Source organism: Kitasatospora sp. NPDC048239 (assembly GCF_043202015.1).
GTDB lineage: Bacteria > Actinomycetota > Actinomycetes > Streptomycetales > Streptomycetaceae > Kitasatospora.
The window spans coordinates 725,919-772,129 of record NZ_JBICZP010000003.1 but is presented as its reverse complement, the minus strand read 5'-3'; the positions used below and the strand labels follow the sequence as shown (position 1 = coordinate 772,129).

Here is a 46,211-nt window from a genome sequence, read left to right as displayed (position 1 = left end):
CCCAAGGTCGACGCCGCCTGGAACCTCCACGAACTCACCCGCGAACTCCCCCTCAAGGCGTTCGTCCTCTACTCCTCCCTCGCCGGCGTCCTCGGTGGCCCGGGTCAGGCCAACTACGCGGCCGCCAACACCTTCCTCGACACCCTCGCCGCCCACCGACAGGCAACCGGCCTGCCCGCCCACTCCCTCGCCTGGGGCCTCTGGGCCCAGAGCAGCAGCATGACCGGCGAGCTCACCGAGGCCGACCTCACCCGCCTCAGCCGGGGCGGCGTGGCCGCGATCACCGAGGCCCAGGGCCTCGGCCTCTTCGACGCGGCGCTGCGCAGCACGGACGAGCCCGTGCTCGTCCCGGTCCTCCTGGACCTGCCCGCCCTGCGGGCGAACGCGGCGGGCGGCGACCTGCCGGCCGTCCTGCGCAGCCTGGTCCGGGTGCCCGCCCGCCGGGCCGGCGGTGCGGACGGCGGCCTGGTCCGGCGGCTGACCGCCCTCACCGGACGCGACCGCACCCAGGCCCTGCTCGACCTGGTCTCCGCCCAGGTCGCCACCGTCCTCGGGCACTCCGACACCAGCGCGATCAACCCCCAGCGGCCCTTCAAGGAGCTCGGGTTCGACTCGCTGACCGCCGTCGAGCTGCGCAACCGCCTCAACAAGGCCACCGGGCTCGCCCTCTCCACCACCCTGGTCTTCGACCACCCCTCCCCGCTCGCCATCGCCGAGCTGGTCGAGCGCCGGCTCTTCGAGCAGCAGGAGGCCGTGCAGGCCGCGCCGACCAGGGCCGCCGCCGCCGACGACCCGGTCGCGATCATCGGCATCGGCTGCCGGTTCCCCGGCGGGGTCGCCTCCCCCGAGGAGCTCTGGGAGCTGCTGACGAACGAGCGGGACGCCGTCTCCGGCTTCCCGACGGACCGCGGCTGGGATCTGGAGAACCTCTACCACCCGGACCCGGACCACCCCGGGACGAGCTACGCCAAGGAGGGCGGCTTCATCTACGACGCCGCCGAGTTCGACCCGGCGTTCTTCGGCATCGCCCCCCGCGAGGCCGTCGCCCTGGACCCGCAGCAGCGCCTGCTGCTGGAGACCTCCTGGGAGGCCTTCGAGCGCGCCGGCATCGACCCGACAACCATGCGCGGCAGCCACACCGGCGTGTACGCGGGCGTGATGTACCAGGACTACTCCGGCCGGTTCGTCCACCACAGCCCCGAGGAGTTCGAGGGCCAGATCGGCATCAACGGCACCGGCGCCGTGGCCTCCGGCCGGGTCTCCTACACGCTCGGTCTGGAGGGCCCGGCGGTCACCGTCGACACGGCCTGCTCCTCCTCGCTGGTGACCCTGCACATGGCCACCCAGGCGCTGCGGGCGGGCGAGTGCACGCTCGCCCTGGCCGGCGGTGTCAGCGTGATGGCCACCCCGAGCGCGTTCACCGAGTTCAGTCGGCTGCACGGCCTCGCCCCGGACGGCCGGAGCAAGCCGTTCTCGGCCGCCGCGAACGGGATGACGATGTCGGAGGGCGCCGGACTGCTGCTGCTCGAACGGCTCTCGGACGCCCGCCGCAACGGCCACCCGGTCCTCGCGGTGATCCGCGGTACCGCGATCAACCAGGACGGCGCCAGCAACGGCCTGACCGCCCCCAACGGCCCCGCCCAGGAGCGGGTGATCCGCCAGGCCCTCGACCGGGCCGGCCTCACCCCGACCGAGGTGGACGCCGTCGAGGCGCACGGCACCGGCACCTCGCTGGGCGACCCGATCGAGGCCAACGCGATCCTCGCCACCTACGGCCAGGAGCGCGAACGGCCGCTCCAGCTCGGCTCGTTGAAGTCCAACATCGGCCATGCCCAGACCGCTGCCGGCGTCGCGGGCGTGATCAAGATGGTGATGGCGATCCGCCACGGCGTGCTGCCGAGGACCCTGCACATCGACGAGCCGTCCGGCCTGGTCGACTGGTCCCCGGGCACCGTGGAGCTGCTGACCGAGGCCCGTGCGTGGCCGGAGACCGGCCGCCCGCGCCGGGCCGGCATCTCCGCCTTCGGGATCAGCGGCACCAACGCCCACGTCATCATCGAGCAGCCCGAGGCCGAGCAGGGCGCCGCCGAGGAGACCGCCGAGCAGACCGCCCAACCCGGCGGCCCGCTGCCCTGGGTACTCTCCGCCACCACCCCGGAGGCGCTGCGCGGCCAGGCCGCCCGACTGCGCACCGCCCTGCTCGCCCGGCCCGAGGCGGACGACCGCGACATCGCGGCCGCCCTGCTCGGCGACCGCACCCGCTTCGACCACCGCGCGGTGGTCCTCGGCGGGACCCGCGCCGAACTCCTCACCGCACTGGGCGTGGTGGCCCAGGGCGGCACCGCCCCCGGCGCCGTCACCGGCCGGGTGGCCACCGGCCCGTGGGCGGTGCTGTTCACCGGCGAGGGCGCGCAGCGGGCCCGGATGGGCCGGGAGCTGTACGAGTCCTTCCCCGCCTTCGCCACCGCCTTCGACGCCGCCCGGGCGGCACTGGCCGCCGAACTCGGCACCTCGGGCAACGAGTTGCTGCTCGACGCGGCCGGCGCCGACCGGCCCGCCGTCGCCCAGCCCGCGCTGTTCGCCTTCGAGGTCGCGCTGTTCCGGCTGCTGGAGTCCTTCGGCGCCCGCCCGGACTTCGTCCTCGGGCACTCGCTGGGCGAGCTGACCGCCGCGCACGTCGCCGGCGTCCTCTCGCTCGACGACGCGGCCAGGCTGGTCGCCGCCCGCGGCCGGCTGCTCCAGGAACTGCCGTCCGGCGGGGCGATGCTCGCCGTCACCGCCTCGTTCGCCGAGGTGTCGGAGCACCTGGCGTCCTCGGGCCTCTCCGCCAAGGTGAGCGTGGCGGCGGTCGACGGGCCGGCCTCCGTGGTGGTCTCCGGGCCGGTCCCGGACGTCACGGCGGTGGAGCGCTGGTGGCGCGGCCGCACCCGCAAGGTGCGCCGGCTGCGCTCCGCCCAGGCCCTCCAGTCGGCCCTGGTGGAGCCGGTGCTGGCGGACTACGAGAAGGTCGCCCGCGAGCTGGCCTACCGGGAGCCGCAGCTCGCCGTGGTGTCCGCCCTGACCGGGGCGCTCGCCGCGCCCGGGGAGCTCACCGACCCGGAGTACTGGGTGCGCCAGCTCCGCGCGACGGTGCGGTTCGGGGACGGCGTGCAGACGCTGCGGGAGCAGGGCGTGCGCACCTTCGTCGAGCTCGGCCCGGACGCGGTCCTGGCCCCGCTGGCCGAGGAGTCGCAGGCCGGCGCCGGGGTCCGGGCCCCGGCGGTCGCCCTGGCGGCCGTGCGGCGCGGCCGGAGCGAGGCCTCCTCGCTGCCGGCGGCCGTCGCCGGGCTCCAGGTCCGGGGCGTGGAGGTCGACTGGGCGCCGCTGCTCGGCTCGGCCGGGCCGCGCACCCGGGTGGACCTGCCGACGTACGCGTTCCAGCGGCGGCGCTACTGGCTCGACAGCGAGGACACCGGCCGGGTCTCGGCGAACTCGCCGGAGGGCCGGTTCTGGGCGGCCGTCGAGGAGCAGGACGTCGAGCAGCTGAGCCTGCTCCTCGGGCTGGACTCCGGCTCCACGGACGGCTCCACGGACGGCGCGGCGACCCGCGGCGACGTGCTGGCCGAGCTGCTTCCGGCGCTGGCCCAGTGGCGGCGGCGGGAGCGGCAGGAGCGGGCCGGCCGACGCCGGGGCGCCACCGTGGACCGGTCGGATCTGCTCGACCGGATCGCCGAACTGCCGCCCGCCGAGCGGGAGTCCGCCGTACTGGAGGCCGTCCTGCGGGAGTGCGCCGAGGTGCTGGGGAGCCCCGCCGGGGAGGAGCCCGAAGCGGAGCAGAACTTCCTGGCGATGGGCTTCTCCTCGCTGTCCGTCATCGACCTGGGCAAGCGCCTGACCGAGGCGACCGGGGTGGACGTGCCGATGGGCCTGATCTACGACCGCCCGACGCCCGCCGCACTCGCCGCCTACCTGGCCACCGGGCTGCTCGACGCCATGGCCGGGTCGGCCGGCGACCGGGGCTGACCGAAACGGCGGTGCCCCCGTCCGATCATCGCGATCGGACGGGGGCACCGCCGTTTCCGGCGCGGGGTGTCAGGCGCACACCCGGCGGCTGTGGTCCGTGGTCAGCGTGCGCAGCGCCTGGTAGAGGCAGAGCAGCGCCCAGAACTCCTGGCGGACGCCCTCCGGGCTGCGCGAGCGCAGCGGCACCCCGGGGTGGCGCGGGTCCGAGCCGACCACCGCGAACAGCGCGTCCATGGTCCACCGTTCGCAGAAGCACCGGACGAGTTCGTCGGCGGGGGCGGTGAGCGGGTCGAGCAGCGTGCTGACCAGGACGTCCGGGCCGTCCTGCAGCACCCGGACGGGGACGGTGCCGCCGGGCCCGGACAGCTCGGACCGGTGGCCGCCGCCCGGCAGCGGCCCGAGGACCGGCAGCGCCAGCGCGGGGTCGGCCCGCCAAAGCAGCTGGGCGCCGGTCGCGGCGGCGGCCAGGAACGGCGCCGGCGTGGCGAGCGGGCGGCCTGCGGTCAGCAGCATGCCGGGCGAGAGCCGGCCGTAGAGGCGTTCCGCGAGCGGGCGCACCGGGAGCGACGGATGTGTGGCGTCGTCCGGCGTCTCCAGGGCCGCACCGAGCAGGCCCAGGGTGCCGGACTCGGCCAGCACCGCCAGCCCGGCCCGGGAGCGCGGTGCGCCCGGGCGGGCCGAGCGGCCCGGGGCGGGGCCGGTCGCGGTGGGCGGCAGGTCGAAGGCGGTCTCCTCCAGCGCGACCAGCCGCAGGCCGCGCCAGAGCGCGCACGGGTCCTCGGGCCACCCGGTGGCGACCCGGCCGGCGGTCTGGTCGAAGAGGTTGCGCAGCGGCGCCTCGCCCAGCCGGTACCGGGCGAGCGAGATCGCGCCGTCGGTGGGGACGCGGTAGCCGCTCCAGCCGGGCCGGGCCCAGCGCAGTCCGCGCAGCAGTCGGTGCAGGGTCCGCTCGTAGCCCATCCGGGGTTCGAGCCAGAGCGCCATCGACAGGTAGACCATCAGCTTCGCGGGCAGGACCCGGGCTCTCGTCTCCCGGGCGCCGGCCTGGTCTATCGCGGCGTCCACCATGGCCTCGGGGAACATCTTCGCCAGCACGCCGATCGAGATGTCATCGGTCAGGCTGCCCTCACTGGTCTCGTCCGTCCTGGACATGCGACGTTTCACTCCAGTAGGGGGTTCGTCCGGTGGCGCCGCAGGGCACGGCGCGGACCGGGGTTGGGGGGAAGGAGCCGCCGGGGTGCGGCACGGAAGGGGGCGGGCGCGTTTCCCGGGCGCCCAAGGACAAGGGCCTGTCCGGCGGGTCAGGCCGGACAGGCCCAGGGGTGGCCTCGCGGGTCGGCGGCCGTCAGACGTGGTCCGCGACGGGTGTGGCGGCGGCCTCGGCCGTCCTCTCGCCGGACCGCCTGCGGGCGCCGAGCAGCAGGACGGCGGCGACCGCGGCGACCGCGCAGGCGCCCGCCCCCGCGGTGTAGGCGATGTGGGTGCCGTCCAGGAACGCGGTACCGACCTTGCCCATCACCAGCGGCTTGATCTGCTCGGGCAGCTTGCCGGCGTCGGAGAAGTCCCCGGCGGCGATCCGGTCGACGGCCTCCGGGGGCAGCGGCAGGCCGGCCAGCGCGGTGCCCGCCGAGGTGGAGAGGTGGTGCGAGACGAGCGTGCCGGAGACGGCCACGCCGAACACCGAGCCGACCTGCCGCGCGGTGTAGCCGACGCCGGAGCCGGTGCCGGCCCGTTCCTCCGGGACGGCCTGGAGCAGCGCGGAGGTGACCGGCGGTCCGGCCAGGCCGGCGCCGAGGCCGAGCAGCAGGAACTGCCACCAGTAGCTGCCGAAGCCGTCCTGGTAGTGCAGCATGCGCAGGCCCAGGAGACCGCCGCCCATGGCGAGCGCGCCGACCAGCGCGGTCAGCCGGACGCCGACCCGCTCGGAGACGACCACGCCGACGATCGAGGCGACGGTGACCATGGCGGTCATCACTACGGTCCGCAGGCCGGCCTGGACCGGGCTGAGCCCGTCGACCTCCTGCAGGGTGAGCATCAGCAGGAAGACGGCGCCGAACATGGCCCCGAAGACGGTGAAGTTGATGATCGCGCCGGCGCTGACGTGCGGGTGCCGGAAGAAGGACAGCGGCAGCATCGGCTGGCGCTGCCGGGCCTCCCAGACCACGAAGCCGACCAGCGCCAGGCCCGCGCCGACGAAGCAGCCGACGATCCGGCCGGAGCCCCAGCCGGCCGAGTTGCCCTCGATCAGGGCGTAGGTGAGCAGTCCGACCCCGGCGACGAACAGCAGCTGCCCGAGCACGTCGACGGCCTGCCGGTTGTCGGGGCGGGTCTGCGGCAGCAGCTTGGCGAGCACCGCGACGGCGAGCACGCCGACCGGGATGTTCACCCAGAACACGCTCTGCCAGCCGTACTGCTCGACCAGCACGCCGCCGACCAGCGGCCCTGCGGTGAGGGCCAGGCCCGCCACCGCGGACTGGATGCCGACCATCCGCCCGCGCGCGGTCGGGTCGGGGTAGAGCTGGGTGATGATCACCATGGAGACCGGCATCAGCGCCGCGCCGGTCACGCCCTGGGCGGCGCGGGCGATCAGCAGCATCCCGACCGAGCCGGAGAGGGCGCACCAGGCGGAGGTGAGGGTGAAGCCCGCGAGCGCCCCGACGAAGAGCCGCTTGGCGCCGATCCGGTCGGCGAGGGCGCCCGCGCCGAGCAGCAGGCAGGAGAAGGTGAGCAGGTAGGAGTCGACCACCCACTGCAGTCCGCTGACGTCGGCGCCGAGCTTGTCCCGCAGGTCGGGCAGGGCGACGTTGACCACTGTGGTGTCCAGGAAGACCAGGAACAGCCCGCTGAACAGGGCGACGAGCAGCAGCGGGCTGACGCCGCCGCGCTCCTTCCCGGCGACGGCGGCCTCAGGCATCGCGCTTCCGCCACTCCCGGAACTCGGTCAGGTCGTGGGCGCTGAACACCTCGGCCTCGCCGCTGCGGCGCAGTTCGCGCAGCCGGGCGACGTTGGGCAGCCGGTCCGGGACGGTCTCGACCTTCTTCTGGAAGGCGTTCAGGCCGGGCGTGCACCAGGGCTGGTCGGCGATCTCGCCGTGGAACATGTAGGCGTCGCCGGCGTGCAGCAGCCAGCCGCTGCCGGTGTCGACCGCCACCCCGACGTGGCCGCGGGTGTGCCCGGCGAGCGGGATCAGCAGGATCTCGGGCGGCAGGCCGGGGATCTCGCGGACCGACTCGAAGCCGAACCACTTCTCCCCGTCGGCGAGTTCGTGGGTGACCCACTTCGGGTTGTGGGCCCACTGGCTCTGCCGGTACCGGTTGCGCTCCAGCTTGGTGGGCGGGTTCATGGCCGCCCGGTACTCGGGCCCGTAGGCGTGCACCTGGGCGTCGGGGAAGTCCGCCAGCCCGCCGGTGTGGTCCCGGTCGAGGTGGGTGAGCACGATGTGCCGGACGTCCCGCGGGTCGTAGCCGAGCGCCTTCAGCTGGTTGACGGCGGCCTCCTCGGGCTTCAGCACCGGCCGGGAGCGCAGCATGAAGGCCCGGCCGAGCCGGCCGACCGGGTCGGCGATGTCCCGGGTGCCGAAGCCGCTGTCGACCAGGACGAGGCCCTGGTCGGTCTCCAGCAGCAGGCAGTGGCAGAGCATGTGAGCCGCCTGGAAGAGGCCTCCCTCGCCGTTGACCAGCCGCCGCGAAGGCGGCCGATAGGTGCCGAAGTTGAGGTGCCGGACGAGCATTTCTCTTCCTCTCGCTCATACCGCTACGGGCGGATGCCGCTACGGGACTGCCGATTGCCCAGGACGTCGGCCCGGGAAACCCTCCGCCGCCGGGGCGGGGTGTTCTGATGATGCGTCAGGTCCGGCGGGTCATCCGCCGTCCCGGGCGGCACGGCGGGCCAGCAGGCGCAGGTAGCCCTGGAGCAGCGGCCCGGCCGGACCGCCCACCGGCAGCCACGGCGCCTTGGAGCGGTGCCAGGGCAGCGGGGGCGGCGCGTCGCCGGTGAGCGCCTCGGCGAGGTGGCCGCCGGTGGCCGTGGCGAGCGCCAGGCCGTGGCCGCAGCAGCCGCCGGCGAACCAGGTGCGGTCGTCGATCCGCCCGACCACCGGCAGGTCGTCGCCGGTCATCCCGACCTGCCCGGTCCAGCGGTGGGTGATCTCCGCGGGGACGGGCAGCCGGCGGGCGAGCCAGTCCCAGGCCCGCCGGTGCTCGTCGGGTCTGGTGGTCGGCGGGATGTTCACCGGGCCGCCGCCCATCACCAGCCGCCCGTCGGGGGTGAGCCGGTAGTAGGGGGCGAGCGTGGTCACGTCGATGACGGCGTCGGGGCCGAGCTGCGCCCGGGCCTCGGCGGACAGCGGCGCGGTGGCGAGGGCGTGCAGTTGGAGCGGCGCGACGGTGCCGACCGGCAGGCCCAGCGAGCGGGTGAAGCCGTTGACGGCGATGACGGTGCGGCCGGCCCGTACCGTCCCGGCCGGGCAGGTGAGTTCGCCGCCGCCCAGCCGTAGGACGGGGCTGCGGTCGAAGCGGCGCACGCCGAGCCGGTCCAGCTCGGCGGCGAGCGCGGTGGTCAGCGCGGCCGGGTCGAGGGTGGCCGCGACGGGGTGGCGCAGCGCGGCGCGGTACCGCCCGGGGCTGGCCACGGGTGCGACGTCCAGGTCGAGTTGGCGGTAGGCCTCGGCCTGCCGGGCCAGCGTGGCGGCGGCCCGGTCGGAGTTGGCGACGATCAGCTGGCCGCCGACGGTGAGCCCGCAGTCGGCGCCGAGCTCCCCGGCCAGGTCGACGGTCTGGCGGACCCAGTCCTCGCTGGCCAGGTAGCAGGCGCGGGCGGTCTCGTCGCCGAAGCGCTTGCGCGCCTTGTCGATGGCCGGGCCGATCCGCGGGCCGACCAGTCCGGTGCCGCGCCCGCTGGCGCCGGCCGCCGGCCCGGTGGCGTCGAGGACCACGATGTCCAGCGAAGGGTCCCGGCGGACCAGGCGGTAGGCGGTGGCCAGGCCGGTGAGCCCGGCGCCGACGATCGCCACGTCCGCGGTGACCCGCCCCTGGACGGGGTCGGCGGCCCGCAGCTCCGCCGGCCGCCACGGCGGGGCGGCGGCCGGCGGTGCGGTCGAGGGGGCGGTCAACGGTCCCCCTCGGGTGCCAGCTCCCGGAACCTCCGGTCGTGCCAGATCAACGGCTCCCCCTCGGCCGTGCCGTCCCCGTCGCCGCGGACGGACACCACGTTGCCCACCACCACGCTGTGGTCGCCGTAGACCCGCTCGTCGGCGAGCGTGCAGGCCACCCAGCCGAGCGTGCCGCGCAGGACGGGGATGCCCAGCTCCCACTGGAACTCCACCCCGGCGAACTTGCCCGGCCCGCCGGCGCCGGCGAAGACCGTGGCCAGCCCGGCCTGGTCGGCGCGCAGCAGGTGGATGGCGAAGGCCCGCCGGGTCCGGAGCGCGGCGAGCGTTCCGGATCCGGCGGACAGGCAGGCCAGCATCATCGGCGGATCCAGCGACACCGTGGTGACGGCCGAGGCGGTGAGGCCGAGCGGCTCACCGTCCGGACCGCAGGTGGTCACCAGGGTCACCCCGGCGGCGAGCCGCCGGTAGAGGCCCAGACAGGCCTCGGGGCTCCGGTCGGGGGCGCCGGCGTAGGCGAGCCTCACGACTTCGCGGAGCCGGCGGTCTCGGTGTCCACGACGATCTCCTGGGCCTCGCCGAGCAGACCGTCGACGATCTTCAGGATGTTGCCGCGCAGGGCGGTCTCGGCGACCGGGTCGAGGATCGCGGCCAGGGTCGGGATGCCCAGGTCGAACTCGGCGAGGAAGCGCACCAGGGTGCCCTCGCCGTCGGCCTCGACCTTCCAGTCGCCGCGGAACTCCGCGAAGTCGCCCTTGACCTGCTCGAAGGAGATGGCGAGCTCCTCCGGGTGGAAGGTGTCCCGCTCGGACCACTTGAGCAGGCCGTTGCGGAAGTGCACCGTCCACTCCGACAGCACCGAGCCGTCGGCGGAGGGCTCCTGGACGACGACGTTCTCGACCGTCTCGGTCAGCTCCGGGTAGCGGCCGAAGTCGCTGATCCGGCGGTAGGCCTCGGCGGGCGAGATGGCCGGGGCGAGGATGTGGATGCTCACGCTGGGCATGGTGTTTCCCTTTCGGCGGTTTCGTGGGACGCGTCGGCCGGGTGGGCTGGACGCGTCAGACGCGGTCGGCGACCGCGGTCAGCGATTCGTCGAGGACGGTCAGGAACAGCCGGATCTCGTCCTCGGTCAGGATCGCCGGCGGGGTGAAGCGCAGGACTTCGGAGGCGTTGAGCGAGTGGTTGAGCAGCACGCCGCGGTCCATGAACTCCAGCAGGAGCTCGCCGACGAAGCGCTGTTCGGCGGGCTGGATCGCGATCAGCAGGCCGCGGCCGCGGACCTCGGTGATCAGCCAGGGCGCCCGCTCGGCGACCAGTCGGCGGATCTCGCCCAGCAGCCGCTCGCCGAGTTCGGCGCTGCGCTGGACGATCTTCTCGTCGCGGATCGTCTCGACCGCGGCGAGCGCGGCGGCGCAGGCGATCGGCGAGGCGCCGAAGGTGGAGGAGTGCAGGATCGGGTCCCGGCCGAACGGCATGTACACCTCGGGCCGGGCCACCATCGCCGCGGCCGGCACCACGCCGCCGGACAGGCCCTTGCCGACCAGCAGGATGTCCGGGACGACCTCCTCGGCGTCGCAGCCCCACCAGGTGCCGAGCCGGCCGAGGCCGGTCTGGATCTCGTCGACGATCAGCAGCGCCTCGAACTCCCGGCAGGCCTCGGCGACCTCCTTGAGGTAGCCGGGCGGGGGCACCCGTACGCCGCCCTCGCCCTGCACCGGCTCGACGATGACGCAGGCCCGGCCGGCCCGGGCGGCGAGCGCCTCCCGCATCGCGGCCGCGTCGCCGTAGGGCACCTGGCAGGTGTCCGGCAGCAGCGGCTCGAACGGCTGCTGGTACTGGCGGTTGGCGGTGACGCTGAGCGCGCCCATGGTCTTGCCGTGGAAGCCGCGCTCGGTGGTGATCAGCGCGTTCTTGCCGTGCGCCCGGGCCAGCTTGATGCCCGCCTCGGTCGCCTCCGCACCGGAGTTGACGAAGTGGACGAGGTCCAGGTCGCCCGGGGTCACCGAGGCCAGCGCCTCGGCCGCGGCGGCGGTCACCGGCTCCATGAAGACCCGGGTGGCCAGCGGGTGCCGGTCGATCTGCGCCTTGACCGCCTCGACCACGCGCGGGTGGCGGTGGCCCAGGATGAAGACGCCGTACCCGCCGAAGTCCAGGTAGCGCTTGCCGTCGGCGGCGGTGATCCAGGCGCCCTCGGAGTAGGTCTCCACCACGGTGCCGAGCATGCGGGCGAGCGAGGCCTTGCCGTGGCCGAAGTGGCGCTCGTAGCGCTCCCCGGTCAGCTCGGCGTCCACGGACTCGGCCGCGGCGGCCGCGGCGGCGGCGTCGAAGGCCGCGGGGGCGTCGGAGACGGTGCTCATGCCACGGCCTCCCGGGCGGGCATCTTGGTGGCGATCCAGTACTCGACGGACTTCTCGAAGGCCTTCAGCAGCGCCTCGTGGGTGACCTCGTCGGCCATCCCCAGCTCCTCGAAGGAGGACTCCATCGAGTTGGAGACCTGGAAGAGCATCATCAGCTCGATGAAGCCGCGGAACTGGGTGCGCAGGGCGCGCGGGATGGCGTCCTCCATCAGCGGCAGCAGCAGCCGGTCCAGCGCCTCGGAGGGCATCAGGCGCGGCGGGTGCTCGGGCGCGACGCCGAGGCGCTCGGCGACCTCCAGGATCAGCTGGACGGTCTCGCCGAGGGTCGGCGAGTTCTTGCCCGCGGTGAGCCAGTACTCGCCGGTGGTGATGCCGCCGCGGATCAGGCGCCCGACGCCGCGGGCCACCAGGTCCGACGGGATCGCGTCGAGCGGGGTGTCCGCGTCGGCCGGCAGCACCGGGACGGTGCCCGTCACGATGGACGCGATCGCCTTGTGCAGGCCCTGGAAGTTGGCGATCTCGCCGGTCTGGGAGTCACCGCCGACCACCGAGGGGCGCACGATGGCGGCGGGTACGCCGCTGGCCCGGACGGCCTGCTCGGCGGCGGCCTTGGAGTCGACGTAGGCGGCGGGCCCGGACTCCCGGAGCTCCTCGTCCTGCGGCCGGGCCACGAACGCGGTGCTGACGTAGTAGAAGGGCGCGCCGGCCTGCCGGGCGAGGCCCAGCATGTACTCGGTGCCGGTGACGTTGGAGGCGAACAGCTGCTCGCGGGTGGCGCGCCAGCCGGTGCGGGCCGCGGAGTGCAGCACCACGTCGACCCGGGCGGCCAGCTCCTCGAAGCCCTCCTGGCCGAGGCCGAGGTGCTCGTCCCCGAGCGAGCCCTGGATCTCCTCGACCCGCGGGTCGTCGATCGGGGTGCGGTGCCGCAGCCCGATCACGTGGTAGTCGTCGGCCAGTTCCTTGATGAAGGCGCGGCCGAGCACACCGGTCGCCCCGGTGAGCAGTAGCGTCGGCTTGCTCATGATGTTTTCTCCCCCTGCGCGTTCTAGACGATTTCCAGCGGGCGGCCGGCCAGGAACCCGATCAGCGGGCCGGCCATCTTGCCGCGCGCCGGCGGGTGCAGTCCCAGCCCGTTGACCGCGGCCGTCAGGTAGCCGATGTCGTCGGAGCTCATGAAGTTCAGGCCGCCGAGCAGCTCCACGGCCCGGGGCACGACCCGGGCGATGGCGTCCTGGGCGGCGTACCGGACGTGCAGCGAGTCGACCAGCAGGCTCTGGTCGCAGCGCTCGGCACCGGTCTGCCGGGCGACGTTCTCGACGGCGGCCATCGCCGCCTCCAGGTCGGTGACCAGCCGGATCCGCTCGATCTCGGGGACCTTCTCGCTGGCCAGCAGCCGCTCGACCAGGGCGCTGGCGGCGCCCAGGTAGCTGGCGGTCATCAGCAGTTCGAACCAGACGAAGCCGGTGGTCTGGATGTCGTCCAGGACCTCGCCCTCGGGCACGTCGGTGCGCACCACCAGGTCGTTCGGGACGAGCGCGTCGGTGACGGTGACCTGGTCGCTCTCCGCGCCGGCCAGCGCGAAGCTGCCCCAGAACGGCGCCGTGGTCAGGCCCGGGTCGGTGGCCGGGATCAGCACGACGGCCAGCTGGTCGCCCTTGCCGTCCTCGCGGGGCACCATGACGCTCGCGGTGAGCAGGTCCATCGACTGCGCCAGGCTGCACGGCCGCTTGGCGCCGCTGACCACCAGGCCGGCCTCGGTGACCTTGGCGGTCATGCTGGGCTTCAGGATGCTGCCGCCCGGCTGTCCCTCGGCGAAGCCGGAGGCCAGCAGCAGCTTGCCGTCGACGATGCCGGTCAGCAGCATCCACTCGAAGCCGTTGCCGGTCTGGCTCAGCACCACCAGGCTGGCGAGCGAGAAGTGGTGCATGGTGGTGGCCACCGCCAGCGACGGCGAGCGCGAGCCGATCGCCCGCTGCACCCGGACGGCGGTGAGCGCGTCCGCGCCCTTGCCGCCGTGCTGGGCGGGGATCAGCAGCCCGGCGCCGCCGAGCTCCTTGAACAGCTTGATACCGGGGTTGCCCGGCGCCTCCAGCTCGCTGAGCGGCAGGCTCGCCAGTTCGGCGTCGAACCCTGGCAGCAGCGCCTCCAGTGCGGCCCGCTCGCGGTCCAGGAATCCCATGTCGTCTACCTCTCGGTGCTGTCCGGTGCTCTCGGTGCTGGGCGTTTCGTGCCGGGCGCTCGGTCGGGACGACCGGGGCGCTCCGTGACTGCTGGTCAGCCGGCTGGACGGGCCGCCGGCTAGATGGCGTTGGCCAGGCGCATCAGGCGCAGGATCGCCCCGATGCTCGGCTTGCCCTCGAAGGCGATGTACTCGGGGAGCAGGGCGTGCGGGGCCCACTTCTCCTTGTAGGCGACCTGGGTCTGCGAGGGGTAGACCTTCTCCCCGTGCTCGGCCAGGAAGCGGACGATCTTGGCGACCATCGGGCTGGCGCCGGGCGCCTCGTGCTCCTGGTCCAGCCCGGTGAACGGGGTGAAGCCCAGGTGCAGCCACTCGGCGCCGGCCTTGCCTAGGGTCTCGATGGCGTGCGCGTTGATCGCCTCCATCACCCCGGGCGGGGCCTCCCGGCGGCGCCGGGTCAGGTCGTGCAGCCAGCCCGAACGGGTGCCGTAGACCGGCGAGTAGGAGATGTAGCCGATCACCTCGCCCTCGATCCGGCCGACGAACAGCCGGCGCAGCGGCGCGACCGTCCCGGTGCGCTCGCCGATCAGGAAGGCCAGCTCCTTGGCGAACCGGCCCTTGCCGCGCAGCCAGTCCCGGTCGAGCTCGGTCAGCTCGTCGTCGACGGCCAGCGGATCGGCCTCCTCGACGACCAGTCCGCTGCGCTTGGCCCGCGAGATCTTGTTGCGCAGCCGGACGAACTTGGAGCCGCGCAGCGTGAACTGGGCCAGGTCGATGGCGTAGGAGGCGCCGATCTGGTTCACCGTGAAGCCGTTTCCGGCGTACAACTCGGCGTCGGTGCTCTGCAGTTGGACGGCGATGACCCGCTTGCGGGCCTTCCGGGCGTGCGCCCGGAAGGCGGTCAGCAGGGCCGCCCGGTCCTCGTCCGCGGCGAACGGGCCGGCGAACTGGATCAGGTAGCGCCCGGCGGTCCGGTAGGAGACCACGCCGTCGATGCCCTCGGCCCGGAAGTACTCGGTCCGCTGGTTCAGGGCCAGGAAGGCGCTGGGGTTGTCCCCGTAGCGTTCGAGCGCGTCCCGGACGTCCTCAAGCGCGGGAGTGGCTGACAGCATCGGCGGCGCTCCTCACCTGGGTCGGGCCGGCCTGCGCCGGGGCGCCGCCCTGCCGCTCGTACGCGGCCTCGAACTCGACGAAGGCCGGGTGCCGCACGGGCTCGAAGGAGGTGTTCAGCGGCTTGAGGGAGTTCCCGAAGATGCCGCGGTCGCCGAACAGGTGGATGGGGAGCGCCAGCAGCGCCCACTCCGGCTTCACCAGCCAGGCCCAGAGACCGGCGATGACCATCGAGGTCAGCAGGCTGTGCATGACGTTGTACGCGACGTAGTAGCCCTTGGGGATGTCCCCGTCGGCGGACCTCCGGAAGGCGATCGCCCCGGGGATGTACCCGATGAGGTCGATCACCACGAACAGCCCGATGAACACCGGCCAGCGAACGTCGCCCAGGTGTGTCAGGGCCAGGAAGACGGCGACCCCGAGCCCGACCAGCCATTCCAGGCGGGTCCACAGGAACGTCTTCTTTGTCTCGAAGCGATTCAGCGCATCCAATTCAACCCCACCTCGTACCCGCATGGGCGCATGCCGGGGGAGGCCCCCGTGCGTTCCGGCCTGAGCGCTTCAGGGCCCCCGCTTGCTGCGCTAGACGATCTCCCCGTGCCGCTCCGGACCGCGCCACGGCACTGCCGCGGTGAAAGTCTGCGCCATGGGCACCGCCTCGTTGGGGGTTCCGATCCCCCTGAGCCTCCCCTGTCTTTCCGGACGCGCTCCGACCGGCGGGTAGGGGGGTGGCGTGTCCTTACTTAGCGCGTAAGGATTCCGATAAACCGGAGTACCGGTTTCCGGACACGTCCGGAACAGCCGTCGGAACGGGCCCGACCGACCCCCCGGAGCAGCGGGTCACCCCAGCGAAGGCGGGGTGCGGGGTCGGTTTCGGCCGCATGCACACCACGCCCCGAGTGGCCAGAGGGCGTGGATCCGGCCGCTTAACTCAGGCCTACCGAGCCAGGGGTGGTACACCCCCCGAGTAGGGGGTGGAGGCCCGCATACCGCCTGCTTCCAGGGCCTGGACCCCCTCCGGGCCTGCCTAAACGGAGCCTTCGCCACCGCCCGGAGGGCCGTTCCGGATTGGCCGAAACGCCGGAAAGTGTGACGCAGCTCACATACGGGCACCCTCGGCCCTTAGATACGCTCCCGTAGCGTATGGAAATCCTCTACAGTCCGCTCGACACCCTGTGACACCCCGTCAGCCGCGCTCGCGCACGTCGGGGCGGCCGGGGCGAAGGCGCCCGGGAGGAGGTGGGGTTGGATTATTCTGGAACTCTTTGCGGCGGCTTCACTTTGGCCACAGGGACCGGGACATAAGGTCACAACCGGGGCGGCCCTGCCGGCAGGCGACCGCCGCTTGGACGACAGGTTACTTCTCGAGGAAATGCGCTGACATAGCAACGCTGGCTGCCGTTTAAATCATGGGGGATTCATACAATGGCGCTGGTTGAAATGAGCGACGCTCTGGTCGCCCTGAGGGAGATCTTCTCGGAATGCGAGGACAGACGCGGCAGAACGGTCGTGGTCAGCGGGTCGCTGGCCAGCGGTAGGTCGGAACTCCTGCACGCCTTCTGCGAGCACGTGGCGGACTCCGAGGCACTGCTGCTCGCCGCCACGGGTTCGTACTCGGAACGGTCCGTGCGGCTGGGGGTGCTCAGCCAGCTCGTCCACAACGCGCCGCTGGCGCCGGAGATCCTGCGCAGCGTCGCCGAGACGGCGGCCGGCCGCACCTCGGGGGAGCCCGAGCCGTTCGCCGACCGCACCCCGCGCCACGAGACCGGCATCATCCAGGAGGTCTGCGACGCCCTGCTGAAGCTGGCGGAGCACCGCCCGGTCGTCCTCGCCATCGAGGACCTGCACTTCGTCGACCAGGCCTCGCTGCGCGCACTGCTGTACCTGCGGCTGCGGATGCGCTCGACCCGCACGCTGCTGGTCCTCACCGAGTGGACCGAGTCCTTCACCACCCCGATGTCCCTTCGGGTGGAACTGACCCGGATGCCGCACCAGCGGATCATGCTGGACTCGCTCTCCGAGGGCGGCGTGGGCCGCTACATCGCCAAGACGCTCGGCCCCCGGGTGGCAGCCCGGATGGCCGGTACCTACCACCGTCTGACCGCTGGAAACCCCATGCTGGTCAGCGCCCTGATCGACGACAACTCGGCGGCCGGCGAGAACGGCAGCGCACTCCCGGTGGTCGGGGTGGCGTTCGAACAGGCCGTCCTCACCTGCCTGCACCGCTGGGAGCTCGGGCTGGTCGACATCGCGCGCGGCGTCGCCGTGCTCGGCGTCCACGCCTCCCCGTACCTCATCGGACGGCTGCTCGGCTCGCCGCCGGACAGCGTCACCCGCGGCCTCAAGGTGCTCGCCGAGGCCGGCCTGCTTGAGGACGGCCAGTTCCGCCACCCCGCCGTGGCGGCCCTGGTGCTGAAGAACCTCCCGCCCGACGAGGCCTCCGAACTGCGCACCCGTGCAGCGGAGTTGCTCTACGAGCACGGGACGGCCGCGATCGACGTGGCACACCACCTGATCGCCGTCGACGACGTGCCAGGCCCGTGGGCCATCGGCCTGCTGCGCGAGGTCGCCCGTGAGGCGCTGGTCGTGGAGGACGACGCCCGGCTGGCCACCCAGTGCCTGGTCCTGGCGCTGCGGCACTGCACCGACGAGCCGCAGCGGATCTCCGTCACCGCGGAGCTCGCGATGGCCCGATGGCGCACCAACCCGTCCGCCGCGATCCGCCTGACGCCGCTTCAGGACGCCCTGTCCGACGGGGAGCTCAGCGACCGCGACACCGCGATCGTGGTGCGCAACCTGCTCTGGCAGGGCAGCCACGACCAGGCCGTCAAGGCGCTGGCCTGCCTGCACGGCGGGTCCTCCCGCCCGGACCCGCAGGCCACGGCCGAGCTGGACCTCACCTACCAGTGGATCTACGGCCCGCGCCGGATCCGGCCCAACCACCCGGACGACCTGACGGTCCGCCGGGCCGGCTCGCCGGACGCCGACCCGTGGACCAGGGCCGCCTCGCTGCTCTCCACCACCCTGCACGAGTGGCGGCGCGACGACCTGGTCGAGAGCTCCTGGCACCTGCTCAGCAGCTCACGGCTGAGCGAGACCTCGCTGGGCGTGCTCGCCACCACCCTGCTGTCGCTCACCTACGCGGACGAACTGGAGTGCGCCGCGTCCTGGTGCGACAGCCTGATGGCGGAGGCCGTCCGCCGCCGGGCCCCCGCCTGGCAGGCGCTGCTCGGCAGCGTCCGGGCCGACCTCGCGCTGCGCCGCGGCAAGCCGGCCCTCGCCCGCACCTACGCGCGGGCCGCGCTCGACCAGGCCACCGCCCAGAGCTGGGGACTGCTGATCGGCTACTCGATCTCCACCCTGGTGATGGCCGCGACCGCGATGGGCGACTACGACGAGGCGGACGCGCTGCTCCAGCACACCTCGCCGGGCAGCATGTTCGAGACGGTCTTCGGGCTGCGCTACCTGCAGGCCCGCGGTCACCTCTACCTGGAGACCAACCGGGTGCTCGCCGCCTTCAGCGACTTCCAGAAGTGCGGCAACCTGATGCGCGAGTGGGGCATCGACATCCCGGCCATCGCGCCCTGGCGCGGCGACCTGGCGCAGGTCCACCTGAAGCTGGGCGACCGGGCCAAGGCCCGCGACCTGGTGAACGAGCAGCTCAGCCGTCCCGGCGCGGTCGGCACCCGGCTGCGCGGCATCTCGCTGCGGATCCTGGCGGCGAGCAGTGAGGGGAGTCAGAAGGTGCCCCTTTTGCGCGATGCTGTCGGTCAGCTACGCGCGTCCGGCGATCGCCTGGAGACCGCCCGGGCCATGGCGGACCTCTCCAACGCCTACCACGCGCTGGGCGAATCGGGCCGGGCCCGGCGGATGGCGCAGCGCGCCTACGAGGAGGCCGACTCCTGCCAGGTGCCCTCGCTCTGCGCCGGTCTGCTGGACTGCGGGGCCGAGCGCTCCGCGGAGCCCGAGCCGGCCGTCCTCGCCGAACCGCACCACACGCTCGACGACCGCCTCTCCGGCCTCAGTGACGCCGAACTGCGGGTGGCCGCCCAGGCCGCCCTCGGCTACACCAACCGGGAGATCGGGATGCGCTTGTTCATCACCCCGAGCACCGTCGAGCAGCACCTCACCCGGGTCTACCGCAAGCTGCAGATCAACGGCCGCCGCCACCTGCCGTTGGAACTCCTGCAGAACGCCACCGACCTGGCCGACACCGCCTCCGCACCGTCGGCCGCCCCCGTTCCGATCCCCGCAACCGCCGGCGCCGCTCCCCAGCGCCAGGCCGTCTGACCCGCCGGAGGCGGCGCGCGTCCCCCGCACCCGCCGCCTCCGGCGACCCCCCTACCCGGGGCGTCCCCGCCCCTCGGCCCCCTCAGCCCGCCGTGTCCAGACTGACCGGCAGGTGGGCCCGGCTGCGCACGTTGAGCTTGCGGTAGACCCTGGTCAGGTGCTGCTCCACGGTGCTGGCCGTGATGGAGAGCCGCTCGGCGATCTCCCGGTTGGTACACCCCCGGGCCGCCAGGGCGGCCACCCTGCGCTCCGCCCGGCTCAGCTCGACCGGCTGCTCGTCGGTGGCCGGCCGGTCGCCCTCGGCCGACGGGAGGGCGGACGGGAACAGCGCGTACAGCGACCGGTCGGCACCGGCCTGCGCCACCAGGTACTCGGCTCTGCGCCGCATCATCCGGGCCTGCCCGACGTGCCCGAGCTCGCTGTGGATCCGGCTGAAGTCCGCGACGGCGTGGGCCAGTTCCAGCTGGTCTCCGGCGCCCTGCAGGATCTCGACGGCGTCGCCGAGCAGCTCCGCGCGCTGGGCCGGCTCGGCGCAGGCGGCGAGCAGCCGCAGGGCCGAGCCGCGGGCCGCGGTGTCGAGTCCGTCGGCCAGGTCCAGCTGCTCCTCGGCGAGCTTGCGCGCGGCCGCGGTGTGGCCGACGGCGAGCAGGGTCTGCGCTGCGTCCGTGCGCCAGGGCACCAGCGCAGGGAAGTCCAGCTGCCAGTCGCGCATCAGCCGCCCGATGGTCTCGAACTCGTCGATCGCCGCGAGGTAGCGCCCGGTCTCGTGCAGGTAGCGGCCGCGGGCCCGGAGGTAGGACAGCCCGATCGGGGTGCGGAACATCGAGCCCGAGACCGGCACCCGCAGGTGCTCCGCGGCCCGGTCCAGCCGTCCGGCGATGGTGTCGGCCTGGGCCAGGACGGCCAGCGGCAGGCCGATCCACACCTCCCGGGCGGTGTCGCAGGCCAGTTCGATCGAGGCCTGCGCGTCGGCTCTGGCCCGGCGCAGGTCACCGCGCCGCAGCGCGAGGTCCGCCTTGACGGCCGTGAACAGCGACTGCCACGAGGTCATCCGGCTGGTGACCGCCTCGGAGATGAACACGTCGGCCCAGAACTCGGCGGTGGACAGCCGGCCGGTGGCGGTCAGCGTGGTCAGCGCCGCCACCGTCGAGGCCATCGTCTGCTCGTCCAACAGCGTCGACATGGCGAGGAGTTGCTCGGCGTCGGCGGTCAGGTCCCGGAGCCGGCGGCCGTACCGCAGCCGGGTGAGCAGCGCCACGGTCCGCCCGGCCGTCGTGTTCGGCTCCGGGGCGCCGTCGAGCACCTCGGGCGTCCAACCCGGCTGGGCGCCGCCGACCGTGCCGGGGTAGCTGAGTGCCAGCCGCAGCTGGGCGGCCCGCAGCTGCTCCCGCCGGTCCGCGGGCAGCGTCGCGGCCCTCCGGTCGAGCCGGGCCAGCGCGTCGGCGACCACCCGGTCGTAGCCGAACGACAGCAGCAGGCTGACCAGGTCGAGCGTGCGGCCGTCGTCCAGCCGGCCGGCCACCACCAGGTCGGCCAGTTCGGGCATCCGCCGGGCCGCGAGCGCCGGATCGGTGCGCCACTCGACCCGGGCCAGGATCGCGATCGTGGCGGCCCGCTGCCGGTCGCCGGAGGCGGAGCGGAGCACCAGTTGCAGGCACTCCAGCGCCGACTCGGGATCCCCCTCGCCGACGGCCCGCTCGGCCAGGTCGTGCAGCGTCGCGACCGCCCAGTCACTCTCCGCCCACTGCGCCGCCAGCAGGTGCTCGGCGATGGCGGCCAACGGGGCGTCCTCCTTGTACAGCAGGGCCGCGGCCGCCGCGTGGAGGGCGGCCAGCTCCTCCTTGGCCATGCTGTCGAGAACCGCCGACCGGGCGGTCGGATGCCGGAACCGGCCGCTCGCGAGCACCCCGACGTGGTTGAGCCGGCGGATGCTTCCGATCACGGCGTTGACGTCGAGCTGGAGCAGCTCGACGAGCCGGTCGGGGATCCCCCACTGGCCCAGGACGGCGAGCGCGCGGGCAACCCTGATCGCGTTCGGTCCGCACTGCTCCAACAGGTGCAGGACGGCCTCCCGGTAGCCGGACGAGGCCACCTGGTCGGCCGACGCGGCGCTCGGCCCCGACGCGATGTCGTCCACCAGCCCCTGGACCAACCGGGGTTGGCCTCCGCTGAGCGCGTGCACGCCGGAGGACAGCCGGCCGGCGATGCCCGTACCGAAGCGAAGCCCCAGCAGCTCCCGGACGGCGGTCTCGGGCAGCGCCTCCAGCCGGAAGCGGCAGTTGACCAGCTCGTGCGGCGGCGACATCTGGAGTTTCGGGGCCGTCGACCGGAGATCGCCCCGGCCCACCAGCACCAGCACCAGGCGGATGTCGCGCGCCTGGCGCAGGAGCGCGAACAGCGAGCGGAGCGTGGCCGTGTCCGCGTTGTGCGCGTCGTCCAGGACCAGGACGACCGGCCCCGGAAGCGCGCGGAAGAAGTCGACCAGCGCGGAGCGGAACAGCCGGCCGATCACCGCCCCGCCGGATATCGAATCGCTCTCGAACAGCCTCCGCAGTGAAGCGAACGGTGTCGTTCGGCCCGCCGACTCGGCGGATACGTAACGGAGGGTAGCGCCCATGGCCGCTGCCCGGTCGGCAAATGCTTGTGCGAGTGCGGTTTTTCCGCTTTGCGCAGGTCCTGATATCGTCACAAGCCGCGGTCCATGGGTGGCGGTCGCGGCTAGCAACTGGCCTAGTTCTTCGAGTTGTTGTTCCCTGCCGACCAGCATCGGTAGTGCCTCATTCTCCCCGTGCATTCACCACCCGACAGGGCAGAATGGCGGGCGATGAATGTGAATGAACGTACCTTGCGTTCGGTGAACTCGGGCCTCCCGCCCGAACTTTCCCCCGTGAGCGTCTTCGAGTATCAACCACCTGGCCATACATGGTCAACCGAATGACCTCCCCCGGGAGCCGCCGGACGGGCGTGGAGTGACCGGCGTCACAGGCCCCCCACCGGGAGCCGCGAAAGCCGCACTCCCCTTGGTGCACAGCCGACCTGACGCTCCATGGGATTTGCCCGATCGGAGCCGCCCGGGCATCCGATGACCTGTGCGCGCCGCGGCGAGGGTGTGGAGGGAATGCGCAGAACCCGGTCCGACCGGGCGGAACACGCCGGTTTGCAGCGGATTCACGCCAGGAGATGTGACCGACGACCGAAGAGCGCGTAGAAGTAATGTGCAGAACCGATTAGGCGTCAGCCGACGTGCACGGAACGGTATTCGGCCCACAGGGCACGAACCGATTCGGCGAGGCTTCGCTGCGCCCGCCAGCCCAGCAGCTTCCGCGCCGGCTCCGGATCCACCCTGAGCCAGTCCTCGGCGACGCCGGCCGCCGACGCCGTCTCGACCAGGCGCGCGGGGACTTCGCTGGCCTCGATCAGCCGCAGCACGAGCGCGCGCACGGACACCGCCTCGCCCCGGCCGATGTCGACGGTCCGGCCCGCGACCGGCGCCCGGAACGACGCGACCACCGCCGCCACCACGTCGCGCACGTCCACGTAGTCGCGGTGCGCGCGCAGCGGGGCCAGCTCGACCACCGGATCGCCCCCGGCCCGGACCGCGGCCAACTGCCCGGCCACCCGGCCGAGCAGGCTGATCGCCGGCGTACCCGGACCGGCCACATTGGCGATCCGCAGCACCACCGCGTCGATCGCGCCGGACCGGGACGCGGCCAGCACCTCCCGGGTCGCGGCGAGCTTGGCCCGGCCGTACGCGGTGTCGGGGAGCGCGGGCAGGTCCGGGTGGGTCCGGCCGCCGCGCGGGATCGGGCCGTACTCGAGGACCGACCCGAGGTGGACGTACCGGGGCCGCCAGGAGGCCTGCGCCAGGGCGGCCACCAGGCGCCGGGTCGGCTCGGCGCAGCCGGCGTCCATCTGCCGGTCCGTCAGGCCCCAGATCCCGCCGGTCGCGTTCACCACCACCGCGGGCCGCTCCGCCGCGAGCAGTGCGGCCACCTCGCCGACCGGGCCGGTACTCAGGTCCAGCGCCAGGGAGCGGTGGCCCCGGGACTCCCCCGCGGCGTCGCGGGGCGCCGGGTTCCTGCTCACGCAGAGCACGTCCGCACCCGCGTCGGCGAGTTCGGCGCAGAGCCTGCGACCCACGAAGCCGGTGCCGCCGAACACCGTCACGCGCATGCCGTCCACCTCGACCACCCCTCGACTCGTCACCGGACACCGTGCGGCCCCGTCCGGACCGGCCTGCTCCGGCCGGCCGGCGGCGCCGCTGCTCTCCCCCGCCGTTCTCCCCGCCGTTCTCCCCGCCGTTCTCCCCGCCGTTCCTTCCGCGCCCCGGGAGCTCGGCTCCCAGGACCAGTCCGGCCTAGGGCTTGTCAGACAAGCCCTACGCCGGCTTGCTCGCCACCAGCAGGACGTCCAGGTAGAAGAGCTCGCTCGGCCCCTCGACCCGGCCCAGCTCGCGGTAGCCGCGCGCCACGTAGTCGTCGATGGCCCGGGGCAGCGCCTGGTCGACCAGGGCCAGCGTGCGCAGCAGCAGGCCGATCGGGCCGCCGCCCGCCCAGCCGTGCTCGCGGCCGTGGCGGCGCAGCAGCAACAGCAGGGCCCGCGGACCGCAGGTCAGCTTCTCGGTCCGGTCCACGGTGAACCCGGCCAGTTCGGCCTGCCGGGCCAGCCCGTCGGCGGTCCAGCGCCACAGGTCCTGGCCGCCGTGGTCCTCCCACACGCCGTGGGTGGAGAGCACCAGCCGGCCGCCCGGGCGCAGCAGCCGGAACGCCTCGCGGAGGTAGGCGTCCGGGTCGTCGACGTGCTCCAGCACCTGGGTGGAGAGCACCCCGTCGAAGGTGTCGTCCGGGGCGGGGCAGCTGCCGTCCTCGTTGAGCTGGTAGTCGACCGAGTAGCCCTCGGCCCCGCCGAGCTCGGCCGTCTTGAGCGCGGCCTCGCGGAACAGGCCCCGGTACGGCGAGGTGCCCGCGCCGAAGTCCAGCCAGACGCCCTTGGCGTCGTCCACGGCCGCGGCGAGGGCCTCCCGCAGGTCGAGCAGGTGCGCGTAGGCCTCGTCACCGGGGCGCGGACGCGTCCGCTCCCGGTAGCGCTCGGCCATGACCTCTTCCAGGGTGGGCTGCGCGGACGGCCCGGGGCCGCCGAGCAGCGCGCCGAGGACGGGGATCCGGTTCAGTAGCGTCACCAACGCCAGTACTCCTCGTGCGGGAACCGATAGGTCGTCAGCTCGGGGCGCCCCTCCCAGTGGCGGAGCGCGTCCGCCGGGCGGTACGCGAAGGGCTCCTCGTCCGGGGCGGACTCCCGGCGCAGGTCCAGGCAGGACCGCAGGACCTGCTGCTTGAGGCCCACGTACGCGGGGACGTGCGGGCCGACCTGCCACTCCAGCTCGGCCGGGCGGTACTCGAAGTAGACGACCCGGCGCTGCGATCCCTTCACGGCCGGGGCGCCGTGCAGGGTCAGGATGTTGTGGAGCAGGGCGTCGCCGGGGTTCATCACGGCGGGCACCGCGCCCGCGGTGTCCCACTCGCTGGCGTTGAGCCGCTCGGCGGTCCGCGTGATCCGCTCGTCGTCCCAGTAGTTCGAGCCCGGGATGGCCCAGACGCAGTTGTCCTCGGGTGCGGGGTCGAGGTAGATCCCCGCGTCGATGACCCGGCCCGAGCCGATGACCCCGACGGCGTCGCGGTACATCTCGCCGTCCCGGTGCCAGGCCAGCCGGGGCGCACCGGCGGTGGTCTTGAACACCATGCTGTCCCAGGTCGGGATCAGGCTGGGGCCGACCAGCGCCTCCATCGCGTCGAGCAGCAGGGGGTGGCCCGCCAGCCGGGCGATCGGCCGGGACTTGTCGACGACGTACTCGATCCGGACCGGCGCCGCGTCGGGCTCGGTCGGCTCCAGCGTCCAGATGACGTCGGTCTTCTCCCGGGTGCGCCAGCAGTCGTCGATCAGCGACGCGGCGGCGGCCTGGACGCTCTTCAGCTCCTCGGCGTCGAGCAGTCCCCGCAGAGCCAGCACGCCGTGCCGCTTGAAGGCGGCCACGTGCTCGGGCAGCAGGCCCGTCTCCCGGATGTGGCACTCCGGGACGGTGGGCGTCGCGGTGTCGGTGGTCATCACGCCTTACCCTTCGTCGTCGTTGCTGGGCGGTGGGACGGGGCGGCCGCGCGGGGCGTGCCGGCGTTGCGCCGCGCGGTGCCGGGCCCGGTCATACCCGGGCCTCCTGCGCGGCGGCCGTCCACCAGGCCATCGTCCGGTGCAGGCCCTCGGCGGTCGGCACCTCCGGCTTCCAGCCGAGCCGCGTCCGGGCTATCCCGATGTCCGGGCAGCGCCGCCCCGGGTCGTCCTGGGGCAGCGGCTGGTGGACGGTGCGCAGCTCCACGCCGGCCTCGCGGGCGATCAGCTCGGCGATCTCCCGGACGGTGAGCTCGCCCGTGCCGCCGATGTTGACCGGCCCCGACAGGTCGCTGAACAGCAGCGCCAGCAGGCCCCGGACGGTGTCGTCGACGTAGCACAGCGAGCGGGTCTGCTCACCGGAGCCGTTGAGGGTCAGCGGCTCGCCGGCCAGCGCCTGGCCCACGAAGGTGGGGACCACCCGGCCGTCGTCGCGGCGCATCCTCGGCCCGAAGCAGTTGAAGAGCCGGGCGATGGCGGTGTCGGCGCCGAGCGTGCGCCGGTAGGCGGAGGTGACCGCCTCGGCGTAGCGCTTGGCCTCGTCGTAGACGGCGCGCGGCCCGATCGGGTTGACGTTCCCCCAGTAGGACTCCCGCTGCGGGTGCTCCGCGGGGTCGCCGTACACCTCGGAGGTCGAGGTGAGCAGGAACCGGGCGCGGTTCGCCACCGCCAGCCGGAGCGCGTTCTCCGTGCCGGCCGAGCCCACCCGCAGGGTCTCCAGCGGCAGCCGGAGGTAGTCGAACGGGGAGGCGGGCGAGGCGAGGTGCGCCACGTAGTCGACCGGCCCCTCCACGGTGAAGGGCTCGGACACGTCCGCCTCGACCAGCCGGAACAGCGGGGAGTCGATCAGCCCGGCCAGGTTCTCGCGGCGGCCGGTGGAGAAGTCGTCCACGCAGACCACGGCGATGCCCTGTTCGACCAGGCGCTCGCACAGGTGCGAGCCGATGAATCCCGCGCCACCGGTCACGACGGCGCGGCGGCTCACCTCGGTCATGCGTCCTCCCGTATCCGGTCCACGTCGTCTTGGGTCAGGCTCCCGGTGCGGGCGAGCCCGATCAGCAGGTCGGCCACCCGGGCCGGTGATGGTGCCTGCCGCACGCCGTCCTGAAGGCCTTGGGCGGCCTTGCCGAACGCGGGGTCGTGCAGCAGTGCGGCGAGCGCCTCGTCGATCTCCTCGGCGGAGGTCCGCAGACCGGGGAGGGTGCGGACCGCCCCGGTCGGGTCGATGCGCCGTCCGTAGACCAGCGCGTCGTAGTTCAGTGCGAGCGCGAGCTGGGGGAGGCCGGCGGCGATGCCGTTCATCAGGCAGTTGGCGCTGCCGTGATGGACCAGCACGTCGCACTCCGGCAGGATCAGCTCGATCGGGCAGTTGCGCAGCACCCGGACGTTCGGCGGCAGCCCGCCCAGGCTCTCCACCTGCTCGGGGCCGGCCGTCAGCACCACCTCGGCGGCCTGCCGCGCGGCGGACTCGACCGCCTGCCGCAGGGCCGGCACGTCGGTGCCGAAGATGCCGGTCGCCGAGTTGCCCCAGACGATGCAGACCCGCTTGCCGTCGACCGGGCCGAGCAGCCCCGGGTCGACGTCCTGGGCGCCGTTGTAGGGCACGTAGCCCATCGGGATCCGCAGCGCGTCGCCCAGCGGCGGGACCGCCGCGTCGGGCGAGGGGTCCACCGCGTAGCGGATCCGCGCCCTGGACCAGTCGTCCACGCCGTACTTCTCGAAGCACGACAGCGGGTCCCCGGCGAGCAGGTTCAGGCCCGGCTCCGTCTCGACGGTGCCGATGAAGCCCGGTGAGACGTAGACGCCCGGGACGTCGTGCAGCAGGGCGACCAGCGCGCCCTCGACCGCCATCAGGTCGTAGACCACGAGGTCGGGGCGCCACTGTGCGGCGTACTCGACGGCGTTGTCGAAACTGCGCTGGACGGCGGGGACGGCGCGGCCCCAGAAGTCGTACAGGAGCGCCGTGTCGAAGTCGGCCAGCGACTCCAAGGGCTCCCCGGTGGAGGGCAGCAGCGGCAGCGGTGCGCCCGGGTCCTGCTCGGGCAGGGCGAGGGCCTGGGCGTAGAACGACAGCCGCGCCGACTCCATCATGTCGGGCGCGTCGAGCACCGAGACCGGCATCAGTCCGGTCGAGGCGATCCCGCCGACCTGCTGGGGCGCGCAGGCGACCCTCACCTCGTGGCCGGCCGCGCGCAGCGCCCAGGCCAGCGGAACCATGCTGACCCAGTGGCCGGCCCAGTTCGAGACCGTGAAGAGGACTCTCATCGGCATCTCCCGCTCAGGAGTCGAGCTTCAGTGCCGGATCGGCGAACTCGATCACGATCGTCCGGCGCCAGCGCGCGGTCGGGTTGGGGCCCGAGCCGTGCACCAGGCGAACGTCGTGCACGACGACGTCGCCTTCCGAGACCGGGATCGCCACCTTCGGCCCGTTGTCCCGGACGGCCGTCACATCGGCGTCGTCGGGCAGCAGGTGGGAGCCGGGGACGCCCTCCAGGCAGCCGTTCTCCGGGCTCGCCTCGTCCAGGCAGATGCTGAGGTTGCAGACCTTGTGCGGGCCGACGGTGGTGCGGTCGCGGTGCCAGGGCACGCCACCGGCCCGGTCGGGCTCCTTGAGGACGAGCGCGAAGGCGGTCGGGACGACCGGGCTGCCGACGAACGCGGCGGCCAGTTCGGCGAGTTCGGGCCGGTGCAGCAGTTCGGCCTCCGGCCAGTCCTGCTTCTCCAGGTTGTGGACGCGGTAGAGGACGGGCCGTTCGGGGCCCTCGACCTCGTAGTTCCAGTAGTCGTCCGAGCGGTGGCCGTCCGTGATGAAGCGGTCGATCAGCCGGGCCGCACCGGCCTTGAGCCGGCGCACCGTGTCGTCCGCGAAGACCGGTCCGGCGCAGACGAATCCGTCCCGGCGGAAGTCCTGTACGAGTTCCTGCACGTCGGTCACCCGGCCTTCCGGCAGACCGCGACGATGTCGCACACCTCGGGGCTGATCCGCTCGTGCACCACCTCGACCTCGGTGAAGCCCGCCGCGGTCAGGGCGCGCATCAGCGAATCGCGGTCCAGCCACTGCACGTCGACGCTCAGTCCGCGGGCCTGGGGCTCGGGGTGGTCCTCGCGGACCGGCTTGACGGCGAAGCCGTCCTGGCCGCCGAGGCCGTCCGTGGTGCCCCAGTAGTGCGTCGACAGGAAGAGGTTGTCGGCGACCAGGCCGATGTTCGCCAGCACCGTCCACGGCTGCTGGACGTGGTAGAGCAGTCCGGCGCACAGCACGGCGTCGAACCGGCCGAGCGAGGGGAAGTCGATCGTCTCCACGTCGGCGACCCGCATCTGCGCGTTGGCCGCCCCGTTGACCTCGAGCACGAACTCGGCGCGGCGCAGGTTCTCGACCCGCCCCTCCAGGGCGAGCACCGAGGTGCCGGGGCGGCGGGCGAGCGCCAGCGTGTCGGCCCCCTCCAGCGCGCCCAGCTCAAGGATGCGCCGAGCGTCGGGGAACGCCGCGAAGAAGGCCGTGGCACGGTCCTCGGGCGCCTGGCCCAGCAGATATCCGAGCTCGGATCCGCGGGCGTATCGGACGCCCTCGTATTCGAATCCGTTGACCCAGGGTTCCAGTTCGATTGCGCGCTTCCGGATCTCTTCGCGGTTCATAAAGCCAGACCCTAGCAACGCCCCTCCGGAAATTGACTAGGAATTTCCCCAGTCCGGATTCCCGGGCGGCCGAAAGAACTCCCGGTCCACCCATTCCGCGCCGGACGGACCGGACGACACGGCGGTGCGGGCGGCCCCACCAGGCGCCCGGCGCCTGGCGGGGGAGGACTCTAACACCGCCGCGGCCACCGTTTCTCTGGGGTTTCTCCTAGACCACATGGAAATTCCCCTAGTGGTTCGCGCACCCCGCTCGGGTAGCATCGCCCTGATCCGTGCGCTCCTCGGGAAAGGCTTCTCAATGGCGAACTCGGAAGAACTGCCGCTGAATCTCTACCGGACCATGAGACTTATCCGCGCCTTCGAGGAACGCTGCCTCGAAATGTCGCTCACCGGCGAGATCGTGGGCGGCATCCATCCGTACATCGGCCAGGAGGCGGTGGCGGCGGGCGTCTGCTCCCAACTGCGTCCACAGGACGTGATCACCAGTACCCACCGGGGCCACGGCCACGTCCTGGCCAGGGGCGCCGACCCGGCGCGCATGCTCGCCGAGATCTGCGGGAAGACCACCGGGCTGAACCTCGGCCGGGGCGGCTCGATGCACGCCGCCGATGTCAGCCTCGGCATCCTCGGGGCCAACGGCATCGTGGGCGCGGGTGCGCCGATCGCCGTCGGTGCGGCCTGGGCCGGCCGGCAGAGCGGCCGGGAGGTGGTGGCCGCCGCGTTCTTCGGCGACGGCGCGCTCAGCCAGGGCGTCGTCCTGGAGGCCTTCAACCTGGCGGCCGTCTGGTCCCTCCCGGTGGTCTTCGTCTGCGAGAACAACGGCTACTCCACGACCCTGCCGGTCGACCAGGCACTCGCCGGCGACGCGGTCAGCCGGGCCGCGGGCTTCGGGATGACCTCGATGGCCGTGGACGGCATGGACGCCGAGGAGGTGGCCGCCCGGACCGCCGAGGCGGTCGACGCCTGCCGGCGCGGCGCCGGCCCGGTCTTCCTGGAGTGCCGGACGTACCGCTTCTTCGGGCACCACTCCTTCGAGCAGCAGATGACGCTCAACTACCGGGAGGAGGCGGAGGTGGCCGGCTGGCGCGAGCGCGACCCGCTCGAACTCCAGCGCACCCGCCTGCCGCGGGAGGCCGTCGAGGCGGTGGACGCCGAGATCGCGCGGACCATCGACGCCGCGGTCGACTTCGCCCGCTCCTCCGAGGCGCCCGACCCGGCCGACGCACTGGCCCATCTCTACGCGGATGGCACCACCGGCCGGCCGGGCACGGTCTGACCCCCGCTCAGTCCTGGGTGCGCCAGGGGCGGGGCTCGGGGTCCTCGACCGCGGTCGCGGGCCCCATGAAGACCAGGACGTAGGCGCGCCGGGCCCGGCTGGTGTGGTTCGGCCCGGCGTAGTGGGGCGTCCGGAAGTCGTGCACGCTCGCCTCGCCCGCCTCGAGCGGGCAGGCGACGGCGGCCGCCGGGTCCACCTCGTCGGTCATCAGGCCGCGGACCCTGTCGTCGTGGTCGATGTGCCGGTGCGGCAGGACCGGGCCCCGGTGCAGGCCGGGGACGAAGTGGAGGCAGCCGCTCTCCACGCTCGCCCCGTCCAGCGGGGTCCAGATGCTGAGGCCGCGCCGGTGCCAGTGCGGGCTCATGTAGGCCTCGTCCTGGTGCCAGGGGGTCGGGGCCCCGTACTCGGCCGGCTTGAGGATCGCGTGGCCGTAGAAATCCAACTCGGATTCGGGCACCCCGAGGAACGCCGAGGCAATGGACCGGCAGCGCGCGAAGTGGGCGCTTTCCACCAGCTCCGGCGCATACTTCTCGGGCCGGATTATCTGCGGCAGTTGGGCGACTCCGGTTCCGTCCCCGGAAATGTCGTAGTAGTCTCCAGGATCAGCGCTGAGATAATTCTCGAACAGCCGGTCATAAACCCCGCGGAGCCACTCGAGTTCGGACTCGTCGACCAGTTTCGGAAGCGTCGAGAATCCATTCGCGCGAAATGCGTCCAGCAGCTCTTCGCCGGGCGACAGGATTTGCGTCACGTCAAAAGCCCTTCTCTGTGAGGCCTGGCAACTCCCTACGATACGTCAGCCGCAGGGGCTGGCAACGGCATGCGCCGAAGAATAGGGAATCACCTAGTCCTTGATATGTCATACTGGGCGACGGCTGGAAATGGAGCGGATCATCGTGCTGGAATTCAGCGGGATCGCGCTGGACGTCGGCGGCGTCATCTACTACGACGAGCCATTTGAGCTGGCCTGGCTCCAGGGGGCTTTCGACAGAATGTCGGAAGACGACCCCGGGGTCACCCTCACCGACTTTCTCGACCAGGTCGAGAGGTTCTACCGGAAGGACGGCTCCGGCTATTCCTGGGGCGGCTCCGAGAACCGGACCGCGCTGGCCGCACAGGCCTGGGCGGACGTCCGCAGGCGGTGGGGCGAGCTGGCCCAGGAGATCCCCGGCGCGGTCGCGGCCGTCCGGGACATCGCCGGCCGCCTCCCCACCGTCGTGGTCGCGAACCAGCCGCCGGAGTGCGCGGAGGTCCTCGACCGCTGGGGCGTCACCGCGGTGTGCCGCGACGTCCTCCTCGACTCACTGGTCGGGGTCGCCAAGCCCGACCCGGGCCTGCTCGACCTGGGACGGACCCGGCTGGGCCTTGCCCCGGACCGGCTGCTGATGGTGGGCAACCGGGTCGACCACGACGTACGGCCGGCGCTCGCGCTGGGCTGTGGGGCCGTGTTCGTCCGGGGCGACGCCGGGTACCGGGCGCCGGAGGGCGTCCACCCGGACATCCACCGCGTCTACCGGCGGCTGCGCGCCGTCCGAACGGCGCCGCCCGGTCCGGCGGAGGCCGTCCCGATCGTCTCCTACCTGGCCGAGCTGGCCACCCGGCTGGGCACCGAACCGCCCGCCCGACGGGCCCCCCAACCGGCCGAGCGCGCACCGCGCGCCGAACCTTCCGAATCGAGCGTTCCCGGGCGCGACAGCGGACCCGGACAACCGTGAGAGGAGTGCCGGTGCGCGAAGGCATGGCCGCCGTTATCGGGGCCACCGGCTTTCTCGGCTCCCGCCTGGTCTCGGAACTCGGCGCAGCCGGGCGTCCGTTGGCCCTGTTCAACCGGTCCGCACCCGCCGTGGTCGGCGGCCGGGCGAGTGCCGGACTACGCGACGCCCAGACGGTCTTCTTCCTCGCCGCCGGGCTGAACCCCGTCCTGGCGGCCAGCTCTCCGGAGGCGGTCGCCGCGGAGCACGCCCTGCTCACCGAGGTGCTGGAGGCGCTCGTCCACGCACGGCGCCGACCGGTGTTCGTCCTGGCGAGCTCGGGCGGCGCGGTCTACGCACCCGCCGCGCACTCCCCGTACCGGGAGTCCGCACTGACCGGCCCCACCTCCGCCTACGGCCTGGCCAAACTGCGGCTCGAACAGCGGCTGTTGGGCTACTCCAGGCGGATCCGCCCGCTGGCCCTGCGGCTGAGCAACGTCTACGGGCCCGGGCAGCGCCTGGCCAGGGGCTACGGTGTGCTCCCGCACTGGCTCGCGGCCGCCGCCCGCGACGAACCCGTCCGGATCTTCGGCGACCCCCGGGTGGCCCGCGACTACGTGCACGTGGACGATGTCGCCCGGATGCTCGCCGTCATCCACGACACGGTCGGCGCGGGCCTCGCGGACACGCTGCCCGAGGTGCTGAACGTCGGGTCGGGGATACCCACCCCGCTCGGGGACCTGCTGGACATCGTCCGCGAGGTGGTCGGGCGGAACCTCGTCGTCCGACCCGAGGAGGGCCGGCCGTTCGACCGGCAGAGCAACTGGCTGGACACCTCCCTCGCCCGCGACGTGCTGGGCTGGAAGGCCGAGGTCGAACTGCGGGACGGCGTGCGCCAGTGCTGGGCCCACCTCCAGGAACTCCGCACGGGTGCCGGCCCCTTGATGTGACTCCCCCGCACCCCGCACCCCGTACGGCCCAGGCCGTACGGGGTGCCGCCGTTCCGGGACCCTCCTGCTCCCGGAGGTCCGGTGCGGGCCTCCGGCGGGCACCGGGGGTCCCGCCCGTGTGCGGCTCCGGCTCCCCCGCACCCTCCCGGATCCCCCCGCACCCGCCCGACCGGCGGCCCCGCACGCCGAACGGCCCCGCTCCGACGATCGTCGGGGCGGGGCCGTTCGGCGTCGGCCGGGTGCGGGGGCTACACCGCGGCCTGGCTGAACTGCGCCTCGTACAGGCGCTGGTAGGCACCGCCGGCCACCCGCAGGTGCTCGTGCGTGCCCTGCTCGACGATCCGCCCGTCCTCCATCACCAGGATCAGGTCGGCCTCGCGGATCGTGGACAGCCGGTGCGCGATGACGAAACTCGTCCGGCCGCGGCGCAGTTCGGCCGTGGCCCGCTGGATCAGCAGCTCGGTACGGGTGTCGACCGAGCTGGTCGCCTCGTCCAGGATGAGGATCGACGGCTCGGCCAGGAAGGCCCGCGCGATGGTGATCAGCTGCTTCTCGCCGGCGCTGACGTTGGTGCCCTCCTCGTCGATGACCGTGTCGTAGCCGTCGGGCAGGGTTCGTACGAAGTGGTCGACGTGGGTGGCGCGCGCCGCCGCCACGATCCGCTCCCGCGAGACGTCGCCCGCACCGTAGGCGATGTTCTCCGCGATCGTGCCGCCGAACAGCCAGGCGTCCTGGAGGACCATCCCGGTCAGGCCGCGCACCCGTTCGCGGGCCATCGCCGCGGTGTCGACCCCGTCGACGGTGATCCGCCCGCCGGTCACGTCGTAGAACCGCATGAGCAGGTTGACCAGGGTGGTCTTGCCCGCGCCGGTCGGCCCGACGATGGCGACCGTCTGGCCGGGCTCGACCGCCAGCGACAGGTCCTCGATCAGCGGCGAGTCCGCCTGGTAGCGGAAGGAGACGTGCTCGAAGGAGACCCGTCCGCGCACCTGCGCGGGCTCCGCCGGGTCGCGCGGGTCGGGCGTCTCCTCGGGAGCCTCCAGGAAGCCGCTCACCCGCTCGAAGGAGGCCGCGCCGGACTGCAGCAGGTTGGCGATGCTGGCCAGGTCGGTGAGGCTCTGGCTGAACCGCCGGGAGTACTGCAGGAACGCCTGGACGTCCCCGATGGACATCGTGCCGGAGGCGACCCGCAGCCCTCCGACGACCACCACCAGCACGTAGTTGAGGTTGCCGAGGAAGGTCATGGCCGGCTGGATCAGGCCCGAGACGAACTGCGCCTTGAAGCTCGCCCGGGTCAGCGTCCGGTTGTGGTACTGGAAGACCGCCGAGGCCTGGCCCTGCCAGCCGAAGAGCTTCACCAGCTCGTGGCCGGCGTACACCTCCTCGATGTGGCCGTTGAGCTGCCCGGTGGTGGCCCACTGCATGCCGTACTGCGGCATCGCCCGCTTCGCGATCCGCTTGGCCACCACGACCGACACCGGGACGGTCACCAGGGCGACCAGGGCGAGCAGCCAGGAGGCCCAGAGCATCGCGATCAGGACGCCGACGATGGTCAGGACCGCGCTCAGCAGCTGACCGAGCGTCTGCTGCAGGGTGTGCCCGAGGTTGTCGATGTCGTTGGTGACCTTGCTGAGCACCTCGCCGCGCGGCTGGGAGTCGAAGTAGGACAGCGGCAGCCGGGCCAGCTTGGCCTCCGCCTGCGCGCGGATCCGCAGCATCGACCGCTGCGCGACGGCGGCCGTCGTCCGGGACGCCAGCGCGCCGAGCACCCAGGCGCCGAGGTAGATCAGCGCGATGATGACCAGCAGCCGCCCGAGGGCGTCGAAGTCGACGCCCCGACCCGGGTCGATGTCCATCCCGGAGAGCATGTCGGCGAGCGCGCCGTTGCCGTCGGCGCGGGTCTGCGCGACCACCTGCTCCTTGCTCAGGCCCGCCGGGAGCGGTTTGCCGATCACCCCGTCGACCACCAGGTCGATGGCCCTGCCGAGGATCACCGGGCCGACCACGGTGGCCAGCACGCTGCCGGCGGTCAGCAGGACGGTCAGCGCCATCAGGGTGCGCTCGGGACGCAGGGCCCGGACGAACAGCCGCAGCGAACCGCGGAAGTCCTGGGCCTTGTCCGAACCGCCGCCGATGAAGGACATGAAGTTGCTCATGCGGCCGCCTCCTGTTCGGTGAGCTGGGAGAGCACGATCTCCCGGTAGGTCGCGTTGCCGGCCATCAGTTCCTCATGGGTGCCCGTGCCGACGATCCGGCCCTGGTCGAGTACGACGATGCGGTCGGCGTGCCGGATGGTGCTGACCCGCTGCGCGACGATCACGACGGTCGCCTGCGCGGTCTCGACGGCCAGCGCGGCGCGCAGCGCGGCGTCGGTCGCGTAGTCGAGGGCGGAGAAGGAGTCGTCGAAGAGGTAGATGTCGGGGCGGTGCACCAGCGCGCGGGCGATCGCCAGCCGCTGGCGCTGGCCGCCGGAGACGGTGGTGCCGCCCTGGGATATCGGGCTGGCCAGCCCCTCGGGCATCCGCTCGACGAACTCCCGGGCCTGGGCGACCTCCAGGGCGTGCCACAGCTCCTCGTCGGTCGCGTCGGGATTGCCGTGCCGCAGGTTGGTGGCGACCGTCCCGCCGAACAGGTAGGGCCGCTGCGGGACGAATCCGATGCTGCGCGAGAGGACCTCCGGGGCCACCGTGCGCACGTCCGCCCCGCCGACCGACACCGAGCCCGCGGTGGCGTCGAAGAGCCGGGGGACGAGGTTCAGCAAGGTGGTCTTCCCGCTGCCGGTACCGCCGATGATCGCGGTGACCTCGCCCGGCCGGGCGGTCAGGTCGATGCCCTGCAGCACCGGCTGCTCGGCCCCCTGGTAGCGGAACTCGACCCCGGTCAGCTCCAGGCGGCCCGGCTCGGGGAGCTCGGTGACCGGCTCGGCCGGCGGGACGACGCTGCTCGTCGTGGCCAGCAGCTCCTGGATCCGGTTCGCGCTGATCTCGGCGCGCGGCGCCATGATGAACAGCAGCGTCACCATCGTCACCGCCAGCAGGACCTGCATCAGGTAGCTGAGGAAGGCGACCAGTCCGCCCACCTGCATCGACCCCTCGGCGCTGAGCCGTCCCCCGAACCAGACCACGGCGACGCCGGCCAGGTTGACCACCGCCATCACGCTGGGGAACATCAGGCCCATGATCCGCCCGCCGCGCAGCGAGGCGCGGTACAGGTCGGTGCTGGACCGCTCGAAGCGCTCCTGCTCGAAGCGGTCCTTGACGAAGGCCCGGATCACCCGGATCCCGGTGATCTGCTCGCGCAGCACGCGGTTCACGTCGTCGAGGTGCTGCTGCACGACCCGGAAGGCCGGCCGCATCCGCGTCACGATCAGGGACACCACGATGCCGAGGACCGGGACGACGACCAGGAGCAGGGCGGAGAGCGGCACGCTCTGGTCCATGGCCATCAGGACCGCGCCGGCGGCCATCAGCGGGGCGAACACCACCGTGCCGAGGATCATCACCGCCAGCATCTGGACCTGCTGGATGTCGTTGGTGGTGCGCATGATCAGCGTCGCGGTGCCGAACCGGTTCATCTCCCGGCTGGACAGCCCCAGCACCCGGTCGAAGACCGCGGCGCGGATGTCGTGCCCGGCCTCCATCACCAGCCAGGAGCTGAAGTAGGTCGCGGCGATCAGGCAGGCGAACTGGCCGAGCGACACGGCGAGCATCAGGCCGCCGTCCCGGACGATGTATCCGACGTCGCCCTTGACCACGCCCTCGTTGATGATGTCGGCGTTCAGCGACGGGAGGTACAGCGCCGCCGCCGTCTGCACGAGTTGCAGCAGCACGACCGCCGCAACGTGTTTCCGATAGGGGCGCAGGAAGGTGCGCAGGAGCCGTGTCAGCACGCGGACTCTCTCTTCACGGTTGGGGAGTTCGGCCTATTCGAATGCGCGGGCCATCGGCGCGGTGACGCTCCACTGCTCCGAATCGGACCTTAGCAATGTCGTCCGCCGGAAAAACTAGTGATATCCCCAGTATCCGGCCGGAGCGCGGCCCGCCGGGCCATTTCCGGCCGCCCGCCGGGGGAGGCTAGGGAGTTCACTAGTGGCGGCAAAGAAATCTGTGCGGGTATTGTGCCGAGAGGCGTCGACGAGGCTGGGAGCGAGTGCCGACCGGTCCGCACCGACCACCGAAGCCTATTCCGCGAATATCCTCGGTTCCCGTTCACGGCCACCGGAGGCAGAATAGCGCCGCCGCGGTGATGGACCGCACCGAACCGAAGAGGTTCATCGAACTCAGCCGCCTAAGGAGTTCCATGTCCGTAGCCGAAACAACAGCCGTCGCCGGACGGGTTGTCGTCACCGGAATAGGGGTGATTTCGAGCATTGGAGTAGGCCGGGAGGAGTTCACCCGGGGAATGCGGGAGGGCCGCAGCGGCGTCTCTCCGATCACCGCCTTCGACACGACGGGGTTCGCCCACGCCAATGCCTGCGAGGTCGTCGGCTTCGAGCCCGGGGCCTGGATCAGCCGGACCCCGGTGGACCGGCTGAGCCGCGCGGCCCAGTTCTCGGTCGCCGCGGCCCGGATGGCCTTCGAGGACGCCGGACTGGACGACGCCGACCAGAGGGGCAAGCGGTACCACATCTCCATCGGCACCACCGACGGCGCGTCCCGTGAGCTCGACCAGCTCACCGAACTCGAGCTGCACGGCGGCCCGGAGAGCATGGACCCGGTGCTCGCCCGCACCATCCCCTCCGGCCAGCTGGCCACCGCGATCGCGGACGAGCTGGAGCTGGCCGACGTCGAGGCGACCACCCTGACCACCGCCTGCTCCGCGGGGAACTACGCGATCGGCAACGGCCTGGACGCCCTGCGCCTGGGCGAGGCCGACTTCGCCCTGTGCGGCGGCGCCGACGCCGTCTGCCGCAAGACCTTCACCGCGTTCTACCGGCTCGGCACCATCGCCCCCGACTGCTGCCGCCCGTTCGACAAGGACCGGCAGGGCATCCTGACCGGCGAGGGCGGCGGGGTGCTCCTGCTGGAGACCCTGGAGTCGGCGCTGGCGCGCGGGGCGCGGATCTACGCCGAGGTGCTCGGCTACGGGCTCAACTGCGACGCCCACCACCCGGTCGCCCCCGACCAGGACAGCATCTCGCGCTGCATCACGCTCGCCCTGGACGACGCGGGCGTGAAGCCCGAGCAGGTCGACCTGATCTCGGCCCACGGCACCGGCACCAAGGCCAACGACGTGACCGAGGCCCGCGCGATCAACGCGGTGTACGAGGGCAGGCCGCCCCGCACCGTGTCGCTGAAGGCGATGCTCGGCCACACCATGGGCGCGGCCAGCGCGCTGGCCGGCGCGGCCTGCGCCATCGCGATCACCGAGAGCTTCATCCCGCCGACCATCAACCACCGCGAGACCGACCCGGACTGCGAGATCGACTGCGTCCCCAACCACTCGGTCCCCGCGGAGCTGCGGATCGTCCAGAGCAACGGCATGGCCTTCGGAGGGAACAACTCAGTGGTGATCTTCGGAGCCTACGAGGGGGAGACCCGATGACCCGCCCGGTCGCGATCACCGCCTGGTCGGTGACCTCCCCGTTCGGAGCCGGCCGCCGGGCCTTCGTCGAGGGCCTGGCCTCGGGCCGCTCCGCGGTCGCCCCGATCGACTCCGCCTCCTGGGGGATCTCGGACGAACAGGCCGCCCTGGTACCGGACTTCAACGCCCGGGAGGTGCTCGGCAAGAAGGGCACCCGCGGGATGAACCGGCTCTCCGGGCTGGCCGTGTCCACCGTGCGGATGCTGCGCGAGGACGTCGAGCTCGACGAGCGCACCGGTGTCATCCTCGGCACCACCATGGGCAGCCCGCAGACCATGATGGAGACCGTCCGGGCCTCGCTGGAGGCCGAACTCCCGCACCTCGTGGAGCCGTCCACCCTCCCGTACGGCGTGATGAACGGCGCGGCCGGCCAGTGCGCCATCTGGTACGGCTACCGCGGTCCCAACACCACGCTCGCGGCGGGCCGCCCGACCGGCTTCACCGCGTTCAACTACGCCCGCCGGCTGCTGCTGACGGGCCGGGCCGAGACCGTGCTGACCGGTGCCGCGGAGGAGTTCACCCGCGCCCGCTCCTGGCTGGAGCTGCACGGGCGGGCCGAGGGCACCGACCGCAGCGTCCTCGGCGAGGGCTGCGCGATGTTCGCGCTGACCACCGCGCCGGCCACCGCCCCGCTGGCCGAGGTGCTCTCCCTGGACTTCGGCGTCCGCCGCGGCGACTGGCCGACGGCGGTCCGCGAGGTGGTCCGCAAGGCCCTCGACAAGGCCGGGCTGACCTCCGCCGACATCGGCTCCACCTGCCCCTCCGGGGCGGTCGGCGAGGCCGGGGAGGCCGAGCAGGCCGTCCTGGCGGAGCTGTCCAAGCGCACCGTGACCCCGCTTCAGGAGCTCATCGGCGAGACCCACGCGGCCTCGGCGGCCTTCCAGGTCGCCTCCGTGCTGGCGCTGGCCGAGCGCGACCCCGATGCGGTCGGCCGGATCGTCCTGCTCACTTCGACGGACCCCCTGAGCGGGGCGGTCGCCGCCGCGGTGCTGCGCACCGGCCGGTCCTGAAAGGGGCTGCGGTGCCCGGTCCCGAGGTCTGCAGCCCGGTCCGCGCCCTGCCCCGGGCGACCGGTGGCGGCGGGGCCGAGGTGACCGTCTCCGCGCAGGAGCCGGTGTTCGCCGGGCACTATCCCGGGTTCCCGATCCTGCCCGGGGTCTGCGTGGTGGAGTTCGTCCGGCTGGCCGCCTCGGCCGACCTGCCCGAGGGCTGGCGGCTCACCGCCGTCGAGTCGAGCCGGTTCCTCAGCCCGGTGCTGCCCGGCGACCGGCTCACCCTCGACCTGGTGTGGTCGCAGGACGGGCCGGAGCGCCGCTGCAAGGCGACCGCGAGCACCGAACGCGGCGTCGCGGCGCGGATGCGGCTTCGGTTCGGGGGTGCGGCGGCATGATCACGATCGACCGGATCAAGGAGCTGCTGCCGCACCGCTATCCGATGCTGCTGGTGGACCGGGTCACCGACGTGGTCCCGGGCGAGCGGCTGACCGCGCTGAAGGCGGTCACCGCCAACGAGCCCTGGTACCAGGAGCTCCCGCCGAACGCGGCCGAGGCCGCCCACGACTACCCCGCCGTGCTGCTGCTCGAGTCCTGGTGCCAGGCCGCGGGCCTGCTCGGCGGGGCGGGCGGCCAGGCCGCCGGGGACGACCGGGTGCTCCTCCTCGGCGCCGTCGCGGACGTCCGCTTCACCGGCCGGGTACGGCCCGGTGACGTCGTCGAACACGAGGTCCGGCTGGTCCGGGACTTCGGAGAGAACCTGATCCTCGCCGGGCGCAGCACCGTCGACGGCCGGACCGTCGCGGAGATCGGCCGGGCCAGCATGGCCGTCCGCCCGGCGCATTCGCTGGAAACCACAGAACCAACCAGGAGGTAGTCCACATGTCCGTCATCACCGACGAGGTCCGCACGAAGGTCCACGAGATCGTCTGCGACGTTCTGGAGATCGAGCCCGAGGAGCTGACCGAGGACACCCTCTTCGTCGAGGACCTCGGCGCCGACTCGATGCAGGCGATCGAGATCCTCGCCTCCCTGGAGATCAGCTTCCGGACCTCCATCGACCAGTCCCAGCTGGAGCGGATGATCAACCTCAAGGGGCTCCACGAGGTCCTCGCGGAGAGCATCGGCGCCCGCTCCTGAGCCACGCCATGCGGCCCGGCCGGGCCGCATGGCGTCCCGCCCGGGCCGCCACTCGTCCCCTACCCAAGCGGAGCGCACCATGCGTCGTCTGGTCTACCTGGTCTCCACGGCCGGCATCCCGAACCTCGGTGACGAACTCATCGCCGCCACCTGGCTGAAGTACCTGGCGCGGACCGCGCCCGACGCGGACGTGGTGCTGGACTGCATCTCCCCGGAGCGCGTCGCCGCACAGCTGCTCCCGCTCCACCCCCGGCTGCGGACCACGTCCGTGCTCTGGCAGCTCTGTTTCCGCAACTGGTCGCAGGGGGTGCACGCGCAGGAGGCCGTCGCCGGCCTGGTCGCCCGTCCCGACCGGGCGGGCGACCTGCGCGAGGGCGTCGAGCTGCTCCGCCGGGCCGACGTGGTGCACCTGACCGGCGGCGGCTTCCTGAACGGGATCTGGCCGCCGATGGTCGGCCTGCTCTCCGGCATCGCCACCGCCACCGCGCACTCGGGCGCGGTCTCCGCGGTCACCGGGGTGGGCCTGGCTCCCGCCATCGACGGGGCCGAACACCTGGTCGCGGAGCTGACCTCGGGCTTCACGGTCGTCGACGTCCGCGACCGGCCGTCCGCGGAACTGCTCGGGCCCGGGGCCCGGCACTCCTGCGACGACGCGTTCCTGTCGCCGGGCGCCTGGCTGGCGCCGGCCGGCGACGCGCCCGAGGTCATGGTCTCGCTGCAGACCACCCGGCCGCCGGCCCAGATGCTCGCCCCGGCCGCCACCGACGGGACGGGCCCCTCGGAGCGCGAGGAACGTGCCCGGGCCGGCCGCTCGGAGTCGGGTCTGACCACCCTGCTGGCGTTCCTGTCGACCACGCTGGCCGAGTGGGGCGTCGAGGAGGTCGGGCTGGTCGAGTGCTGGCCCGAGGTGGACCAGGCGGTGTGGGCGCGGGCCGACCGCCTCGCGCCGAAGGTCCGCCGGTACGCCCTGGGGGACGTGATGCGCGACGGCTTCCCCGCCCGGGCGGGCCAGACCTGGCTGTCCAGCCGCTTCCACCCGCACCTGTTCGCCGCCGCGGCCGGTGCCTCGGGCGTCGCGCTCTCCATGATGAAGGGCTACTACGACACCAAGCACGGGTCCCTGATCGACCAGGGGTCGAACTGGAGCCTCACCCACTACCGGCCCTTCGACGGCCGCCTGGAGATCCCGGCACGGCCGACCGCCGGCGGGTTCGGCCCGGCGGACCTGGCCGCCCTGCAGGCCGCCAAGCTGCACGTGGCCGAACGCGTCTACCACGGAGGAGGAGCGTGACCAGGAGCGACTACCAGTCCCTCGTGAAGGGCTACATGGAGGTCTGGAACCTGCCGGACGAGGTCCGCAGGGCGCGGATCGACGAGGTCTTCACCGAGGACGTCGTCTACACCGACCCGGCCGTGGTCGCCCGGGGCCGGGCGGACCTCGACGCCTACATCGGCATGACGCGCGAACGCTTCGGCGGGCTGCCGTTCGACGCCGAAGGCCCGGTCGACGGCCACCACCGGCAGGTGCGCTTCCGCTGGCGGTGCGGCGGCCCGCAGGCCGCCCCGGTGGCGCGCGGCCAGGACTTCGCGCTGATCGAGCGCGGCCGGATCAAGGCCGTCTACGGATTCTTCGAATGAGGAGGTCCGACCGTGGGTGACGACATCCGCAACGGCCGGTTCAGCGTCGACAACAAGCAGGACATCACCCTGTTCGTCTTCGGCATCCGCGTCAACAGGTTCCGTGCCGTGGGCAGGTGGCTGCCGGTGCTGCGGGCGATGAAGCCGATGATCCGCGAGCTCACCGAGGACGCCGACAGCGGCCTGCTCGGGTACCGGACGTACCTCCAGAGCCCCCGCGAGCTGATGGTCATGCAGTACTGGCGCAGCACCAAGGAGTTGCTGGACTACTCGCAGGGCGCCACCCACCGGCAGGCCTGGACGGACTTCTACCGGCTCGCCACGGCCGGCGCCGCCGTCGGCATCTGGCACGAGCTCTACGCGGTGCCGGCCGGCCGGTACTCGGCGATCTACGGCATCGTGCCCGAACTCGGCCTGGCCGAGTTCGCGGACCTCAAGCCGGTGGGGCGCCGCAACGCCACCACCGTCGCCCGGCTCGGCGAGGGCTGACAGGACGGCCGCCCGGTGCCTCCGCGCCCGGGCCGGCCACATTCGAAAGGAGACTCCATGTCCGAGGACAGCCGGCGGATCGCGCTGGTGAGCGGTGGATCGCGGGGCATCGGCAGGGCCGTCGTGCTGCAGCTGGTCCGCGACGGCTTCGAGGTCGCGTTCTGCTACCGGTCCAACGAGGAGGCGGCCCGGCAGGTGGAGAAGGAGGTCGCCGGACTCGGCGGCCGGGCGACGGCCCGCCGGGTCGATGTCACCGACGCCCAGGCCGTCAAGGACTGGGTGGCCTCGGTCGAGAAGGAGCACGGCGGGATCGACGCGGTGGTCACCTCGGCCGGCATCCTGCGCGACCGGCCGCTGGTGCTGATGGGCGACGAGGACTGGTCCGCGGTGATCGACACCAACCTGACCGGGACGTACAACGTCTGCCGGGCGGCCGTGTTCGGCATGCTCAAGCGGCGCAGGGGGTGCGTGGTCAACCTCTCCTCCGCCTCGGGCGTCAAGGGCACCGGCGGCCAGACCAACTACTCGGCCTCCAAGGCCGGGATCATCGGCTTCACCAACGCGCTGGCCAAGGAGGTCGGCAAGTACGGGATCCGGGCGAACACCGTCGCCCCGGGGCTGATCGAGACCGAGATGGTCGTGGACCTCTCCGGCAAGGCCCTGGAGCGGGCGCTCACGGTGATCTCGCTGGGCCGGCTCGGCACCGCGGACGAGGTCGCCGGAGCGGTGTCCTACCTGGTCGGCGCCCAGTACGTGACCGGTGCGGTGCTGCAGATCGACGGCGGACTCATGGTGTGAGAACCGCCCCCGAAAGCACCGGGGCTCCGGCCGTACCAGGCGGGTCGAGAAGACCGCCCGGCGCGACCGGAGCCTCGGCGTTTCGTCGGCCCGGCGGAGCTGCGCCGGGCCGACGGGCCGCTCAGGGACTACAGGGACTAGTCCGTGACTGCTCCGGGCTCTTCCGGGACGACCAGGGCCTGCCAGGACGGGGGCATGTTCCTGGCGATCTCGATGCCGGAGAACACCGACGGGGACTGCGGGCCGTGCTGCCGCGCCCAGGCCGCCATCGCCGCCAGCCCGGTGGCCAGCGGGACGCTGTGCGGGTTGAGGCTCAGCAGCGCGTGGGCCTTCTTGTGGTCGGCGTAGGCGTGCGCCACCTCGTGCCGCGGCGGCAGGTGGTCCACGGCCGGCGGGGCCCCCATGGCCTCGAACACCGCGGTGGCCAACTCGTTGACGGTGTAGGCGGTGTCGCCCCCGATGTTGAAGGTCTCCCCGTAGATGCCGGGGTTCTCGACCGAGCGGGCGATCGGGATCGCCACGTCGTCGATGTAGCTGAAGGCCCGGGTCTGCTCGCCGTCCCCGAAGATCGTGCAGGGCTCGCCGCGGAGGATCTGGTTCATGAAGATCCCGACCACGTTGCGGTAGCGGTCGCCGATGTTCTGCCGCTCGCCGTAGACGTTGTGCGGCCGGAAGACGATGTACGGCAGGCCGAACATCTCGTGGGTGACCTTGAGTTCCTGCTCGACCGCGTACTTGGCGATGCCGTACGGGTCGACCGGGGCGGGCGTCAGCTCCTCGGTCATCGGCGGCTCGGCGTGGCCGTAGACCGCGATGGACGAGGTGAAGACGAAGCAGCGGACGGTCCCGGTGTTGACGGCGGCGTTGATCAGGTTGATGCTGCCGATCACGTTGTTCGTGTAGTTGAACCGCTTGATGAAGTGGCTGAGCCCCTCCGCCGCGTACGCCGCCAGGTGGTAGACGTAGTCGAAGCGCCATTCGGCGAACAGCGCGTCGACCAGGGCCTGGTCGCAGATGTCGCCCTGGTGGAAGACGGCGCCTTCCGGGACGTTGGGGCGGACGCCGCCCGACAGGTCGTCGAGCACGACGACCTGGTGGCCCGCGCGGAGCAGCTCCGCGGCGACGTGCGAGCCGATGAAACCGGCACCGCCGGTGACCAGTGAGGTGGGCATGTCTGTCTCCGGGGCTCAGGAGCTGGTGGGGAGGCGGTCGAGCAGGGCCACGTGGGTGACCTCGGTACGGGGGTCGGTGTCGCACAGCAGCAGCAGGTCGTGGTCCTCGGCCCAGCGGTCGCGGTGCCGGCCGAGCTCCAGCCACACGCTGGTGGCGTAACCGCCGGTCCCGACGCGGTGGTTGGCGACGGGCAGGTCGAGGTCCCGTTCCACCCAGGGGCCGAGCACGGCCAGCGGGCGGTCCGCGCCCTCGAGGAGCTCGGGCAGTCGGACGGCGGGCTTCTCGCCGGGGGCGATCTCGGTGACCGTGCGGACCTGCCAGGGGCAGGCCCCCCGGTCGAAGGAGAGCAGCACGCCGGAGTCGGACAGCGGCGCCCCGTCGTGGACCACCGGGTCGTGGTAGGGCAGCGTGGTCTGCTCCAGCACCGCGATCCACGGCGTGTGGCAGCGTCCGGACGCCGTGTACGCCTGCGCGATCCGCAGGGCCGTGAAGGGGGCGCCGAGCCCCTGGCCCTGGACGGCGAAGGCGAGCGCCTGGCCGCCGGTCAGGTGGTTCAGGTGGCAGGCCACGGCCTGGTGCTGGAACAGGTCCGGCAGCGCGTTGGCGAGGATGAGCAGGTCCGGCCGGCGCAGATCCGCGGGCAGCCCGGCCACCAGCAGGTCGACCAGGTCGGTGTGGCTGACCTTGCGCCCCTTCGACCACCGCTCGTTGTCGGCGGCGACGCCGAACTGGGCGGTGAGGTCCTGGTTGTACTCGGCGCGGACCGGGCTGAGCGGCAGCGCGTTCCCGGGCGGGTCGACGGTGACGACGACGGTCTGGAGTCCAAGCGGCACGGCTACCGGCCCCCCTCGGTGAAGACCATGGCGGCGAAGGTGAAACCGACGCCGATGGCGACGAACATGTAGTTCCGTCCGGGCTCCAGGAGGCCTTCCTCCCGGAGCGAGACGTAGTTGATCAGCGTGTCGGCGGACATGCAGTGGCTGTACCTGGCCACGTTGTCGATGAAGATCTTGCCGGGGGGAAAGCCGAGTTCGCGGCTGGTCTCGTTCCAGATCGTCACGTTCGGGTTGGTCGGCAGGATCAGGTGGATGTCGTCCAGCGTGCACCCGGCCAGCGAGGCCGCCGCGGTCATCAGCTCGCGCATCATCCGGGGGCGCTGGTCCGAGAACTTCTGGATGAGCGCGGGCTCCACCTTGATCCCGTCGGCGTACTCGCCGTAGGTGCGGGACACGTAGGAGCGGACCCGCGGACCGCGTCCGCCGCGGGCGACCAGGCAGGCGGCGGCGCCCTCACCGGTCAGGTAGGTGTTGTACGTGCCCCGGAGGATCGGGGTGAAGGCCTTCTCGCCGGTGACGATCAGGGCCCGGGCGTCGGGATCGCCGTCCGCGCGCAGGAGTTCGCCGACCATGTCGATCGCCGCCAGCGGGGAGGCGCAGTTCTGGTGCGTCACGGAGAAGGCGGTGGCGTGCCCGAGCCCGAGCCGGTCGCGGATCTCGGCCCCGACGTCGATCGTGGAGGGCGCGACCTCCAGGGCCGAGCGGGCGTGGACCAGATAGCGGATCGAGGCCGGGTCGGTCTGCTCCAGGATCCGCCGCGCGGGCGGCAGGACCAGGTCGTAGAGGCTCATCTCCGGGTCGTAG

At 72.8% G+C, this 46,211-nt stretch carries 39 protein-coding genes (1 of these 39 only partly in view); 14 read left to right on the top strand and 25 right to left on the bottom strand.

Annotated features, from left to right (window positions below; all coding sequences use genetic code 11):
• Positions 1–4,002, top strand: a 4,002-nt coding sequence (locus tag ACGFZP_RS11340) for a beta-ketoacyl synthase N-terminal-like domain-containing protein (protein WP_392930992.1), incomplete at its 5' end; no start/stop codon positions are given.
• A 69-nt stretch (positions 4,003–4,071) separates the two neighbouring features.
• Here the strand turns inward: ACGFZP_RS11340 and ACGFZP_RS11335 are convergent.
• From ACGFZP_RS11335 to ACGFZP_RS11285, 11 genes are all read right to left on the bottom strand, one after another.
• On the bottom strand, positions 4,072–5,154 hold the full coding sequence (locus tag ACGFZP_RS11335; RefSeq protein ID WP_392930990.1) for a transposase domain-containing protein: 1,083 nt from the start codon (positions 5,152–5,154) through the stop codon (positions 4,072–4,074).
• A 193-nt stretch (positions 5,155–5,347) separates the two neighbouring features.
• Positions 5,348–6,916: a DHA2 family efflux MFS transporter permease subunit gene (locus tag ACGFZP_RS11330; protein ID WP_392930989.1), complete on the bottom strand. Its 1,569-nt coding sequence runs from the start codon at positions 6,914–6,916 to the stop codon at positions 5,348–5,350.
• The gene (locus ACGFZP_RS11325) at positions 6,909–7,733 is read right to left on the bottom strand and encodes an MBL fold metallo-hydrolase (RefSeq protein ID WP_392930987.1); all 825 of its coding nucleotides are present in this window, start codon (positions 7,731–7,733) and stop codon (positions 6,909–6,911) included. The genes ACGFZP_RS11330 and ACGFZP_RS11325 overlap by 8 nt, the downstream gene beginning before the upstream one ends.
• Before the next feature lie 129 nt (positions 7,734–7,862).
• The gene (locus tag ACGFZP_RS11320; RefSeq protein WP_392930985.1) at positions 7,863–9,113 is read right to left on the bottom strand and encodes an NAD(P)/FAD-dependent oxidoreductase; all 1,251 of its coding nucleotides are present in this window, start codon (positions 9,111–9,113) and stop codon (positions 7,863–7,865) included.
• Positions 9,110–9,637, bottom strand: a complete 528-nt coding sequence (locus ACGFZP_RS11315) for a flavin reductase family protein (RefSeq protein WP_387949780.1) — start codon at positions 9,635–9,637, stop codon at positions 9,110–9,112. Before ACGFZP_RS11315 ends, ACGFZP_RS11320 begins: the two co-directional genes overlap by 4 nt.
• On the bottom strand, positions 9,634–10,113 hold the full coding sequence (locus ACGFZP_RS11310; protein ID WP_387949781.1) for a type II toxin-antitoxin system RatA family toxin: 480 nt from the start codon (positions 10,111–10,113) through the stop codon (positions 9,634–9,636). Before ACGFZP_RS11310 ends, ACGFZP_RS11315 begins: the two co-directional genes overlap by 4 nt.
• A 55-nt stretch (positions 10,114–10,168) precedes the next feature.
• Positions 10,169–11,467 carry an aspartate aminotransferase family protein gene (locus ACGFZP_RS11305; protein ID WP_392930983.1) on the bottom strand — a complete coding sequence of 433 codons (1,299 nt, stop codon included), beginning with the start codon at positions 11,465–11,467 and terminating at the stop codon, positions 10,169–10,171.
• Entirely contained in the window at positions 11,464–12,489 is a 1,026-nt protein-coding gene (locus ACGFZP_RS11300; RefSeq protein WP_392930981.1) for an SDR family oxidoreductase, read from the bottom strand. The genes ACGFZP_RS11305 and ACGFZP_RS11300 overlap by 4 nt, the downstream gene beginning before the upstream one ends.
• 23 nt (positions 12,490–12,512) lie before the next feature.
• A complete protein-coding gene (locus ACGFZP_RS11295; protein WP_392930979.1) occupies positions 12,513–13,646 on the bottom strand; it encodes an acyl-CoA dehydrogenase family protein in 1,134 nt (377 codons plus the stop codon).
• Positions 13,647–13,765: 119 nt separating this feature from the next.
• Complete coding sequence (locus ACGFZP_RS11290) at positions 13,766–14,758, bottom strand: bifunctional lysylphosphatidylglycerol flippase/synthetase MprF (RefSeq protein ID WP_392930977.1); 993 nt, start codon at positions 14,756–14,758, stop codon at positions 13,766–13,768.
• On the bottom strand, positions 14,733–15,248 hold the full coding sequence (locus tag ACGFZP_RS11285) for a hypothetical protein (protein ID WP_392930975.1): 516 nt from the start codon (positions 15,246–15,248) through the stop codon (positions 14,733–14,735). The genes ACGFZP_RS11290 and ACGFZP_RS11285 overlap by 26 nt, the downstream gene beginning before the upstream one ends.
• A 948-nt stretch (positions 15,249–16,196) precedes the next feature.
• Between ACGFZP_RS11285 and ACGFZP_RS11280 the strand changes: the two genes are divergently transcribed.
• A complete protein-coding gene (locus tag ACGFZP_RS11280) occupies positions 16,197–19,046 on the top strand; it encodes a LuxR C-terminal-related transcriptional regulator (protein ID WP_392930973.1) in 2,850 nt (949 codons plus the stop codon).
• Between the two features lie 82 nt (positions 19,047–19,128).
• Here ACGFZP_RS11280 and ACGFZP_RS11275 read toward each other — a convergent pair whose 3' ends face one another.
• From ACGFZP_RS11275 to ACGFZP_RS11240, 8 genes are all read right to left on the bottom strand, one after another.
• Positions 19,129–21,813: an AAA family ATPase gene (locus ACGFZP_RS11275; RefSeq protein ID WP_392930971.1), complete on the bottom strand. Its 2,685-nt coding sequence runs from the start codon at positions 21,811–21,813 to the stop codon at positions 19,129–19,131.
• A 467-nt stretch (positions 21,814–22,280) separates the two neighbouring features.
• Positions 22,281–23,252 carry an NAD-dependent epimerase/dehydratase family protein gene (locus ACGFZP_RS11270; RefSeq protein ID WP_392930969.1) on the bottom strand — a complete coding sequence of 324 codons (972 nt, stop codon included), beginning with the start codon at positions 23,250–23,252 and terminating at the stop codon, positions 22,281–22,283.
• 172 nt (positions 23,253–23,424) lie between these two features.
• Positions 23,425–24,225 carry a class I SAM-dependent methyltransferase gene (locus tag ACGFZP_RS11265; RefSeq protein WP_392930967.1) on the bottom strand — a complete coding sequence of 267 codons (801 nt, stop codon included), beginning with the start codon at positions 24,223–24,225 and terminating at the stop codon, positions 23,425–23,427.
• The gene (locus ACGFZP_RS11260; RefSeq protein WP_392930965.1) at positions 24,222–25,148 is read right to left on the bottom strand and encodes a phytanoyl-CoA dioxygenase family protein; all 927 of its coding nucleotides are present in this window, start codon (positions 25,146–25,148) and stop codon (positions 24,222–24,224) included. The genes ACGFZP_RS11265 and ACGFZP_RS11260 overlap by 4 nt, the downstream gene beginning before the upstream one ends.
• A 91-nt stretch (positions 25,149–25,239) precedes the next feature.
• On the bottom strand, positions 25,240–26,199 hold the full coding sequence (locus ACGFZP_RS11255) for an NAD-dependent epimerase/dehydratase family protein (RefSeq protein ID WP_392930963.1): 960 nt from the start codon (positions 26,197–26,199) through the stop codon (positions 25,240–25,242).
• Positions 26,196–27,470, bottom strand: coding sequence for a nucleotide disphospho-sugar-binding domain-containing protein (locus ACGFZP_RS11250; RefSeq protein WP_392930961.1), 1,275 nt, complete (start codon positions 27,468–27,470; stop codon positions 26,196–26,198). Before ACGFZP_RS11250 ends, ACGFZP_RS11255 begins: the two co-directional genes overlap by 4 nt.
• Before the next feature lie 13 nt (positions 27,471–27,483).
• Positions 27,484–28,140, bottom strand: a complete 657-nt coding sequence (locus tag ACGFZP_RS11245) for a phytanoyl-CoA dioxygenase family protein (protein WP_392930959.1) — start codon at positions 28,138–28,140, stop codon at positions 27,484–27,486.
• Positions 28,137–28,841, bottom strand: a complete 705-nt coding sequence (locus ACGFZP_RS11240) for a class I SAM-dependent methyltransferase (protein WP_392930957.1) — start codon at positions 28,839–28,841, stop codon at positions 28,137–28,139. The genes ACGFZP_RS11245 and ACGFZP_RS11240 overlap by 4 nt, the downstream gene beginning before the upstream one ends.
• A gap of 298 nt (positions 28,842–29,139) precedes the next feature.
• On the opposite strand from ACGFZP_RS11240, the gene ACGFZP_RS11235 reads away from it, so the two are divergent.
• Positions 29,140–30,117, top strand: coding sequence for a thiamine pyrophosphate-dependent dehydrogenase E1 component subunit alpha (locus ACGFZP_RS11235; RefSeq protein ID WP_392930955.1), 978 nt, complete (start codon positions 29,140–29,142; stop codon positions 30,115–30,117).
• 7 nt (positions 30,118–30,124) lie between these two features.
• Here ACGFZP_RS11235 and ACGFZP_RS11230 read toward each other — a convergent pair whose 3' ends face one another.
• Positions 30,125–30,868, bottom strand: a complete 744-nt coding sequence (locus ACGFZP_RS11230; RefSeq protein WP_392930953.1) for a phytanoyl-CoA dioxygenase family protein — start codon at positions 30,866–30,868, stop codon at positions 30,125–30,127.
• Positions 30,869–31,013: 145 nt separating this feature from the next.
• Here ACGFZP_RS11230 and ACGFZP_RS11225 point away from each other — a divergent pair, with 145 nt between their 5' ends.
• A complete protein-coding gene (locus ACGFZP_RS11225) occupies positions 31,014–31,832 on the top strand; it encodes an HAD family hydrolase (protein WP_392930951.1) in 819 nt (272 codons plus the stop codon).
• An 11-nt stretch (positions 31,833–31,843) separates the two neighbouring features.
• The gene (locus ACGFZP_RS11220; protein WP_392930949.1) at positions 31,844–32,758 is read left to right on the top strand and encodes an NAD-dependent epimerase/dehydratase family protein; all 915 of its coding nucleotides are present in this window, start codon (positions 31,844–31,846) and stop codon (positions 32,756–32,758) included.
• Positions 32,759–33,006: 248 nt separating this feature from the next.
• On the opposite strand, the gene ACGFZP_RS11215 is transcribed toward ACGFZP_RS11220, so the two are convergent.
• Positions 33,007–34,914 (bottom strand): ABC transporter ATP-binding protein, encoded by a 1,908-nt coding sequence (locus ACGFZP_RS11215; RefSeq protein ID WP_392930948.1) that lies wholly within the window; start codon positions 34,912–34,914, stop codon positions 33,007–33,009.
• Positions 34,911–36,647: an ABC transporter ATP-binding protein gene (locus ACGFZP_RS11210; RefSeq protein ID WP_392930946.1), complete on the bottom strand. Its 1,737-nt coding sequence runs from the start codon at positions 36,645–36,647 to the stop codon at positions 34,911–34,913. Before ACGFZP_RS11210 ends, ACGFZP_RS11215 begins: the two co-directional genes overlap by 4 nt.
• A 410-nt stretch (positions 36,648–37,057) precedes the next feature.
• Between ACGFZP_RS11210 and ACGFZP_RS11205 the strand changes: the two genes are divergently transcribed.
• The 9 genes from ACGFZP_RS11205 (at position 37,058) to fabG (ending at position 43,398) form a co-directional block, all read left to right on the top strand.
• Positions 37,058–38,302, top strand: a complete 1,245-nt coding sequence (locus ACGFZP_RS11205) for a beta-ketoacyl-[acyl-carrier-protein] synthase family protein (RefSeq protein ID WP_392930944.1) — start codon at positions 37,058–37,060, stop codon at positions 38,300–38,302.
• Positions 38,299–39,351, top strand: a complete 1,053-nt coding sequence (locus ACGFZP_RS11200; protein WP_392930942.1) for a beta-ketoacyl synthase N-terminal-like domain-containing protein — start codon at positions 38,299–38,301, stop codon at positions 39,349–39,351. The genes ACGFZP_RS11205 and ACGFZP_RS11200 overlap by 4 nt, the downstream gene beginning before the upstream one ends.
• A gap of 11 nt (positions 39,352–39,362) precedes the next feature.
• The gene (locus tag ACGFZP_RS11195; protein ID WP_392930940.1) at positions 39,363–39,731 is read left to right on the top strand and encodes a 3-hydroxyacyl-ACP dehydratase FabZ family protein; all 369 of its coding nucleotides are present in this window, start codon (positions 39,363–39,365) and stop codon (positions 39,729–39,731) included.
• A complete protein-coding gene (locus ACGFZP_RS11190) occupies positions 39,728–40,210 on the top strand; it encodes a 3-hydroxyacyl-ACP dehydratase FabZ family protein (RefSeq protein WP_392930938.1) in 483 nt (160 codons plus the stop codon). The genes ACGFZP_RS11195 and ACGFZP_RS11190 overlap by 4 nt, the downstream gene beginning before the upstream one ends.
• A gap of 5 nt (positions 40,211–40,215) precedes the next feature.
• On the top strand, positions 40,216–40,473 hold the full coding sequence (locus tag ACGFZP_RS11185; RefSeq protein ID WP_392930936.1) for an acyl carrier protein: 258 nt from the start codon (positions 40,216–40,218) through the stop codon (positions 40,471–40,473).
• 79 nt (positions 40,474–40,552) lie between these two features.
• Positions 40,553–41,764 (top strand): polysaccharide pyruvyl transferase family protein, encoded by a 1,212-nt coding sequence (locus ACGFZP_RS11180; protein WP_392930934.1) that lies wholly within the window; start codon positions 40,553–40,555, stop codon positions 41,762–41,764.
• A complete protein-coding gene (locus ACGFZP_RS11175; RefSeq protein WP_392930932.1) occupies positions 41,761–42,111 on the top strand; it encodes a nuclear transport factor 2 family protein in 351 nt (116 codons plus the stop codon). The genes ACGFZP_RS11180 and ACGFZP_RS11175 overlap by 4 nt, the downstream gene beginning before the upstream one ends.
• Positions 42,112–42,123: 12 nt before the next feature.
• Positions 42,124–42,600 carry a DUF4188 domain-containing protein gene (locus ACGFZP_RS11170; RefSeq protein ID WP_392930930.1) on the top strand — a complete coding sequence of 159 codons (477 nt, stop codon included), beginning with the start codon at positions 42,124–42,126 and terminating at the stop codon, positions 42,598–42,600.
• 57 nt (positions 42,601–42,657) lie between these two features.
• Complete coding sequence (gene fabG, locus ACGFZP_RS11165; protein ID WP_392930928.1) at positions 42,658–43,398, top strand: 3-oxoacyl-ACP reductase FabG; 741 nt, start codon at positions 42,658–42,660, stop codon at positions 43,396–43,398.
• Positions 43,399–43,535: 137 nt separating this feature from the next.
• On the opposite strand, the gene ACGFZP_RS11160 is transcribed toward fabG, so the two are convergent.
• The 3 genes in view from ACGFZP_RS11160 to ACGFZP_RS11150 are tightly spaced (at most 15 nt apart) and all read right to left on the bottom strand, a layout consistent with a single transcriptional unit that may run on beyond the window.
• Complete coding sequence (locus ACGFZP_RS11160) at positions 43,536–44,570, bottom strand: NAD-dependent epimerase/dehydratase family protein (protein WP_392930926.1); 1,035 nt, start codon at positions 44,568–44,570, stop codon at positions 43,536–43,538.
• Positions 44,571–44,585: 15 nt separating this feature from the next.
• Positions 44,586–45,404 carry a hypothetical protein gene (locus tag ACGFZP_RS11155; RefSeq protein WP_392930924.1) on the bottom strand — a complete coding sequence of 273 codons (819 nt, stop codon included), beginning with the start codon at positions 45,402–45,404 and terminating at the stop codon, positions 44,586–44,588.
• Positions 45,405–45,406: 2 nt separating this feature from the next.
• Positions 45,407–46,211, bottom strand: partial view of a ketoacyl-ACP synthase III family protein gene (locus ACGFZP_RS11150; RefSeq protein WP_392930922.1) — the 3' portion only. 146 nt of this gene lie beyond the right edge of the window; only the last 805 of its 951 coding nucleotides appear in the window; its start codon lies off the right edge, out of view; the stop codon is at positions 45,407–45,409.

Excerpts from the sequence above, each read along its gene's own strand:
- ACGFZP_RS11335 (WP_392930990.1), bottom strand. The coding sequence starts at position 5,154 with ATGTCCAGGACGGACGAGACCAGTGAGGGCAGCCTGACCGATGACATC.
- ACGFZP_RS11235 (WP_392930955.1), top strand. The coding sequence starts at position 29,140 with ATGGCGAACTCGGAAGAACTGCCGCTGAATCTCTACCGGACCATGAGA.
- ACGFZP_RS11310 (WP_387949781.1), bottom strand. The coding sequence starts at position 10,113 with ATGCCCAGCGTGAGCATCCACATCCTCGCCCCGGCCATCTCGCCCGCC.
- ACGFZP_RS11300 (WP_392930981.1), bottom strand. The coding sequence starts at position 12,489 with ATGAGCAAGCCGACGCTACTGCTCACCGGGGCGACCGGTGTGCTCGGC.
- ACGFZP_RS11240 (WP_392930957.1), bottom strand. The coding sequence starts at position 28,841 with ATGAACCGCGAAGAGATCCGGAAGCGCGCAATCGAACTGGAACCCTGG.
- ACGFZP_RS11255 (WP_392930963.1), bottom strand. The coding sequence starts at position 26,199 with ATGACCGAGGTGAGCCGCCGCGCCGTCGTGACCGGTGGCGCGGGATTC.
- ACGFZP_RS11250 (WP_392930961.1), bottom strand. The coding sequence starts at position 27,470 with ATGAGAGTCCTCTTCACGGTCTCGAACTGGGCCGGCCACTGGGTCAGC.
- ACGFZP_RS11330 (WP_392930989.1), bottom strand. The coding sequence starts at position 6,916 with ATGCCTGAGGCCGCCGTCGCCGGGAAGGAGCGCGGCGGCGTCAGCCCG.
- ACGFZP_RS11160 (WP_392930926.1), bottom strand. The coding sequence starts at position 44,570 with ATGCCCACCTCACTGGTCACCGGCGGTGCCGGTTTCATCGGCTCGCAC.
- ACGFZP_RS11305 (WP_392930983.1), bottom strand. The coding sequence starts at position 11,467 with ATGAGCACCGTCTCCGACGCCCCCGCGGCCTTCGACGCCGCCGCCGCG.
- ACGFZP_RS11185 (WP_392930936.1), top strand. The coding sequence starts at position 40,216 with ATGTCCGTCATCACCGACGAGGTCCGCACGAAGGTCCACGAGATCGTC.
- ACGFZP_RS11205 (WP_392930944.1), top strand. The coding sequence starts at position 37,058 with ATGTCCGTAGCCGAAACAACAGCCGTCGCCGGACGGGTTGTCGTCACC.
- ACGFZP_RS11290 (WP_392930977.1), bottom strand. The coding sequence starts at position 14,758 with ATGCTGTCAGCCACTCCCGCGCTTGAGGACGTCCGGGACGCGCTCGAA.
- ACGFZP_RS11260 (WP_392930965.1), bottom strand. The coding sequence starts at position 25,148 with ATGACCACCGACACCGCGACGCCCACCGTCCCGGAGTGCCACATCCGG.
- ACGFZP_RS11325 (WP_392930987.1), bottom strand. The coding sequence starts at position 7,733 with ATGCTCGTCCGGCACCTCAACTTCGGCACCTATCGGCCGCCTTCGCGG.
- ACGFZP_RS11190 (WP_392930938.1), top strand. The coding sequence starts at position 39,728 with ATGATCACGATCGACCGGATCAAGGAGCTGCTGCCGCACCGCTATCCG.
- ACGFZP_RS11215 (WP_392930948.1), bottom strand. The coding sequence starts at position 34,914 with ATGAGCAACTTCATGTCCTTCATCGGCGGCGGTTCGGACAAGGCCCAG.
- fabG (WP_392930928.1), top strand. The coding sequence starts at position 42,658 with ATGTCCGAGGACAGCCGGCGGATCGCGCTGGTGAGCGGTGGATCGCGG.
- ACGFZP_RS11275 (WP_392930971.1), bottom strand. The coding sequence starts at position 21,813 with ATGCTGGTCGGCAGGGAACAACAACTCGAAGAACTAGGCCAGTTGCTA.
- ACGFZP_RS11180 (WP_392930934.1), top strand. The coding sequence starts at position 40,553 with ATGCGTCGTCTGGTCTACCTGGTCTCCACGGCCGGCATCCCGAACCTC.
- ACGFZP_RS11200 (WP_392930942.1), top strand. The coding sequence starts at position 38,299 with ATGACCCGCCCGGTCGCGATCACCGCCTGGTCGGTGACCTCCCCGTTC.
- ACGFZP_RS11280 (WP_392930973.1), top strand. The coding sequence starts at position 16,197 with ATGAGCGACGCTCTGGTCGCCCTGAGGGAGATCTTCTCGGAATGCGAG.
- ACGFZP_RS11295 (WP_392930979.1), bottom strand. The coding sequence starts at position 13,646 with ATGGGATTCCTGGACCGCGAGCGGGCCGCACTGGAGGCGCTGCTGCCA.